At 70.1% G+C, this 50,091-nt stretch carries 45 protein-coding genes and 1 riboswitch; of the genes, 27 read left to right on the top strand and 18 right to left on the bottom strand.

Going from position 1 to position 50,091, the window contains the following annotated elements; all coding sequences use genetic code 11:
• The first annotated feature begins 185 nt into the window (after positions 1–185).
• The 4 genes from MOQ72_RS34815 to dapA all read left to right on the top strand — a co-directional run bounded on the left by MOQ72_RS34815 (position 186) and on the right by dapA (position 2,925).
• Positions 186–458, top strand: a complete 273-nt coding sequence (locus MOQ72_RS34815) for a hypothetical protein (protein ID WP_242190079.1) — start codon at positions 186–188, stop codon at positions 456–458.
• A 40-nt stretch (positions 459–498) separates the two neighbouring features.
• Entirely contained in the window at positions 499–1,233 is a 735-nt protein-coding gene (locus MOQ72_RS34810; RefSeq protein ID WP_242190078.1) for an ESX secretion-associated protein EspG, read from the top strand.
• 85 nt (positions 1,234–1,318) lie between these two features.
• Positions 1,319–1,981, top strand: a complete 663-nt coding sequence (locus tag MOQ72_RS34805) for a DUF3159 domain-containing protein (protein ID WP_242190077.1) — start codon at positions 1,319–1,321, stop codon at positions 1,979–1,981.
• Between the two features lie 101 nt (positions 1,982–2,082).
• Positions 2,083–2,925, top strand: a complete 843-nt coding sequence (gene dapA / locus MOQ72_RS34800) for a 4-hydroxy-tetrahydrodipicolinate synthase (RefSeq protein WP_242190076.1) — start codon at positions 2,083–2,085, stop codon at positions 2,923–2,925.
• Between the two features lie 51 nt (positions 2,926–2,976).
• Here dapA and MOQ72_RS34795 read toward each other — a convergent pair whose 3' ends face one another.
• Positions 2,977–3,930 (bottom strand): N-acetylglucosamine kinase, encoded by a 954-nt coding sequence (locus MOQ72_RS34795; RefSeq protein WP_242190075.1) that lies wholly within the window; start codon positions 3,928–3,930, stop codon positions 2,977–2,979.
• Positions 3,931–4,403: 473 nt separating this feature from the next.
• On the opposite strand from MOQ72_RS34795, the gene MOQ72_RS34790 reads away from it, so the two are divergent.
• Positions 4,404–5,246, top strand: a complete 843-nt coding sequence (locus tag MOQ72_RS34790) for an amidohydrolase family protein (RefSeq protein ID WP_242190074.1) — start codon at positions 4,404–4,406, stop codon at positions 5,244–5,246.
• 355 nt (positions 5,247–5,601) lie between these two features.
• Here the strand turns inward: MOQ72_RS34790 and MOQ72_RS34785 are convergent, their stop codons facing one another.
• From MOQ72_RS34785 to MOQ72_RS34770, 4 genes are all read right to left on the bottom strand, one after another.
• Complete coding sequence (locus tag MOQ72_RS34785; protein ID WP_242190073.1) at positions 5,602–6,651, bottom strand: SIS domain-containing protein; 1,050 nt, start codon at positions 6,649–6,651, stop codon at positions 5,602–5,604.
• A gap of 127 nt (positions 6,652–6,778) precedes the next feature.
• Positions 6,779–7,600 carry a carbohydrate ABC transporter permease gene (locus tag MOQ72_RS34780; RefSeq protein ID WP_242190072.1) on the bottom strand — a complete coding sequence of 274 codons (822 nt, stop codon included), beginning with the start codon at positions 7,598–7,600 and terminating at the stop codon, positions 6,779–6,781.
• The gene (locus tag MOQ72_RS34775; RefSeq protein ID WP_308198036.1) at positions 7,597–8,562 is read right to left on the bottom strand and encodes a carbohydrate ABC transporter permease; all 966 of its coding nucleotides are present in this window, start codon (positions 8,560–8,562) and stop codon (positions 7,597–7,599) included. Before MOQ72_RS34775 ends, MOQ72_RS34780 begins: the two co-directional genes overlap by 4 nt.
• A gap of 2 nt (positions 8,563–8,564) precedes the next feature.
• Positions 8,565–9,833, bottom strand: coding sequence for an extracellular solute-binding protein (locus tag MOQ72_RS34770; RefSeq protein WP_242190071.1), 1,269 nt, complete (start codon positions 9,831–9,833; stop codon positions 8,565–8,567).
• Between the two features lie 332 nt (positions 9,834–10,165).
• Between MOQ72_RS34770 and MOQ72_RS34765 the strand changes: the two genes are divergently transcribed.
• The 3 genes from MOQ72_RS34765 (at position 10,166) to MOQ72_RS34755 (ending at position 13,306) form a co-directional block, all read left to right on the top strand.
• Positions 10,166–10,921, top strand: a complete 756-nt coding sequence (locus MOQ72_RS34765; protein ID WP_242190070.1) for a GntR family transcriptional regulator — start codon at positions 10,166–10,168, stop codon at positions 10,919–10,921.
• A 169-nt stretch (positions 10,922–11,090) separates the two neighbouring features.
• Positions 11,091–12,023: a hypothetical protein gene (locus tag MOQ72_RS34760; protein ID WP_242190069.1), complete on the top strand. Its 933-nt coding sequence runs from the start codon at positions 11,091–11,093 to the stop codon at positions 12,021–12,023.
• A gap of 158 nt (positions 12,024–12,181) precedes the next feature.
• Entirely contained in the window at positions 12,182–13,306 is a 1,125-nt protein-coding gene (locus MOQ72_RS34755; RefSeq protein ID WP_242190068.1) for a S1 family peptidase, read from the top strand.
• A 265-nt stretch (positions 13,307–13,571) separates the two neighbouring features.
• Here the strand turns inward: MOQ72_RS34755 and thiE are convergent, their stop codons facing one another.
• Positions 13,572–14,243, bottom strand: a complete 672-nt coding sequence (gene thiE / locus MOQ72_RS34750; RefSeq protein ID WP_242190067.1) for a thiamine phosphate synthase — start codon at positions 14,241–14,243, stop codon at positions 13,572–13,574.
• Between the two features lie 154 nt (positions 14,244–14,397).
• Positions 14,398–14,503: riboswitch (TPP riboswitch) on the top strand.
• On the opposite strand from thiE, the gene thiO reads away from it, so the two are divergent.
• The 3 genes from thiO to MOQ72_RS34735 all read left to right on the top strand — a co-directional run bounded on the left by thiO (position 14,494) and on the right by MOQ72_RS34735 (position 16,706).
• The gene (gene thiO, locus MOQ72_RS34745; RefSeq protein WP_308198035.1) at positions 14,494–15,612 is read left to right on the top strand and encodes a glycine oxidase ThiO; all 1,119 of its coding nucleotides are present in this window, start codon (positions 14,494–14,496) and stop codon (positions 15,610–15,612) included. Its footprint overlaps the riboswitch before it by 10 nt.
• The gene (gene thiS, locus MOQ72_RS34740; protein ID WP_242190066.1) at positions 15,609–15,809 is read left to right on the top strand and encodes a sulfur carrier protein ThiS; all 201 of its coding nucleotides are present in this window, start codon (positions 15,609–15,611) and stop codon (positions 15,807–15,809) included. Before thiO ends, thiS begins: the two co-directional genes overlap by 4 nt.
• 132 nt (positions 15,810–15,941) lie before the next feature.
• The gene (locus MOQ72_RS34735; protein WP_242190065.1) at positions 15,942–16,706 is read left to right on the top strand and encodes a thiazole synthase; all 765 of its coding nucleotides are present in this window, start codon (positions 15,942–15,944) and stop codon (positions 16,704–16,706) included.
• An 88-nt stretch (positions 16,707–16,794) separates the two neighbouring features.
• Here the strand turns inward: MOQ72_RS34735 and MOQ72_RS34730 are convergent, their stop codons facing one another.
• The 3 genes from MOQ72_RS34730 to thiC form a co-directional block, all read right to left on the bottom strand.
• Positions 16,795–18,780, bottom strand: a complete 1,986-nt coding sequence (locus tag MOQ72_RS34730) for an FUSC family protein (protein WP_242190064.1) — start codon at positions 18,778–18,780, stop codon at positions 16,795–16,797.
• Positions 18,781–19,000: 220 nt separating this feature from the next.
• A complete protein-coding gene (gene thiD / locus MOQ72_RS34725) occupies positions 19,001–19,867 on the bottom strand; it encodes a bifunctional hydroxymethylpyrimidine kinase/phosphomethylpyrimidine kinase (RefSeq protein WP_242190063.1) in 867 nt (288 codons plus the stop codon).
• Between the two features lie 179 nt (positions 19,868–20,046).
• The gene (gene thiC, locus MOQ72_RS34720; RefSeq protein ID WP_308198034.1) at positions 20,047–21,690 is read right to left on the bottom strand and encodes a phosphomethylpyrimidine synthase ThiC; all 1,644 of its coding nucleotides are present in this window, start codon (positions 21,688–21,690) and stop codon (positions 20,047–20,049) included.
• 201 nt (positions 21,691–21,891) lie between these two features.
• Between thiC and MOQ72_RS34715 the strand changes: the two genes are divergently transcribed.
• Complete coding sequence (locus MOQ72_RS34715; RefSeq protein WP_242190062.1) at positions 21,892–22,548, top strand: Uma2 family endonuclease; 657 nt, start codon at positions 21,892–21,894, stop codon at positions 22,546–22,548.
• A 4-nt stretch (positions 22,549–22,552) separates the two neighbouring features.
• Here the strand turns inward: MOQ72_RS34715 and MOQ72_RS34710 are convergent, their stop codons facing one another.
• Entirely contained in the window at positions 22,553–23,131 is a 579-nt protein-coding gene (locus tag MOQ72_RS34710) for a peptide deformylase (protein ID WP_242190061.1), read from the bottom strand.
• 309 nt (positions 23,132–23,440) lie between these two features.
• Here MOQ72_RS34710 and MOQ72_RS34705 point away from each other — a divergent pair, with 309 nt between their 5' ends.
• Both MOQ72_RS34705 and MOQ72_RS34700 read left to right on the top strand, forming a co-directional pair.
• The gene (locus tag MOQ72_RS34705; RefSeq protein ID WP_372495609.1) at positions 23,441–23,752 is read left to right on the top strand and encodes a DUF3263 domain-containing protein; all 312 of its coding nucleotides are present in this window, start codon (positions 23,441–23,443) and stop codon (positions 23,750–23,752) included.
• Positions 23,752–24,372: a LytR C-terminal domain-containing protein gene (locus tag MOQ72_RS34700; protein ID WP_242190060.1), complete on the top strand. Its 621-nt coding sequence runs from the start codon at positions 23,752–23,754 to the stop codon at positions 24,370–24,372. The genes MOQ72_RS34705 and MOQ72_RS34700 overlap by 1 nt, the downstream gene beginning before the upstream one ends.
• Before the next feature lie 68 nt (positions 24,373–24,440).
• Here the strand turns inward: MOQ72_RS34700 and MOQ72_RS34695 are convergent, their stop codons facing one another.
• From MOQ72_RS34695 to moeA, 5 genes are all read right to left on the bottom strand, one after another.
• Entirely contained in the window at positions 24,441–26,636 is a 2,196-nt protein-coding gene (locus tag MOQ72_RS34695; protein WP_242190059.1) for an AAA family ATPase, read from the bottom strand.
• Positions 26,637–26,999: 363 nt separating this feature from the next.
• On the bottom strand, positions 27,000–27,941 hold the full coding sequence (gene pssA / locus MOQ72_RS34690; RefSeq protein ID WP_242190058.1) for a CDP-diacylglycerol--serine O-phosphatidyltransferase: 942 nt from the start codon (positions 27,939–27,941) through the stop codon (positions 27,000–27,002).
• Positions 27,938–28,654, bottom strand: a complete 717-nt coding sequence (locus MOQ72_RS34685; RefSeq protein ID WP_242190057.1) for a phosphatidylserine decarboxylase — start codon at positions 28,652–28,654, stop codon at positions 27,938–27,940. Before MOQ72_RS34685 ends, pssA begins: the two co-directional genes overlap by 4 nt.
• Before the next feature lie 621 nt (positions 28,655–29,275).
• On the bottom strand, positions 29,276–31,243 hold the full coding sequence (locus MOQ72_RS34680) for a M48 family metallopeptidase (protein WP_242190056.1): 1,968 nt from the start codon (positions 31,241–31,243) through the stop codon (positions 29,276–29,278).
• Between the two features lie 180 nt (positions 31,244–31,423).
• On the bottom strand, positions 31,424–32,668 hold the full coding sequence (gene moeA / locus MOQ72_RS34675; RefSeq protein ID WP_242190055.1) for a molybdopterin molybdotransferase MoeA: 1,245 nt from the start codon (positions 32,666–32,668) through the stop codon (positions 31,424–31,426).
• Positions 32,669–32,828: 160 nt separating this feature from the next.
• Between moeA and MOQ72_RS34670 the strand changes: the two genes are divergently transcribed.
• The 6 genes from MOQ72_RS34670 to MOQ72_RS34645 all read left to right on the top strand — a co-directional run bounded on the left by MOQ72_RS34670 (position 32,829) and on the right by MOQ72_RS34645 (position 40,287).
• Entirely contained in the window at positions 32,829–33,512 is a 684-nt protein-coding gene (locus tag MOQ72_RS34670) for a TIGR00266 family protein (protein WP_242190054.1), read from the top strand.
• A 226-nt stretch (positions 33,513–33,738) separates the two neighbouring features.
• On the top strand, positions 33,739–33,942 hold the full coding sequence (locus MOQ72_RS34665; RefSeq protein ID WP_093268692.1) for a cold-shock protein: 204 nt from the start codon (positions 33,739–33,741) through the stop codon (positions 33,940–33,942).
• Between the two features lie 285 nt (positions 33,943–34,227).
• Positions 34,228–35,475 carry a serine/threonine protein kinase gene (locus tag MOQ72_RS34660; RefSeq protein WP_242190053.1) on the top strand — a complete coding sequence of 416 codons (1,248 nt, stop codon included), beginning with the start codon at positions 34,228–34,230 and terminating at the stop codon, positions 35,473–35,475.
• Between the two features lie 238 nt (positions 35,476–35,713).
• Entirely contained in the window at positions 35,714–37,345 is a 1,632-nt protein-coding gene (gene groL, locus MOQ72_RS34655) for a chaperonin GroEL (protein WP_242190081.1), read from the top strand.
• Positions 37,346–37,466: 121 nt separating this feature from the next.
• Positions 37,467–38,135 (top strand): copper homeostasis protein CutC, encoded by a 669-nt coding sequence (locus tag MOQ72_RS34650; protein WP_242190052.1) that lies wholly within the window; start codon positions 37,467–37,469, stop codon positions 38,133–38,135.
• A 145-nt stretch (positions 38,136–38,280) separates the two neighbouring features.
• Entirely contained in the window at positions 38,281–40,287 is a 2,007-nt protein-coding gene (locus MOQ72_RS34645; RefSeq protein ID WP_242190051.1) for a glycoside hydrolase family 84 protein, read from the top strand.
• 15 nt (positions 40,288–40,302) lie between these two features.
• On the opposite strand, the gene MOQ72_RS44825 is transcribed toward MOQ72_RS34645, so the two are convergent.
• The 3 genes from MOQ72_RS44825 to MOQ72_RS34630 all read right to left on the bottom strand — a co-directional run bounded on the left by MOQ72_RS44825 (position 40,303) and on the right by MOQ72_RS34630 (position 41,891).
• On the bottom strand, positions 40,303–40,560 hold the full coding sequence (locus MOQ72_RS44825) for a PspC domain-containing protein (RefSeq protein WP_277955131.1): 258 nt from the start codon (positions 40,558–40,560) through the stop codon (positions 40,303–40,305).
• A gap of 125 nt (positions 40,561–40,685) precedes the next feature.
• A complete protein-coding gene (locus tag MOQ72_RS34635) occupies positions 40,686–41,243 on the bottom strand; it encodes a suppressor of fused domain protein (protein ID WP_242190050.1) in 558 nt (185 codons plus the stop codon).
• A 135-nt stretch (positions 41,244–41,378) separates the two neighbouring features.
• Entirely contained in the window at positions 41,379–41,891 is a 513-nt protein-coding gene (locus MOQ72_RS34630; RefSeq protein WP_242190049.1) for an SRPBCC family protein, read from the bottom strand.
• Positions 41,892–41,954: 63 nt separating this feature from the next.
• Between MOQ72_RS34630 and MOQ72_RS34625 the strand changes: the two genes are divergently transcribed.
• The 7 genes from MOQ72_RS34625 (at position 41,955) to MOQ72_RS34595 (ending at position 49,972) form a co-directional block, all read left to right on the top strand.
• The gene (locus MOQ72_RS34625) at positions 41,955–42,533 is read left to right on the top strand and encodes a TetR/AcrR family transcriptional regulator (RefSeq protein ID WP_242190048.1); all 579 of its coding nucleotides are present in this window, start codon (positions 41,955–41,957) and stop codon (positions 42,531–42,533) included.
• A 45-nt stretch (positions 42,534–42,578) separates the two neighbouring features.
• Complete coding sequence (locus MOQ72_RS34620) at positions 42,579–43,466, top strand: AAA family ATPase (protein ID WP_242190047.1); 888 nt, start codon at positions 42,579–42,581, stop codon at positions 43,464–43,466.
• A 67-nt stretch (positions 43,467–43,533) separates the two neighbouring features.
• Positions 43,534–44,673, top strand: coding sequence for a vWA domain-containing protein (locus MOQ72_RS34615; protein ID WP_242190046.1), 1,140 nt, complete (start codon positions 43,534–43,536; stop codon positions 44,671–44,673).
• Between the two features lie 91 nt (positions 44,674–44,764).
• Positions 44,765–45,883 carry an XdhC family protein gene (locus MOQ72_RS34610; RefSeq protein WP_242190045.1) on the top strand — a complete coding sequence of 373 codons (1,119 nt, stop codon included), beginning with the start codon at positions 44,765–44,767 and terminating at the stop codon, positions 45,881–45,883.
• Between the two features lie 290 nt (positions 45,884–46,173).
• A complete protein-coding gene (locus tag MOQ72_RS34605; protein WP_242190044.1) occupies positions 46,174–46,734 on the top strand; it encodes a (2Fe-2S)-binding protein in 561 nt (186 codons plus the stop codon).
• Positions 46,731–49,121, top strand: coding sequence for a xanthine dehydrogenase family protein molybdopterin-binding subunit (locus tag MOQ72_RS34600; RefSeq protein ID WP_242190043.1), 2,391 nt, complete (start codon positions 46,731–46,733; stop codon positions 49,119–49,121). The genes MOQ72_RS34605 and MOQ72_RS34600 overlap by 4 nt, the downstream gene beginning before the upstream one ends.
• Positions 49,118–49,972 (top strand): FAD binding domain-containing protein, encoded by an 855-nt coding sequence (locus MOQ72_RS34595; RefSeq protein WP_242190042.1) that lies wholly within the window; start codon positions 49,118–49,120, stop codon positions 49,970–49,972. Before MOQ72_RS34600 ends, MOQ72_RS34595 begins: the two co-directional genes overlap by 4 nt.
• Positions 49,973–50,091: the final 119 nt, after the last annotated feature.

Here is a 50,091-nt window from a genome sequence, read left to right as displayed (position 1 = left end):
GGCCGCGCGCCGGGCGCCCGCCCGGCCCGCCACCGCCGCCCCGACCGGATGGCCCGCCGAGTGCTCCGCCGCCTGCGGCTGGTCCGCCGGGGCCACCGCCTCGCCAGGAACCTCCGCCGCGTCCCGCGCCGAAACCGGCCAGGGCGCCGAGGCTCACGCAACGCGCCGACGGCGGGTTCGGACCGATGGGTTCCGCGGGTACCTGGGCCGCGGGCTCGTCCGGCCGCTCCGGCTACGGCCGGAACACCTCGTGGTCGGCCGATGACTTCAAGGAGGAACGGCGGGAGGACGACGACCTGCGCGTCGGCGCCGAGTACAAGCCGGGGCAGAGCGGCAGCAGTGCCGTGCCGCAGTTCCTGGTCGAAGCCGATGAACTCTTCGAAGAGGACGACGGCGCGGGTCGGCTGGTCGCCCCACCGGTGCTGGGCGAAGCGCCGTCAAGCTACCGGGACTTCTAGAACTGTTTCCCGGCGCACCTGAATTCGAAATGAGCGTGTGATGGTCGAGACGATCACCCTGTCGGTCCCCGCGGTCGACGTGCTCGGTGAGCAGCTGAACCTCACCGTGCGGCAGTACCCGTTCGAACTCCCGCGGGTCGGGGAGCTGGCGGAGGACCGCAACCGCCTCGTCCACCAGGTGTGGCACGAGTTGGAGTCCACCGGCCTGGCTCGCAACGGCCGCCCGGAGCCGGAGGTCGAGGACGCGCTGTACCTGCTGTGCAGCTCCGAGGTGTCGATCGCCGCGGCCGGGCTGGTCGATGTGCGCGCCGGGCACCGGCTGGCCGCGCGGGTCGTGGCGACCGGGGAGGTCGGGGTGGTCGGGGTGCTCGACGGCCGGGGGCTGCGGATGAGCTTCCTCGCGCCGGACGCCCTGCCCAGGGCGTGCGCCGACCTGCTGCCGGACGCCCCGCCCGGCATCGGCGACGCGGTGCGCGCGGTGGCCGATCGCAGCAACGGCCACCCGACGGACGCCGACATCGACGGGCTGGCCGAACTGCGGGCGATCACTTCGCGGCAGAAGTTCCGGCTCGGGCACTTCGTGGTCAGCGGCGCCCGTCGGGGCGGGCCGCGCGGCCGGGTGCCGAACCTGATCTGGTTCGACAACGACCACGGTCGGTACGCCATGCAGGGCGAGCGCAGCGACGGCCAGGACGTGGTCACCTGCCGCCCGTCGGACAAACCCCGCATCGCGGGCCAACTGGCCGCACTGCTCGACCGCACCCGGCAACGCTGAACAGCACGGCGAACATGACCGGATGGCAGAGGTGCGTGCCACGGGTGGGTGCCATCCGGGTGCCGGTTGGGGCAGGCTTGACCCTGTGACGCAGGACCGGCAGACGGAGATCGTCGCCAACCCCGACGACCGCGATTCGTTCATGCGCCTGCTCGGCGGCCGCAGCAGTGCGGTCGACGCGAGCCTGCCGCCGATCGCGTTCGGCCTGGGCTGGTACCTCGGCGGTGAGTCGATCGCCATCGGCGGTGGGGTGGCAGTGGTGGTTGGCGCGCTCATCGCGGGATGGCGCCTGTACCGGGGCGCCCGGCCGTTGGCCGTGCTGATCAGCCTGCTGGCGGTCATGCTGGGCGCCCTGATCGCGCTGTACACCGGCGACGCGGCGGATTTCTTCCTGCCCAGGTTGGCGACCAACGCGCTCAGCGCGCTGGCCTGGATGACCAGCATCGTGATCCGCTGGCCGCTGCTGGGCGTGGTCGTCGGCACGGCGCTCGGCCAAGGACGGCGGTGGCGTCGCGACCCGGCGCTGCTGGGCGCGTACGGCCGGGCGAGCTGGGTCTGGGTCGGGCAGTACGTGGTGCGGCTGGTCGTGTTCATCCCGCTGTGGCTGCTGGGCGCCACCGGCGCGCTGACGATCGCGCAGCTCGTGCTGACCTGGCCGCTGGTGGCGGTGTGCGTGGCAGCGAGCTGGTGGGTGCTGCGCCGATCCCTGCCGCCGGAGCACCCCGGCCTGCGCCACCCGCGCGGATGAGAAGCCCAGCCCGGTACCCAGGTGGGATCGGTGCCTCGCACGGCGGTGCGGAGACGAAATTCTGACGTGACACCGGTCGGCCGTGCGAGCACAATGCGCTCATGTCTCTCGGCACCGTGATCACCGCGATAGTCACCCCGTTCGACGACGATCTCCGCGTCGACGAAGCCGCGTTCGTGTCGTTGTTCCACCACCTCATCGACCACGGCTCGGACGGCGTCGTGGTCTGCGGGACGACCGGCGAGGCACCCACGCTCACCGATGCGGAACACCTGCGGCTCGTCGAGCTCGCCTGCTCGCAACGCCCGGCGGGCACCACGGTGATCGCTTCGACAGGGTCGAACGACACCGCGCACGCCTGCGAGATGACAGAGCGCGCGACCGAGCTGGGCGCCGACGCGGTGCTCTCGGTGACTCCGTACTACAACCGCCCCAACCGGCGCGGGCTAGTCCGGCACTTCAGCGAGATCGCCCGGGCCACCGACAAGCCGGTGGTGCTCTACAACGTGCCGTCCCGCATCGGGCTGGAGCTGCCCGGCGACCTGCTCGCCGAACTCGCCCAGGTCGAGCACATCGACTACGTCAAGCAAGCGGACAACGCCGCGCTCGCCCAGATCGACGGCCTCGGGCTCTACGCGGGCAACGACGACGGCTTAGCGCAGGCCCTCGACCTCGGTGGCCTCGGCGGCATCCTGGTGGCCAGCCATCTGGTCGGCCCCGAGATGCGGCGGATGGTCGACGAGCCGGAGCGCCGGGCAGAGATCGACGCCTCGCTCAAGCCGCTGTACGCGGCGCTGTCGGTGACCACCAACCCGATCCCGGTCAAGGCGGCGCTGAACCTGATCGGCCAGCGGGTCGGCGGGGTTCGCCTGCCGTTGGTCGAGGCGGACGAGTCGGAACTCGCCGTGATCCGCAAGGGTCTGCGCGACGTCGGCCTGCTCTGACCGCCAGATCCGAGGCAGGAGCGGCTATTTCGCGCTAAATCGCCCCGGTCGTTAACCGAGCAGGCGCTTGTGCAGGGTGACCGGGTCCGTGGTGAGGTCCAACGCTGCCAGCCAGGCCGCTCCGGCCGCGCCGGGCCCGGCCGTGCGCGTCTCGCCGCATCCCCGAGCAGCCAGCTCGGCGCGCAGCGCCTCGCCGACCGGGTTCCCGGCGGCGACGAGTCCACCGGCGAGCACGATCGGACTGGTGTCGCCACCGGTGCGGGTGGCGGCGGCGGTTTCGGCGAGCAAGTGCGCCGCGCGCCGGACGATGTCCCTGGCCGTTTCGTCCGAGGCCGATGTGACCAGCGGCGCGAGCTCCGCGAGCCGGATCGGCGGCGCCGCGTTCACGGCGCTGATCAGCTTCCTGCGCTGCGCGTCCGGCACATCGGGCAGGAGTCGATCGCGCACCGCGGCGGTGAGGCCGTGCAAGGGCTCGCCGCGATCCAGCTCGCGCAGCGCGGCCCGGACCGCTTCGCGGCCCAACCAGAACGCCGAGCCCTCGTCGCCGAGCAACCAGCCGTGGCCGCCGACGATCGTGGTCATCCGGTGCTGCTCGATGCGCGCTGCGATGGCCCCGGTCCCCGCGATCAGCACCGTCCCGTCGGGCTCCGGGGTTCCGGCCGCGAAGGCCACCTCGCAGTCGCTGATCGCGTGCTTCGGGCAGTGCAGGCCCAACCGCGACCACGCGCGGTCGAACAGCTCGGCGAACTGCGGGTCGGCCATCTTGCTGACCCCGGCCATGCCGACCACGCAGTTGCGCACCGCCGCCGGGTCGACATCGCGCAGCGCGGTGCGCGCGGCTTCGGCGATCTGCTGCACGGCTTGGTCGGCCGGGTGCGAGTTCGGGTTGCCGCCAGCCGCTTCGCCGCTGCCGAGAACCGTGCCGGACAGGTCGCTGATCAACGCCCGACTGCTGGTGCCGCCGATGTCCAAGCCGAGGACGAGCGGCGCTTCGTCGCGGTGCATGCGCCCTTTCTACCCGTCGCGGGTGTTTGGCGGTGGTGCCGATGGGCAAGTCCGAGCTGGTCGTGGGGGGGGCACCCCGCGGGGGGCCCGGGGGGGGGGGGGGGGCCCCCCCGCCCCCCCCCCCCCCCCGGGGGGGGGGGGGGGGGGGGGGGGGCGGGGGGCCCCCCCCCCCCGCCGGCCCCCCCCCCGCCCCCCCCCCCCCCCCCCCCCCCCCCCCCCCCCCCCCCCCCCCACCCCGGTACCTCCCCCCGACGCGGTGCTGATCGCGCGGGCCGAATCCGCGCGGGGGCGTTCTTGCCAACCTATGGCTTCTGATGCTTAGAGCGGCTATATATCGAGGCGTCGCTTGATCAGTCGGGGAGAAGAACCATGGCAGACCTTGCCGAGTTACGCCGCGCCGCGCCCTGTCCGCGCGAAATGTCCGATGTAGACGATGGAAGAACGGGGCACGCCGGGGCGAGCGAGGTAGTCAGATGACCGTCGACACCCATCACCACCTGTGGGATCTCGACGTCCGCGACCAACCGTGGATCGTCGGCCCCGAGATGGCGGCATTGCGCCGCGATTTCCGACCCGCTGATCTGCAGCACGCGCTGGCGGGCTCCGCGGTGGACGCCACGGTGCTGGTGCAGACCGTCTCGGATCCGGACGAGACCCCGGAGATGCTGGTGCTGGCCGACACCGTGGACTGCATCGCGGCGGTGGTCGGCTGGATCGACCTGACCGCCCGCGACGCCCGAAAGCGGATCGGTTTCCTGCAGGCCCACCCCTCCGGCGGCTGGCTGAAGGGCATCCGGCACCAGGTCGAGGACGAACCGGATCCGGACTGGCTGATCCGCCCGGACGTGCTGAACGGGCTGGCCGCGGTCGAAGACGCTGGTCTGGTCTACGAGCTGCTGGTCCGCCCGCACCAGCTGCCCGCCGCGATAAAGGCGGTCAGCCAATTCCCGCAGCTGACCTTCGTGCTCGACCACTGCGCGAAACCGCCGGTGGCCACCGGCGAGTTGGAGCCGTGGGCGAGCCGGATCCGGGCGTTGGCGGCGCACCCGAACGTGGTCTGCAAACTGTCCGGGCTGGTCACCGAGGACGACTGGACCCGGCAACCTGATCCGGTGAGGTTGCGACCTTACGCGGACGTGGTAATGGAGGCGTTCGGGCCGGGTCGGCTGATGTTCGGCTCGGACTGGCCGGTGTGCCTGCTCGCCGCCGAGTACGGGCAGGTCATCGACCTGGCCAGGCAGCTGACCGCGGGACTCGATGATCGCCAGCGTTCGGCGGTGTTCGACACCACGGCACGACAGGTATACGACATTTAGGGACCTTCGCCTCTGCCATCCGCTTCGCCCCGACGTTTGCAGGCTGCTCCGTTCGGCGTAACCTGGCGTTGCCCGCCTCACCCCGCCCCCTCGGTGAGGCGGGCTTTTGCGTTCCGACCTGCCAAAAGCCTGTCTTCGGACTCGGTTTGCGTGGTGGAACCTCAGACGCCGTCTCGGTCCGGGATCCCCGACATCGTGTATGTCCGATGCACCACGTCGTGGCTGTCCTCCCGGAGAACACCAGTGGGCACAGCCTGAGAACCTGCGGCGGTGCGCTAAGCGGCTTCGCCGCTTCAAAAGCAAGAACAAAGACAGGCACCAGAAGGAGATTCGCGGACCGGGTGTTCCGGCCGGGTCAGCGGGTGCGGGTGACCTTCCGCAGACCTCTCGGGTTGTCCGGGTCGAAGCCACGGTCCAGTGCCAGGCCGAGCGCCAACTGCTGCACCGGCAGGACCTCCAGCACCGGCGCCAGCTCCTCGGCGCAGGCGGGGACCGGGATGCGGTGCGAGGCCCGCACGTCCGAGGCCGCCGAGCCGATGGCGCAGATGTCCGCGCCGCGCTCGTGAACCGCGTCGAGCACTTCGCGCATCGCGTAGCCGCCGCGCCCATCGCTGCACATCGCGAGCACTGCGGTGTCCGCGTCGAGCGCCGCGACCGGGCCGTGCAGCAGGTCGGCGCCGCTGTAGGAGCGGGCCGAGAGGTAGCTGGTCTCGGCGAGCTTGAGCGCCGCTTCGCTGGCGGTCGCCAGCGAGTAGCCGCGCCCGGTGGTGACGATCCGTTCCGCGAATCGGTAACTGCGCACTGCTTCGTCCACCGCCTCGCGGCTGGTGTCCAGGGTGGTCGCCGCCAGATCCGGGATCGACTCGGCCTGCGCTCCGGTGCCGCCTCGCACCATGTCGATGAGCAGGTACAGGGCGAGCAGCGTCGCGCTGTAGGTCTTGGTCGCGGCCACGGCCTGTTCCTGACCCGCGCGGATGTCCACCGACAGCTCGGCGGCGGAGTTCAGCGGGGAGTCGGCGGTGTTGGTGACCGCGACGGTGAGCGCGCCGCGCTCGCGGCCGGACTCGGTGACCTCCAGCAGGTCCGGCGATCCGCCGCTCTGGCTGACCGACACCAGCAGCACGTCGGTCAGGTCCGGTCGCGCGCCGTAGAGCGTGGTCGTCGACGGCGAGGTCAGCCCGGCGGGCAGTTCGAGCAGCACCTCGATGAGGTACTTCGCGTAGAGCGCGGCGTGATCGCTGGAGCCACGTGCGGCCAGCAGCGCGAAGCGCGGTCGGCGTTCGGCGATGCGCGCGGCGACCTCGGCTATCGCGTCGCGACCGGCCAGCAGGTCGGCGAACACGGCGGGTTGCTGGGCGATCTCGTCGGTCATGTTGCGGCCGGGGGTGGCGGTGGCCTCGGTCATCGGGTCCGTCCCTTCCATCGAGGTCTAGACCAATCCTATCCGAAAGTCGCGGCACGGCGGCCGAACCCCGGACACCGCCCGGGTGTCCATCCCCGGAACTCCGGGTGCCAGGTCCAGGACCAGGCTGTCAGCCCTTCACCGCTCCCGCAGTGATGCCCGACACCATTCTCCGCTGCACGACCAGGAAGAACACCAGGACCGGCAAGGTGAACAGGGTCGCCGCGGCCATCGTGGCACCCCAGTCGGTGCCGAACGCGTTCTGGAAGCTCTGCAGGAAGACCGGCAGCGTCCGGAGATCTTCGGAACGCATGAACACCAGCGCGTACAGGAACTCGTTCCACGCGGTGATGAACGCGAACACCGAGGTGGCCACCAGACCCGGCCCCAGCAGCGGCAGGGTGACCCGGCGGAACGCCTCGGCCCGGCCGCAGCCGTCCACCATCGCGGCCTCCTCCAGGTCGATCGGGATCCCGTCGATGAACCCGCGCAGCGACCAGATGGTGAACGGCAGCGTCGTGATCCAGTAGACCAGGATCAGCGAGGGCAGCCGGTCCAGCAGTCCGAGATCCCGCATGAACAGGAACATCGGCACCATCAGCGCCTCGAACGGCACCATCTGCGCGACCAGCACGAGCATCAGGAACCCCTTGCGCCCGCGGAACCGGAACCGGCTCATCGCCAACGCCGCCAAGGTGCCGGCGACCAGCGAACACGCCACCGCGGTGAGGGTGACCAGCAGGCTGTTGCCCAGGTAGCGCAGGAAGTCCGACTCCAGCAGCGCGGTCGCGTAGTTCTGCGCGGTGATCGAGCTCGGTACCAGGTCGTAGGACGTGGACAGCACCTCGCCGCGCGGCTTGAGCGAACTGGCGAACATCCAGTAGGTCGGGAACGCGAACACCAGCGCGATGGCCAGGGCCAGCGTCGAAAGCGCGATCCGGCGGGTCCTCACAGCTCCACCTCCTGGGAACGCAGCAGCAACCGCAGGTACTGCGCGCAGACGACGACGAGTACGAGCACCATCAGCACGCTGACCGCGGCGGCCAACCCGAAGTGCTTGCCTGCGATGCCTTCGAGGTACTGCAGCACCGGCAGTGTGGTGCTCCCGCCGTTCGGGCCGCCCTCGCGGATCGCCCACACCTGCGAGAACACCTTGAAGTCCCACAGGATCGACAGGAACGTCACGATCATCAGAACCGGTTTCAGGTGCGGCCAGGTGATCGTGGCGAACGTCTGCCAGCCGCTGGCGCCGTCGATCCCGGCGGATTCGTAGAGGTCCTTGGGCACCCCGAGCAGCGCGGCGTAGAGCGTCATCGCCACGAACGGCACGGCCTGCCAGACGATCAGGATGCCCACCACGGTCAGCGTGCTGGCGCCGGTGGCGAACCAGGAAGATCCGGCGAAGGACTCGAAACCCAGCAGCACCAGCGTCTTGTTCAAGATCCCGTACTGCTGGTCGAAGATCCACTGGAACACCGTGGTCGCGGCCAGCTGCGGCATCGCCCAGGCAAGCAGCAGGCTGATCTGCAGCACCGCCCGCGGCAGCACGGGCACGTGCCGCATCAGCAACGCCAGCAGCAGCGCGCCGAACACGGTGGCCGCCACGATGCTCGCGGTGAACACCACGGTCCGGACCACCACGGTCCAGAAGTCGGGGTCGCCGAGGATCTCGGTGTAGTTGTCGAAGCCGATCCAGGTGATCTCGCCGCGGGTGAGCTCACCGAGGTCGAGCTTGCGGAAGCTGGTCACGATCACGTTCACCGCGGGCCAGCCGAGCAGGACGATCAGCGCGAGCACCGCGGGCGCGAGCAGCAGGTACGGCATCGAGTTCCGGGCTCGCGCGCGGCGCGGAGCGCCGGGCACGACGGGCGAACCCGTTGCGCCCGGCGCCGGTCGGGTCTGCGTGGCGGTCATGATCAGCTGTTCGCCGCCAGCGCCTCGGTGATCTTGGCGTTCGCCTCCATGGTGGCGTCAACGACGGTCTTCTGCCTGGTCAGGACGGCCGTCATCATGTCCTTCAGCGGGTTCTGCCCGGCCTCGACGGCAGCCCACTGCGGCACCGGCGGCGGCACCTTGCCGGACTTCGACGCGGCGGCCATCGCCGCGCTCACCGGGTTGCGCTCCAGCGCGCTGGTGTCCTGCGAGGCGCCGGGCACGACGCCGCTCTCGGCGAGCTTGGTCTGGTACTTCTGACTGGTGAGCAGCCTCAGCCAGTCCTTGGCGGCGTCGGCGTCGGAGCTGCCCGCCGGGATCGCGAGGTTGGAACCGCCGAGGAACACAGGTGCGGTCTTGCCCGCGTACCTCGACGGGATCGGGAAGGCCGACGAGATCTCGGCGATCCGGGGGTTGGTCTCCGCCGCGGTCTGCACCTCCCAGGGCAGCGCGATCATCATCGCGACCTTGCCCTTGGCGTACACCTCGGCCTGCTGGGGCTCGGCCTCGTCGGTGTCGGCCGGGGCGGACGTGGCCGACGTTTCGACCAGCCGCTGGTAGAACTCGACGCCTTCGCGGGTCTGGGCGGTGTCCAGCGCGCCCTTGAAGTTCGCGCCGTCGCGGACCGCGATGTCACCGCCGGAGTCCCAGATGAACGACAGCAGCGCGTACCAGGACTGGCCGGGCAGGTACATCGACTGGAACTCGGGGTCGGCGCCGTGCGTCTGCTCCAGCTTGGTGATGGCATCGATCAGTTGGTCGCGGGTGGTCGGCGGCTGGGTGATGCCCGCCTGCTGGAACAGTTCCGTGTTGTAGACGACGACGCGGTTGGCCGCGTAGAACGGCACGCCGTACTGCTGGCCCTCCCACGCCCCGGATTCGGCCAGCGCCGGTACCCACTGCGCCTTGCCCAGGCCGTCGGCGTCGGCGGTGAGGTCCAGCAGCGTGCCCTCGGCGGAGAACTGCGGGTTCTGGCTGTTGCCGAGTTCGATCACATCCGGCGGGTCGTTGCTGGTCAGCGCGGTGGTCAGGCGGTCCTGGATGCCGTTCCACTGCTGGATCTGGTAGTCCACCTTCATGCCCGGGTGGCTCTGCTCGAATTCCTTGTTGAGCTCGTCGACCAGCACGTCCGGCGCGGAGCCGTCCATCAGCCAGACCGTCAAAGTGTTGTCGCCGCCGCCGGACGCTCCGCCGCAGCCAGCGACGGTTAACGACAGTGCGGCTACCGCCGCGAGCGCTCTCCAGGTTTTCAACGTTCGCCCCTTCCTCCGCGAGGGTCGCGGAGTCGCGGGTGCTCGCCGTCAGCGCCGCAGCGAGACCCGCCAGCTGGTTGGTGTAGACCAATGCGATGAAGATTGTGGCGCGCGACACTCAATGTCAAGACTTTTCGGCGTTACTGTTCACGCACGCATAAGGCGGCCTTGATCTTCGGGCGTTGCGCACCGCGGCGGAAACCTGCGCGGCAACGGGGACCAGCCCGCCGACTTTCGGGCATGCTGAAGTACTGGACGACTCGGGAGGGCGGCGACTAGACGCCTCGGGGAGCGGAACCAACGGCGGCAAGGTTGCGGTGGTAGGAGGAACGATGCTCGAAACGTCCGTGTCCGGCGGGGCGGACTCGCCTGGACGTGCACAACGCGAACCGAAGTACTGGGGCCTCAAGCAGCACCTGCTGGACATGCTCCGGTCCCTACCGCCCGGTGCGCCCATCCCCACCGAACGCTCGCTGGCCGCCGAGTTCGACGTCTCGCGCACCACGGTGCGCCAGGCGCTGGCGGAACTGACCGTGGAAGGCCGGTTGCTGCGGGTGCAGGGCAAGGGCACCTTCGCGGCCAAGCCGAAGGTCGCCCAGCGGTTGCAGCTGAGCAGCTACACCGAGGACATGCGCGCCCAGGGACGCCAGCCCACCTCGCGGCTGCTGGAGGTCGTCGAGGAACCAGCAGCCGAGGAACTGGCGGCGTTGCTGGCGACCAAACCGAGCGCGACCGTGCTGCGGTTGCGCCGATTGCGGTTGGCCGACGGCGAACCGATGGCCATCGAGACCACCCACCTCCCGCTGTCCCGGTTCCGCGGGCTGACCAACCGGCTGGAATCCGGCGGCTCGCTGTACCAGGTGCTGCGCGAGCAATTCGAGGTCGAACTGGGGCACGCCGAGGAGACCATCGAGACCGCCCTGGCCAGCCCGGAGGAGGCGGAACTGCTCGGCTCCGACGTCGGGCTGCCGATGCTGCTGCTGTCCCGGCACTCCTTCGACACCGAGGGACGCCCGGTGGAATGGGTGCGCTCGATCTACCGCGGCGACCGCTACAAGTTCGTCGCACGGCTCAACCCGCCGACCTGAGCGCCGCTGGCTCCACCGCACGAAGGGCACCCCGAATCGGGGTGCCCTTCGCTGTTCCGGCGTTACCCGGAGTGGGAGTTCTCACGGTTGGACAACGATTTGGAGAAATCCGCTGTGATCATCCGTTGGAACGTCCCGGGAGAGAATGCCTTCAACGTGCGTGGGAGCCATGGTCAGGAAGGAATCGGAGTCCAGGCAACAGGATTCGGACGAAACGGAGAAGAAGCCCAAGAAGCTGGACCTGTCGCCGCCGCAGGTCGCGGGTGCGGCGCTGGCATCGGTGACGGCGGCCTTCCTCGGTTCGCGGCTCGGGGTGGCGGGCACCGTGGTCGGTGCCGGGCTGACCAGCGTGGTCATCACCGTCGGCGGTGCGCTCTACCAGCGCTCGCTCGAGAACGCCAAGCAGAAAGCGGCCGAGGTCGCGGCAAAGGCTTCGGAGAAGCGGTCCAAGCGAACCGAGGTCGCGCGATACGTGTCCACAAAGGACGGAAAGATCGCCGCGACTCGGCGGATCCACCTGACGCCGGGCATGCACTGGCCGGGTGGCGAACGGGTCGTGGACGAACCGACGCGGCAGCTCGACGACCAACCGGCGAAGGTCGACGCCGAGGCCGCCACCCGCATGTTGAGCTGGGACGGTTCCGCGCCCACCGAAGCCGTTGCCGCGCGGCCGGACTCCGCTGATCGGCGCAAGCGCCAGATCCGGTGGGCGATGGTGGCGGCCAGCTGCGCGGTGGCGTTCGTGCTGAGCATGCTGATCATCACCGGATTCGAAGGCGTGACTGGACGGCCGCTGTCCGGTGGCGAACGCGGCACGACGCTCGGGCGGGTGCTGCACCAGGATTCGCAGCCGACGCCGACCGCTCCGACCGACACCGACGCCCCGCCGGAGACCGGCAGCGAGCAGCCGCAGCCGACGACGGAGGTGGAGCCCACCCAGCAGCCGACCGAACAGCCGACGCAGCAGCCCACCCCCACCACGGAGCCGAGCCAATCGCCGACGTCGCAGCAGCAGACCTCCGCGCCGGAGTCGGGCGCGTTCCAGCCGCGCGACCCGGCAGGTGAAACCGGCGTGTTGCCCGAGTACCCGTCTGGGCGGTAAGAGGCCCTGTTCAACCCCTGTTTCGCTAGCTCGATCGAGTTGCGTAACGGGCGTTTTGGGCGAGATGCGGCGAAAGGTGGATGTGGGACTGGTGATCTCCTTTGATACTGGATCAGCGACGGGGGCCCTGAGATCCAGCTCACAAGAGGGAGACACAGATGAAGCGCAGACTCGCGGCCCGAATGGCCGGGACTGTGATGCTGGCAGCGGGAACGGTTGCCGCGCTGACCATGCCAGCCACCGCGACCGAAACCGCGCCAACCCCGGCCAGGGCGACTCTGCTCGACGCGATGCAGCGCGATCTCGGGCTGACCCGTGACCAGGCCATCCAACGGATCGCCCAGGAAACCGCCGCCAACCGCGCGGACCAGCAGCTGCGCGGCTCGCTGGCCGGTTCCTTCGGCGGGTCCTACTTCGACGCCGAGACCGGCAAGCTGGTCGTCGGCGTGACCGACCCGGCCCGGTTCGACGAGGTCCGCGCTGCCGGTGCGCAACCCAGGCAGGTCGACTTCTCCATCGAGGAGCTCAACGGCGTCGTCGAAGGTCTCAACACGCACAGCACGGTGGCGCCCAGGGGCATCTCGGGCTGGTACGCCGACGGCAGCGAGAACTCGGTCGTCGTCACCACCAGGCCGGGCACCGAGGCCGACGCGGCGGAGTTCGTGCAGGCGACCGGGGTTCTCACGGAGGCAGTCCGCGTCGTCGAGTCCCTCGAAGACCCGCGGACCTACGCCGACGTCATCGGCGGCAACGCCTACTACATCGGTGGCAGCAGCCGCTGCTCGGTCGGGTTCTCGGTGCAGGGCGGCTTCGTGACCGCCGGGCACTGCGGCAGCCAGGGCGACAGCACCACGGAGCCAACCGGCCAGTTCGAGGGCTCGTCGTTCCCCGGCGACGACTACGGCTGGGTCTCGGTCGGATCCGGTGACACCCCGCAGCCGTTGGTGAACCAGTACAACGGCAGCACGGTCGGTGTCGCTGGCTCCACCGAGGCCGCCGAGGGCGCGTCCATCTGCCGCTCCGGCTCGACCACCGGCTGGCACTGCGGTTCGATCGAGGCCAAGAACCAGACGGTGCAGTACCCGCAGGGCACCGTGTCCGGCCTGACCCGCACCGACGTCTGCGCCGAACCCGGCGACTCGGGTGGCTCGTGGCTGTCCGGTGACCAGGCCCAGGGCGTGACCTCGGGCGGTTCGGGCAACTGCTCCTCCGGCGGCACGACCTACTTCCAGCCGGTGAACGAAATCCTCCAGGCCTACGGCCTGACCCTGCTGACTCAGTAACCACCTGTCCCCGAAAATCACCGTCCCGAACTCGTTTTGCGTGGCGGTGCGGGTAGCGGAACCTCAGAGGTTTCTCGGCTGCGGGATCCCCGACATCATGTATGCCCACGTCGGGGCTGTCCTCGCGAGAAAACCTCTGAGAACCCGCGGCGGTGCAAGTGGCGTAGGTGGGCTAAGCGGCTACGCCGCTTGAAAGATCAAAAAGACGCACATCATCGCGTGAGGGCGGAAGCGGGCGTCAACCCGCTTTCGCCCTCACGGCCGTTCAGGGCAGGCGGTCGCGGAGTTCCCGAGCCGCCGCGCGGGGATCCTCGGCTTCGGTGATCGCGCGGACCACGACGATCCGCTGCGCTCCGGCTTTGAGGGCGTCGTCGAGGTTGTCCGGACCGATGCCGCCGATCGCGAACCACGGCCGACCGTGTCCCCGGTGCTCCGCGGCGTGCTCCACCAGGTCGAGCCCGGCCGCCGGTCGACCCGGCTTGGTCGGCGTGGTCCACACCGGGCCGGTGCAGAAGTAGTCCACACCCGGTTCGATGGCCGCGGCGTCGGCCTGCACCACGTCGTGCGTGGACCGGCCGATCGCGATGTGCTCGCCGAGGATGCGCCGGGCGATCTCCACCGGCAGGTCGTCCTGTCCGAGGTGCAGGACGTCGGCCTCGGCTGCCAAGGCGATGTCGGCTCGGTCGTTCACCGCGAGCAGTGCGCCGTGCCGCACGCAGACCTCGGCCAGCACCTCCAGCGCCGCGAGTTCCTGGCGGGCTTCCAGCGGAGCGCCGCTGGAGTTCTTGTCCCGCAACTGGATGATGTCGACTCCGCCGCTTAGTGCCGCTTCCGCGAATTCCGCGAGGTCACCGCGCTCGGTGCGTGCGTCGGTGCACAGGTACAGCCGCGCCTCGGCGAGGCGAGCGCGGATGCCGAAACCGTCCAATCCAGGCATGTTCCACAGGGTAGCCCCTGGTGCCGCTGCCGCCGGAGCGCGCGGCTGCGGCGGAATCGCTCGATCTCGCCCAGCAGCGGTCGTCCCCCAGGCCGATCGCGCGAATTCGGTCAGGACGGGCACTGACGTCGAGATCCGCGCCCGGTACGGTGGACTCGGTGAGCACGGGAGTCCGGACACCGGGCTGAGAGGGGGCGTTGGCCCCGACCGTCGAACCTGATCCGGGTCATGCCGGCGCAGGGAGCGTGGAGTGTCTGAAGAACGAACCGAGCACGTCGTCGTCGTGGGCGGCGGGGTCATCGGTATGTCCGTCGCCTGGCGCGCGGCCGCCGCTGGGCATCGCGTGCAACTCGTCGACGCCGAACCGGCGTCCGGGGCGTCTTACGTGGCCGGTGGCATGCTGGCGCCGATCGCCGAGGCGTGGCCCGGCGAAGAGGAACTGCTGGAACTGGGCTCGGCGTCGCTGCGGCAGTGGCCGACGTTCGCCGACGAACTCAGCCGGGCGTCCGGGCGGCCCTCCGGCCTGCGCCGCGAGGGCACCCTGGTGGTGGGCGTGGACAGTGCCGACCGGGCCGAACTGGACAACGTGGCCGACTACCTCGCCCGGCTCGGCCGCACCGTCAACCGGCTGTCCGGCCGGGAGCTGCGCAGACTCGAACCGTCGCTGGGTCCGGCGGTGCGCGGCGGGCTCGAAGTGCCGGGTGATCTCGCGGTCGACAACCGCGTGGCGCTGCTCGCGCTGCGCGCGGCGGCCACCGCGGCGGGCGTCGAATTCGTCACGGCGAACGCGAAAAGCGTGCGCCCCGGTGTGGTGGAGCTCGAAGAATCCACTATGGACTGCGACGTGGTGGTGATCGCGGCCGGTGCGCACTCTGGTGCGCTGCACCCCGCGCTGCGGGACCGGATCCGGCCGGTGAAGGGCGAAATCCTCCGGCTGCGCGCGCGGACCACGGCGCTGCCGCCGCCGAGCCGCACGGTGCGCGGGCCGGTGCGCGGTCGTCCGGTCTACCTCGTGCCGCGTGACGACGGCGGTCTGGTGCTCGGCGCCACCCAGTACGAGGTCGGCTTCGACACCGAGGTCACGGTGGGCGGAGTGCGCGATCTGATCGCCGACGCCGAACAACTGATGCCGGGCCTTTCCGAGTACCAGCTGGTCGAGGCTGCGGCCGGACTGCGCCCGAGCACCGACGACAACCTGCCGGTGCTCGGCTGGCTGGAACCCGGCGTGCTGGCGGCCACCGGTCACCACCGCGGTGGCTTCCTGCTCGCCCCGGTGACCGTCGAGGCGGTGCTCGCGCTGTTGCGCGGCGAGGAGCCCGCCGCCGAGATCAAGGCCGCCGATCCGAGTCGATGGGGAGGACAGCAGTGAACGTCTTGATCAACGGGGAACCCCGGCAGATCGCCGCGGACGCCACGCTCGCGTCGGCGCTGCGGGAGTTCGGGGTGCCCGAGCGGGGTGTGGCGGTGGCACTGGACGGCGCGGTGGTGCCGCGCGCCCTGTGGCCGACCACCGGATTGCGCCCCGATGCCACGATCGAGGTCCTCACCGCGGTGCAAGGAGGGTGACGTGGCTCCGCCCCACCAGGAGGAGGGGCTTCCAGCTCGAAAGGTTGTGGTCCAGCCCGAACCAACCCCTTGCGGGGCAACGGAAACGCACCCGTGCCGCCCGGAGTTGGCGGGCCCGTCGTTAGGAGACTCATGGACGACCCGTTGGTGATCGCCGGTCGGAAGTTCGGTTCGCGACTGATCACCGGGACCGGAGGGGCGATGAACCTCGCGGTCTTGGAGCGCGCGTTGATCGCTTCCGGAACCGAGCTGACGACAGTGGCGATGCGCCGCGCCGACGCTGGCGGCGGCACCGGAGTGCTCGACCTGCTGCGCAAGCTGGACATCGAGGCGCTGCCCAACACGGCGGGCTGCCGGACGGCGGCCGAAGCCGTGCTGACCGCGCAGCTGGCCCGCGAAGCGCTGGAGACGAACTGGGTCAAGCTGGAGGTCGTCGCCGACGAGGACACCCTGCTGCCCGACCCGGTGGAACTGCTCGATGCGGCGGAGCAGCTGGTCGACCGGGGCTTCGTGGTGCTCGCCTACACCAACGACGACCCGGTGCTGGCGCTGAAGCTGGAAGAGGTCGGCTGCGCTGCGGTGATGCCGCTGGGTTCGCCGATCGGCACCGGTCTGGGCATCCGGAACCCGCACAACATCGAGATGATCGTCTCCCGAGCCTCGGTTCCGATCGTGCTCGACGCGGGTATCGGCACTGCTTCGGACGCGGCGCTGGCCATGGAACTCGGCTGTTCGGCGGTGCTGCTGGCCACGGCGGTCACCCGAGCCCAAGACCCGGAGCGAATGGCGGCGGCGATGAAGGCGGCGGTCGAAGCCGGACGCCTAGCGGCCCTGGCGGGCCGGATCCCGCAACGCTTCTGGGCCCAAGCCTCCAGCCCAGGCCGCCCGATGGAGTGAACAGTTTTTCGAGGTGAGGGGCACCTGTGACCCAGTTACTTGGTCACAGGTGCCCCCCACCTTTCCCCCAGAGGTGGTGTTGCCGGGTTCAGCGGATGTGCAGGCGTTCGGGGCGGACGAAGGCGATCGTGTAGGTCTTCCACGGGCTGTCGTAGCCGAAGGTCCGGTCGATCGCCAGGCGGGCGTGCAGGGCGTTCTCCACCAGCGAGCTCGCCAGCAGTTCGGTGGCCGGGGCGCTGCCCTCCGGCACGTCCGGGATCTTCGCCGTCGGCTTGCCGCCCAGCAGGTCGTCCACCGCGCGCAGGGCCGGGACCGCCACCGCCTGCTCGGCCTCCGGCCGGAACGCGAGGGTCGCCACGTCCTGCCGCAGCGCGTCGAGGGCGATGGCCGCCGCGCGGGTGGCGCGATCGTCGTCGGTCTCCTCGCCGGTTCCGTCCAGCAGCGCGGGCATGCCGAGCAGATCTTGGGTGCGCCGCAACGCGAGCACGTTCGCCGCCTGCAACGCCGCGGGCAGATCGACACCCTGACCGGCGGCCCGCACGCTGCGCAGCAGTTCGGACACCGACCACACGGTGGACCGCACCGCGCCGCGCACGTCCGGCAGGATGCTGCTGGGCAGCACCAGGTAGCTGACGTAACCGACGATGAGCGCGATGGCCGCGCCGACCGCCATGTTCGCCGCGAAGCTGATCGCCACGTTCACCAGCGGCCGTTCCAGCCGCAATGCCTGGTCGACGACGGTCACCACGATCAGGCAACCCAGCAATGTCTGGTAGTCGGCGCGCAGCCGCGCCATGTTCAGCAGCATGCCGCCGATCACCAGTGGTACCAGCAGGAACGCGCCCGGCAGCAGGGTGATCAGCAACGCCAACGCGGTCACGCCCAGCACTGCGGCACCGGTGCGTTCCAGGGCGCCGGTCATGCTGTCGCGGGCTGCCGGTTGCAGCACCACGTACAGCGCGAGCAGCAGGCTGGACGCCGACGGATCGCGCAGCAGCAAGACGATCACCATGCCGATGGAGACCGCGAGCGTGCAGCGAAGCGCGTGCCGGAACAGCGACGACCGGAACGACAGATGCGCCCGCACCGCCCCGAGGAAACGTTCGCGGCGAGCGCCAGGAGCCGACGGTGGCAGCGGTGTTTCGACACGGCGCACCACCGACGCCCGAATCCGGTCGAGCGCCTGGTTGATGCCGCGCACCGCGTCCGGCAGGTCCTGCCGTCCGCCGCGCGCCAGCACCGCCTGGGCCGGGTCGCGGCGGGCGACCGCGGGCAGCCCGGTGCACGCACGGGCGCGTACCGCCCGCGCGAGTTCGGCGGCGACCTGATCGGCCTGCGCGACGATCTCCCGGAGTCGTTCGGCTTCGATCCGGTCGCTCTGCTGGGCCTGGGTGAGCAGCGTTTCGCGAGCAGCGCGGAACCGAGCCGCCCCGGCGAGCACCTGGCCCAGCCAAGTGCTGGAGCCGTCGGCACGCCACGCAGCGGCAGCGGATTCGACCACGCCGGGACCGGGTTCGAGCAACGTCCGGGCCACTGCCACGCGGGTCGCCCTGGTCGGGTCGCTGAGGCCGATGATCACCCGCAGGACCAGCGCGAACAGCGCCCCGCTGACGGCCGAGGCCAGCAGCACCAGCACCGGCTGGTCGGCACCGATCCCGGTGGTGGTGGACACCAGCGTCGCGGCGGCGAAGGTCTGCCCACCGATGCGGTAGTGCTCGCCGAGCGCGGGCAGCATGCTGGTGCCGAAGACCACCACCGCGACCGCCAGCGCGGCCAGCACCGGGACGTTCACCAGCAGCGGGCCGATGGTCATCATGAGCACCAGCGCGGGGCTGAACCAGACGAACCGGTGCAGGTCGGAGCGCAGTGATTGGCCACCGGTGGCGACCAGCGCCAGCACCGCGGTCAACCCGGCGATCAGCGCTGGGATCTGCAACTCGAAGAGCCAGCCGACCGCGGTGCCAGCCAGCACGGCGATGATCACCAGCACGACGTATTGGCGTTGTCGGGGGTCTGGTGCTCCTGATTCCGTGGCCAGCCGTTCCCGCACTCGTGTCCACACCGATTTAGCCACGCTGTTGCAAACCCCTGTCGTCCTAGTGCGCGCAGCGCGCAGCAAACCGCCTGCCGCTGATGGTCCGCGGTCTGGGAATTACGCGCTTCTTGACGAGTATGTCGATGACGAACGCCATTCGGGTTACAGATCCGGGACCAAAATCACTCTATTAGGGGGTCAGTTGGGGGCGGTCTGCTGTACGGCGCATCTTCGTCGGCGTACGGGACGACGAACCTCGTCAGAAGGACCGCGGGCTGACCCGCCAAAACGTCGACACCGGCCCGACCCCGGCACCCAGCGGATACGCGTGCGCGACGCTGCGCGTCACGAACCGCTTCCCGCTGCGCACCGCGTCGGGCACCGATGCCCCCTTCGCCAGGGCCGCGGTGATCGCCGAGGCGAACACGTCGCCCGCGCCGTGCGTGTGCACCGTGGCGTACCTGGGACCGGGCAGCGGAATCGCCTCGGTGCCGTCGAAGAGCAGGTCGATGCACTCCGGGTCGTCGGCCAGGTGACCGCTCTTGATCAGCACCCACTGCGGTCCGAAGTCGAAGATCGCCTTCGCGGCATCCAGCAGGTCCGCGCGGGTGCGCGCCTCGATCCCGGTCAGCAGCCGAACCTCGTCGAGGTTCGGCGTGGCCAGCGTGGCGCGCGGAAAAGCCTTGTGCCGCAATACATCCAGCGCATCCGGCCGGAGCAGTGGTTCGCCGCTGCGGGAGGCGGCCACCGGATCCAGCACGAACGGGGTGCGGCCGTCGCGACCGATGCCGTGGGTGTCGCAGGCGTCCAGCACGGCCTCGATGGTGGCCGCCGAGGCGAGCACCCCGGTCTTGGCCGCGCCCACCCCGATGTCCGAGGCGACCGCATTGATCTGCGCGGCGACGGTCTCCGGCGGGATCTCCACCAGCCCGGTGACTCCGACGGTGTTCTGCACGGTGACCGCCGTGACCGCGGTCATCCCGTGCACCCCGCAGGCGAAGAAGGTGCGCAGGTCCGCGTGCATCCCGGCGCTGCCGCCGGAATCCGACCCGGCGATGGTCAGCGCGGTCGGAGGGGCGGTGTCGTTCGCGGGCCGCATTTCGTGCCCGGCCGAGATCTCGTGCATCCAGTTCATGTTACGGCCTGGTTCCTGGCGATCTTCCGGGGTTCGCGACAAGGTTTCCACTGGTCAGGAGTCCATCAATGCGTTGGCTGCGGCGCCCGAGCCCGCACGGGAAGCGGCTATTTCGCGCTAAATCGCCGCTTCCGACAGGCGCCGAACGGCCCCGGAAACAGGGGAGCGGTTCAGTCGGCGATGGGGAGGTAGACCTTGCTGCCGGTGCCCGCGAATTCCGCGGACTTCTCCCGCATGCCCGCCTCGATCGCCTCGACGCTGGTCAGTCCGCGCTCCTCGGCGAACTTCCGGACGTCCTGGGTGATCTTCATCGAGCAGAACTTCGGCCCGCACATCGAGCAGAAGTGCGCGGTCTTGGCCGGTTCGGCGGGCAGCGTCTCGTCGTGGAAGGCCCGCGCGGTGTCCGGGTCCAGCGACAGGTTGAACTGGTCGGTCCAGCGGAACTCGAACCGGGCCTTGGACAGCGCGTCGTCCCAATCCTGCGCGCGCGGGTGGCCCTTGGCCAGGTCGGCGGCGTGCGCGGCGATCTTGTAGGTGATCACGCCGGTCTTGACGTCGTCCCGGTTCGGCAGCCCGAGGTGCTCCTTCGGCGTCACGTAGCAGAGCATCGCGGTGCCCGCCTGGGCGATCATCGCCGCGCCGATCCCGGAGGTGATGTGGTCGTAGGCGGGTGCGATGTCGGTGGTCAGCGGCCCGAGCGTGTAGAACGGAGCCTCGCCGCAGAGCTCTTCCTCCAACCGGACGTTCTCCGCGATCTTGTGCATCGGCACGTGCCCCGGCCCTTCGATCATCACCTGCACGTCGTGCTCGCGGGCGATGTGGGTGAGCTCGCCGAGGGTCTCCAGTTCGGCGAACTGCGCGCGGTCGTTGGCATCCGCGATGGAGCCGGGCCGCAGGCCGTCGCCGAGGGAGAACGTGACGTCGTAGCCGCGCAGGATCTCGCACAGCTCGCTGAAGTGCGTGTACAGGAAGCTCTCCTGGTGGTGCGCCAGGCACCAGGCGGCCATGATCGACCCGCCGCGCGAGACGATCCCGGTGACCCGGTTGGCGGTCAGCGGCACGTAGCGCAGCAGCACACCGGCGTGCACGGTCATGTAGTCCACGCCCTGCTCGCACTGCTCGATGACGGTGTCGCGGTAGATCTCCCAGGTCAGCGCCGCCGGGTCGCCATTGACCTGCTCAAGCGCCTGGTAGATCGGGACGGTGCCGATCGGCACCGGCGAGTTGCGCAGGATCCGTTCCCGGGTCTCGTGGATCCGCTTGCCGGTGGAGAGGTCCATGACGGTGTCGGCGCCCCACCGGGTGGCCCACACCATCTTCTCCACTTCTTCCTCGACCGAGGAGGTCACCGCGGAGTTGCCGATGTTGGCGTTGACCTTCACCAGGAACTTCTTGCCGATGATCATCGGCTCGCTCTCCGGGTGGCAGCGGTTGGCCGGGATCACCGCCCGGCCGCTGGCCACCTCGTCCCGGACCAGTTCGGCCGACACGCCTTCGCGGATGGCGATGTACTCCATTTCCCGCGTGATGACACCGGCTTTCGCCCAGCCGAGCTGGGTCCGGTGCTCCCTGCCGTCGGTCCATCCCGCCCGCATCCGATGAAGTCCACTGTGGACATCGACGGTGGCGTCCTGGTCGGTGTACGGCCCGGAGGTGTCGTACACGTCGAGGTGCTCGCCGTTGCTCAGTTCGATGCGGCGGAATGGCACTCGCAGGCCGGATTCGGTGTTTCGATGGACCTTCCGGGATCCGCTGATCGGTCCGGTGGTGATCTCGGTTCCGTTGCCGGATGAGTTCGAGCGCACGTCGGCCACTGCCACCCACTCCCTACGCTGGCATTACCCAGTCAGGTTCATGCGGTCGGCGGCCCCGGAGTTCTCCAGCCGCCCTCTCAGCCCGCTGTTGGTGCGAGCTCCCGCGGTTTTGTTTTGACGCCGCCAGACGCTAGCGGCAGCCGAGCGGCGTTGCCAACCCCGTTCACCCCGATGACGGCAGCCCGGTTTGCCGTTAGGCTCGTGACCAGGCAGATCGCGAAGTTGTCAGGGGTGGTGAGTACGGTGCGTGATGACATCGATACAGGAGGTGACCGCGCTATGACTGCTGCCCTTGCGTTCGAACGCTCGACGTGGGACGAACTGGTTCAGATCTGGCAACACCTAGATCTGCCCAACAAGGCTTGGCGCGCGGAGATCATCGAGGAGAGCATCGTCATGACGCCGCCGCCAGGACACGGCCACAACTGGATCGCCAATCGCGTTCATCGCGTTCTTGCTCGTGAGGTTCCCGACGAGTGGGGGATCTTCCAGACGTCTGGCGTTGCGATCCCGTTGCGGAGCAGCCTTTTCATCCCAGATGTGGTGGTAATTCCGCTGGATGCGATGCCGACGGACGACGACCCGACACCCATTCCTGCCGGGTGCGCACTTCTTGCTGTCGAGATCACCTCAAAAAGCAATGCGGAGCGGGACCGGAAAACAAAGCTGTGGAGCTATGCGCACGCGGGCGTGCCGCTGTACCTGCTGATCGATCGTTTCGCCGGGGACGGGCCTTCGGTGTTGCTGTATTCCGAGCCTCTGGACGGGCACTACCGCCGCTTGCACCGCGTTCCCTTTGGCGATCCGATCGAGTTGCCCGAGCCGTTCGGCCTCACCTTGGACACCAAGGAGTTCTGAGGCGTCAGTCCTCTTCCGCGAACGGATCGCCCATCTCGGCTGGGTTCCAGGACAGGTGGGGCACGCCCCATCCGTTGCGCCGGACCATCTTCTTCGCCGCGCGGGCGTAGCGACCGGTCAGCCGCTCCACGTACAGGTGGCCGTCCAGGTGGTCGGTTTCGTGTTGCAGGCAGCGGGCGAAGAAGCCGGTCCCCTCGACCTCGACCGGTTTTCCGTCCACATCGGACCCGGTGACCTTCGCCCAGCTCGCTCGGCCGGTCGGGTAGGACTCGCCGGGCACCGACAGACAGCCCTCCAGGTCGTCGTCCGGGTCCGGCATGGTCTCCGGGATCTCCGCGGTCGTCAGTTCCGGGTTGACCACCAAGCCGCGGTGCTGGACACCCTCGTCGTCTGGGCAGTCGTAGACGAACAACCGCAGGTCAACACCGATCTGGTTGGCCGCGAGCCCGACCCCGTTGGCAGCCGCCATCGTCTCGAACATGTCGTCGACGAGGGTGCGCAGTTCATCGTCGAAGCGTTCCACTGGACGGGTGGGGTTGTGCAGCACCGGGTCGCCGATGATCCGAATCGGGTGAACAGCCATGCGGGGACTTTAGCGGTTTTCCGCCCCGGCGCAGCGAGGCGCTCTTGCCCTGCTCCCCGCTGATGTGATCCGCTCACACCGGCAATCTCGGCATGGTGTAATTAAGGAGGAATCACAGCCATGTGATTCCGGCGAAGGCGGGAAGTCCCGAATCGCGAGGCGAGGAGCCAGATGGACGCCGCTCAAATGCTGACCGCGCAGGAGATCGCTCGTCAGTGCGAGCAACTGGCGCGCTTGCAACAACGGCAAAAATCGTCGGACGCTCGGCGCCTGCGACTCGCCGAGCCGATCACCCAGCCGATCGAGCGGATCGTCGATCCGCCACCGGTGCCGCCCCAGCCGACGCCGCCCGAGCCGTCGCAGCTCCTCGAACTCACCGATCGCGAGCGCAGCATCCTGGCCTTCGAGTCGCAGTGGTGGAAGCGCTCCGGCGTGAAGGAGCAGGCGATCCGCGAGCTGTTCGACATGTCGCCGTCCCGCTACTACCAACTGCTGAACGCGCTGATGGACAGTCCGGTCGCGGTGCGGGCAGACCCTATGCTGATCAAACGGCTGCGCAAGGCACGGGCGGGTCGGCAGCGCACGCGGGCCGCCCAACGACTGGGAATCGAGTTGCACTGATGACTTCAGGGGAACCGTCCACCGGACCCGCCAAGGCCAAGATCATCGGCTTCGGTCTGATCGGGCTCGGTGCGATCGCGGGCGTCGTCGGCATCGCCACGCTGTTTTCCAGCGGGGACCCGTCGAACTCCGCCCAACCGCTGCCCCCGGAGTCGAGCACCAACGCACCGGTCACCTCGTTCGCCCCGAGCCCGCCCAGTTCCCCCGTGCTGCCGCCGCCCCCCAGCGCGACGCCACCGGTTATCCCGGAAAGCCCGCCGGTCGTCCCGCCGCAGACCGCGCCGAACCAGGACTTGCCGGTCGGCTCCGGTGACGCGGCGGCCAAGATCCTGGTGCGGGTGTACAACAACAGCACGATCAGCGGGCTGGCGCACCGCGCTGCGGAGGACTTCCGGCTGGCCGGGTACGAGGTGCCCGAGGTCGGCAACTACTCGGCGGGCCGCATCCCCACCACGACGATCTACTTCCGGCCGGGCTTGGACGAGGAACGCCAGGCCAAGGACCTGGCCGCCCGCGTCGGAGCCCGCGCCGAACCCCGCTTCGACGGCATCCAGGACGCCACGCCGGGCCTGATCGCCATCATCACCAACGACTACAAGGGCACCACCGCCACCAAGTGACCCGTTCGAGGGTGGGTGAGGGGCACCCTTTACCAACTTACTTGGTTAAGGGTGCCCCTCACTCCGTTTCAGATCTGGCGGGTTTTGGCGTAGGACTCCAGGGATGCGAGTTGGGTCGGATCGAGGGAGGGGCGGACCGCCTTGTGGGCTGCGGTCAGGTGGGTGGCGGAAACTTGGGCTGCGGTTAGGGATTCGCGCATTGCGGTGAGGGCCGCTTCGCGGATCAGGGCGGCGCAGTCGGCTGCCGAGTAGCCGTCGAGGTCTCCGGCCAGCGCCGCCAGGTCCACATCGGACGCCAGTGGTGTGTTCTTCGCCGCCGATCGCAGGATCGCCTCCCGCGCGCTGGCATCCGGTGGCGGGACGTACACCAGCCGCTCCAGTCGGCCTGGCCGCAGCAACGCCGGGTCGACCAGCTCCGGGCGGTTCGTGGCGCCGAGCACGACCACGTCGCGCATCGGCTCCACGCCGTCGAGTTCGGTCAGCAGCGCCGCCACCACCCGGTCGGCCACCCCGGAGTCCGACGACTGCCCGCGACGCGGCGCGAGCGCGTCCACCTCGTCGAGGAACACCAGCGCCGGAGCGGCGTTGGCGGCCCGCAGGAACAGCTCGCGCACCGCGCGTTCGGACTCGCCGACCCACTTGTCCATCAGCTCCGCGCCCTTGACCGCCAGCACGTTCAGCCGTCCGGTGCCCGCCAGCGCCCGCACCAGGAACGTCTTGCCGCAGCCCGGCGGTCCGTACAGCAGCACGCCGCGCGGCGGCTCGACGCCGAGCCGGGTGAACGAGTCCGGGTACTGCAGCGGCCAGAGCACCGTTTCGGTGAGCGACTGCTTCACCTCGGCCATGTCCCCGACATCGTCCAGCGCCAGCCCGCCGGTCTGCAGGTTGTCCGATGTGGACATCGAGATCGGCCGTACCGAGGACAGCGCGTCCAACAGGTCCTGTTGCCGGATGCGGGGATCGGCGGTGTCGTCCTGGTGGCGCAAGGCGGCGCCCACGGCCGCTTCCCGGCACAGCGCCACCAGGTCGGCCACCACGAATCCGGGCGCGCGCTCGGCGACCTCGGCCAGCTTGACGTCGGCGGCCATCGGTGCGTTGCGCAGCAGGACCCGCAGCAGGTCGGTGCGGGTGGCGTCGTCGGGCAGTCCGAGGGTGAGCTCGCGGTCCACCAGCCCCGGTTCGCGCAGCCTCGGGTCGATCGCGTGCGGTTGCGAGCTGGTGACGACCACGGCGAGCCGGTCGGTGCCGATCGCGCCGCGGATCGCGTCGAGCGCCACGGTGGCCAGTGGTGGCGGCTCGGTGCCCGGCAGCAGGCTCTCGACGTCGGTCAGCAGCAGCACGCGGTTGCCGTCAGCGCTGGTGGCGCGGTTGATCGCGTCCTGGAGGCGTTGGGCGGCGGCGCGGGATTCGAGCGCGGCGACGCTGGGTGCCGCGAGTTCGACGAGTTCGGCGCCGATCGCGCTGGTCACGGCGCGGACGAGGGTCGCCTTGCCGACCCCGGACGGGCCGCTTAGCAGCACGCCGAGGTGCGGTTCGGCGCCGAGGCGGCGCAGCAGTTCGGGCTGGTCGAAGGCCAGTCGGAGCCACTCGGTGAGCCGCTTCGCGGCATCGCGGGAGCCGACCAGGTCGGCGACTGGAATCGCGGCCTCGACCGGTGGGGCTGGTGCTGGCACGGCCGGTGCGGCAGGCACCGGTTCCGCGCTGGCGCCGTCCCGCCATTCGACCACTGTGGACGGTTGCACGGCCACCGCGCCGGGCGGTTCGGTGGCCGCGATGGTGATCAGTTCGTTGGTCCAGGTCATACCGATGGCGGTGGAGAGCTTCCGGCGCACCTCACCGGCGTTCGCGGTGGTCGCCGGGGCGACGTCCTGGGGTAGCAGTGACACGGTGTCGCCGGTGCCGAAAACCTTGCCGGTCAAGGCCAATCGCACGGTCTCGGCGGTGACGGTGGCGCGGGCGAGCCGCGACCCGGCGATGCTCACCCGCTTCGCCACCGCGACCTGCACGGGTGCGACACCCACCTCAGCGCCTTCGGTGAGACCGAGGTTCATCAAGGCCACGTCGTCGAGCAGCAGCACTCCGGTCGGGCTGCCGGGCTCGGCCGCGGCGGCAAGCGCGACGGTGACCCGAGCACCGGTCAGCTGCACGGCGTTCCACGGCCGAAGGCCCAGGGCGTCGAGGACCTCGGGGTGCATGCGCACGACGCCGCGCCGGGTGTCCTTGGCGGAGGGGGAGAGGCGAGCGGTCAGCGTGATGGACGGCACGGCCGCGAGCTTAGCCCCGCCACACCGCAGTGGGGGGGGGGGGGGGGGGGGGGCGCCCCCCGGGGGGGGGGGGCCCCCCCCCCCCGGGGGGGGGGGGGGGGGCGGCGGGCCGGGGGGGGGGGGGGGGGGGGGGGGGGGCCGCCGCGGCCGGCCCCCCCCCCCCCCCCCCCCCCCGGGGTGCGCCCCCCCCCCCCCCCCCCCCCCGCCCCCCCCCCCCCCCCCCACCCCAGTCAGGTGACGAGTGAAGGGCACCCTTTACCCAGTAAGTTGGTAAAGGGTGCCCTTCACTCCGTTCTCGTCGCCCCGTGGTGCAACAGGATGCGGTTCGCTCCAGTCCGGTTGCGCACTCACGACCGCCGACCGCTAGCGCGGGGCGCCGTCGTTGCGGCTGCGCCGCAACTCCAGGCGGCGCCAGCTGCGCCGCGGGCCGTCCGGGTGGCTGTAGCGCCGCGGCAGCCGCACGCGCCTCGCGGCGCCCGCTACGCGGCGGCGCAGCGGCGGCCGCAAGCCGAGGCGCCGCTGGCCGCGCCGTCGGATCGCGCGCCGCTCCCGCAGCGGCACTCCCCACGCCTCCGGATGCTTGGCCAGCCAGTTGTGCCGGTAGACCGCGTACGGCACGTGCAGCAGGTAGATCACCATCGCGATCGCCAGCGAGATCAGCGGGAACATGATGATCCCGGCCGCCAGCAGCGCGACCAGCACCAGCAGCGGCGCCGCAGCGCGCGGCGGCACCTTGACGGTCTTCAGCGACAGCGTGGGCACCCGGCTGACGGCCAGCGCCGCGATCAGCACCATCCAGAGCATCACCAGGTTCTGGTCCGCCCACCAGCCGGCGTAGTCGAAATGCGCGGTCAGGATGATCGGCAGCAGGGCGAGCAGCCCGGCGGCCGGGGCGGGCACCCCGACGAAGAACTCCTTGGCGTACGGCGGTTGTTCGGTGTCGTCGAGCAGCGTGTTGAACCGCGCGAGGCGCAGCACCATGCACACCGCGAAGATCAGCGCGACCACCCAACCGGCCCGGTTGTCCTGCAACTGCCACGCGTACAGCGTCAACGCCGGAGCCACGCCGAAGGACATCGCGTCGGACAGCGAGTCGAGTTCGGCGCCCATCTTGGAGGTGGCGTCGAGGAGCCGGGCGATCCTGCCGTCGAGACCGTCCAGCACCGCCGCGACCGCGACGGACGCGATCGCGCCGGTGAGGTGGCCGTTGAGCGCGAACTGCACCGCGGACAGCCCGGCGCACATCGCCAGCACGGTGATCGCGTTGGGCAGCAACCGGACGCCGGGGGTGGTTCGCATGCTCATGAGACGACCCGCGGTAGCTCGGCGAGCCCGGTTTCCCCGCCGATGGTGCGCTGACCGGGCTCCACCAGGATCCGGCTGCCGGTCGGCAGGTAGAGGTCCACCCGGGAGCCGAACCGGATCAATCCGTAGGTGCTCCCGGCCCGCACCACGTCACCCTCGGCGACCGAGCAGACGATGCGCCGGGCGACCAGTCCGGCGATCTGCACCACGGCGACCTGGGTGCCGTCGTCCGCGCGGATGACCATCGAGTTGCGTTCGTTGTCGTCGCTGGCCTTGTCCAGGTCGGCGGAGAGGAACTTGCCCGGCCGGTAGGCGATGGTCTCGATCTTGCCGCTCAGCGGGACCCGCTGGACGTGCACGTCGAAGATCGTCAGGAAGACGCTGATGCGGGACATCGGCTCGGCGCCGAGGCCGAGTTCGACCGGGGGCACCGCGGGCTCGATCCGCGAGATGGTGCCGTCGGCGGGGGCGATGGCGAGCCCTTCGCGGCTGGGCGTGGTCCGCTCGGGTTCGCGGAAGAACCACGCGCACCAGGCGGTGACGATGCCACCGAGCAGACCCGCGGTGCGCCAGCGGCGACGCAGCAGGAGGGTCGCGATGGCGGCGCCGAGCACGAACGGGCGGCCTGCGGGGTGCATCGGCGGGATCGTGTCGCGGGCCAGCGCGGCGAGGTGCGCCAGCGGGTTCTTGTTCGGTTCTTTCGCGGTGCTCATCGAGGTGCTACGCCCCTGCGTCGGCGGTCATGGTGCGACGTTCGCGGTCGTCCTCCCCGGACGCACGGGGGAGCGCCGACCGGTGCCGTCGTCGGGTACAGCATCGCGGACGCCTCGGGCCAACTGACGCCAGGGGGCGTAGTTGATCAAGGAGAACCTTGCTGACCTGCGTCTATTTCGATCTGGGGATGCTACCGCCAACCCGCGGTCCACATAACCCGCTCGGGTGAATGGGCACCGGCTCGCTCAAGTCCGCCCACGCGGCCGCCGAGAACCGTGATGCGGAAGCTCGGCGCCAGCGGGCACTTTGTTCGACCGCGCGCTGGTGTCGAGTCGAACGCATCGGTCACGAACAAAAACAGGGGCCGTTCGGCGCCTCCCCGTAGACGCCGAACGGCTCCCTGATGCGGGTCCGTGCACCCCCCGACGGCACACGGTCCTCGGCATGTCCGCCCCACCGGCAAGCAGGAGTGGGAAATGCGGACGTCTTGGAGATGTATTTGATCGACGGTTCGTTACGCGGTTTCCAGTGTAATTGAGTTCACAAAAAGTCCGTAGCCGCTATTGGAGGACCTTGGCGGCGCGTTACATGACCAAGCGTCATCAAGTTCCTGCCCTGTTTCACTCTTTCGTGTAAACGGGGTCCTCCAGCTCCATCCGCGCCCCCATCAGCTCGCCGATGCCCCGATACGGGTCGCCGTGCTCCACACCGTCGGCGGTGCTGCGCAGCACCAATGCGCTGATACCGTCCGCCCCGCCGCGCAGGCATTCGCCGTCGAGTTCGGACACCGCGTATTCGTCGAGGTACAGCTCAAGCGACAACGACCAGCCCGCGCGGTCCTGGTCCAACCGGGCACTGGCCACGTCCCTGGTGTCCACCCACTGCGCTTCCGGTCGCTCGCGCAACTCGCTGATCGGTGTCGCGGCCAATTCGCAGAGCCATTCCTTCTCGGCCTGGCGCAGCCGGGCGAGGGTGCCCGTCAGCAGTCGTTTCGCGGTGCTGGTCGCGCTGGGCAGCAGCACCAGCCCCCGATCCGTGACCAGCAGGTCGTAGCTGTCGCCGGAGCACTGCACCGGGCTGACGATCCCGGCGAGTTCGGGCTCGGGTTCGGCGGCCGGGCGGCGCGCGTGGCTCAGCGGCACCCCGAGGTCCACCAGCGCCCGGTGCAGTCCGGGGATCAGCCGGGGATCGATCACCGCCGGGCGGATCAGCCGGTCCGGGTCCAGCGGTGACCCGTTGGCCAGCCGCACCGTCGACGGGCCGCCCCAGTTCAGTTCGTGGTGCGCCCGCCGAGCGCAGATCAGCGCGTCCACCACGGCGCAGCCGAGCAGGTCGGTGAGCGTGTCGATGGCGGCCTGCTCGATGAGTTCCGGCGACAGGCCGGGGTTGAGCACCGGGTTGATCAGGTCCGGGCCCTCGCCGCGGTGGATGGCGGGCAGGATGCCGCCGATGGTCGGCTCCACCGGTAACCCGCTCTGCGCCGCCGCGGAACTCAGCAGCGCGGCCTGGTCCGCGACATGCGCGGCACCCGCCAGCCGAGCCAGGTCCGGCCACGAAAGCCGACGTTTGAGGCCGTCGACCATCAGGCGATCTTCGAGTTCGGGAACGCTCTTGCGGGGGTTGCGCAACACCGCGAACGCGGGCCGTTCGTCGAGTTCCCGCTCGGCGACCTTGATCCGTTTCATCACGTCGATGCGCTGTCGGATGGGCGGGTGCTTGCGGTCGCCGTCCCGTTCATCGGCGATGGTCCGCTTGACGCGTTCGGCGAGCCGCGGTTTGCGCGTCGGATGCTCCATGAAGGAGCGGAAGCCCAGCACCACGTCCGGCGCGTGACTGATCGCGGTCGCCATGCTGAGGTATTCGTCGGAGTACTCCTGCCAACCGATCTCGATGGCGACCGCTTTGCGCAGTGCGGTGACGGCGGCGCGGTTGCCAGCCTCCCGGACCGAGATGGCGTCGGCGGCGAATTCCAGGGCGTGGCCGGTGGTGGCCGCGATCGCGGTGAACAGCCGGGCGTAACCGGCGAACAACCACTTCACCGGACCGCCGGTCAGGCTCGACACGGTGCGTTCGACGCTGGCCGACGCGCGGTAGGCCGCCACGGTCAGCCGGTTGCGTCCGGTCAGGTGGCCGAGTTCGCGCGCCACCACCGCCCGCAGCTCGCTGACGTTGAGCGCGGCGAGCAGCGGAAGTCCGACTTCCAGGTACCGGATGCGGGTGCGCAGGCCGAGCAGCGCGGTGTCCTCGCGGACGATCGCGTTCGGCTCGGAGGTGATGCGGATTTCGTCGGGTTCCGGGGCTTCGGCGGTGGAGGCGATCGAGCTCACCATGCGCCACACCTGCGGCTGCTCCTCGCGGTGCAGCTGGATGCCGCGCGGCCGCACCCGCGCGCGCAGCACGGCGCGCAGCCCGATCGCGAGCATCGCGCCGACCACCAATGCCGCCAGCGCGGCTTTCAGTCCGCTGTCGTGGTCGTATCGGAAGGTGAACGCCGCGATCGCGAGCAGTCCGAGGACCAGCGCGATCGGCGCGATGAAGAAGCCGATGTGCAACGCCAGCGCCAAGGCGGCGCGCCAGGGGCCACGCACGGTGCAGAACTCCGGAGGGGATGGTTGGGACGGTGGTGCAGTCTTGGCCAAACCAGTGGGATCCGTCAACAAAAAGGCGTTTCCGTTGCAGAACCGAAAAAACCAGCAGGCGTGCCGGTTTTGCGCGACCGCCGCACGCCTGGTGTGCTCAGGCCCCGCTGGCCGGTGGGTCGGCGGGCGTCAGTCCAGCAACATGACGTCCACTGTGGACCCAGCGGCGAGTTCGGTGACGTCCTCGGGAATCTCCAGCAGGCAGTTCGCTCGGGCCAGGCCAGCCAGCAGGTGCGAACCGGGGGCGCCCTGCAACGTCACGGTGGCGGTGGCCGGGTCGAACCGGCCCCGGCGGTACTGGCGCCTGCCCGCCGGTGCGGTCAGCGACTCGATCAACGCCGCCTGCCGCACCGGTCGCTGGATGCTCCGGTGCCCGGCCGCGGCGCGCAGCGCGGGCCGCACGAAGACCTCGAACGACACCATCGAGCTGACCGGGTTGCCCGGCAGCGTCACCACGGCGACGCGGTCGCGGTACCGGCCACAGCCCTGCGGCATGCCCGGCTGCATCGCGACCTTGGTGAACTCGACGCCGGTGCCGCTGAGCGCGTCCTTGACCACCTCGTACGCCCCGGCGCTGACCCCGCCGGAGGTGATCAGCAAGTCCGTTGAGTCCAGGTGCGGGGCTAGCGCGGCGTGGAACGCCTCGACGTCGTCCGGCACGAAGCGCAGCAACGTGGCGGTGCCACCGGCTTCGCGCACCGCGGCGGCCAGCATCAGACCGTTGGACTCGTAGATCTGCCCCGGTCGCAGGTCGGTTCCCGGTTCCACCAGCTCCGAACCGGTGGACAGCACCAGCACTCGAACCGGCTGGTGCACGGACAGGTTCGCGGCACCGACGGCAGCGGCAACGGCCAGCTGCGCGGGTCCCAACGTGGTCCCCGCGGTGAGCACGGTCTCGCCCACCGCGACGTCTTCGCCGGAGCGCCGTACGTGCGCCCCCGGCTGGACCGAGGCGAACAGCCGCACCTGCTCGGTGCCGCCGTCGGTGCGTTCCACCGGGATCACCGCGTCCGCGCCGGGCGGCAGTTGGGCGCCAGTCATGATCCGGTGCGCGCTACCGGGCTGCAGCGGTGACACGTCGACCCGGCCCGCCGGGATGTCCTCGTGGACCGGCAGCTTGACCGGGTGCTGCTCGCTGGCGTCGGCCAGATCGACCGAGCGCACGGCGTAGCCGTCCATCGCGGAGTTGTCGAATGGCGGCAGCGGGATGGGCGTGGCCAGGTCCGCGGCCAAGGCATGCCCCAGGCAGTCCGCCAGCGGCTTGGCCAGCACCGGGGTGCGGGGGAGCAACGCGGCGACCTTGGACTGGTGATCGGCGACCGCGGTCAGAGCAGGGGTTCCGGTTCCGTGCGACACGCCCAGATCATCGGTCATGGACACCCCCGCTGTCCCTACCGGCGTGCGAATCGTCGCACCGATCGCCCGTGGCAGACTCGTATGACGGTCGCGAGGAGCGGGTGGCGCGAGCCACTTCACGCACGCGCGGTGATCACCCGCGCAAGACGCTCCCCGCAATCTCTCCTAGGAGGTATCCGTGCAGGTCCGCACTCGTCACACGCCTTCGTTCGGGGTGGCCCGGCTGGTGCTCGCGCCCGGCGAACCGGTGCAGGTCGAGTCCGGTGCGATGCTGGCCACCAGCTACGGCGTGACCGTCGAGGCGCGGGCGCAGGGCGGTTTCCTGAAGTCGTTGGCGCGCGCCGCGCTCGGCGGCGAGTCGTTCTTCGTGTCGACCTACACCGCCCCGCAGCAGGGCGGCTGGGTGGACGTGGCGCCGAACCTGCCCGGCGACCTGAACGTGCTGGAACTCGACGGCCGGGTCGGCTGGTGCGTGACCAAGGGCTGCTGGCTCGCCTCGGCGAGCACGGCGCAGGTCGAGACGCAGTGGGGCGGGTTCCAGAACCTCTTCGGCGGTGAGGGCGGCTTCATGACCCACGTCGGCGGCCAGGGACCGGTGGTGGTCTCCTGCTACGGCGCGCTGGACGTGGTGACCCTGCAGCCCGGCGAGTACGTGACCATCGACACCGGTCACGTGGTGGCTTACGCCGATACGGTGCAGACCCGGTTGCGGCAGATGAACCAGGGCATCACCCAATCGCTGAAGAGCGGCGAAGGCTTGGTCTTCGATTTCGCCGGGCCGGGCCAGGTGCTGACGCAAACTCGCAATCCCCGAGGACTCGTCAGCTGGTTGCAGGCAAATGGCCTAGGCGCTCGATCCTGAGAATTTCGCCGAGGGCGCAATAGGGATTCGTGCACTCGGGGGAATTCCGCCGCTTATCGTTACTCCGATAACGGACAGTGGCCGCCGAAAGCACCCGTTCGGCCCAGTGTTTAACGGAAAAGTCGCATTGCCGAACCCGCGACGAGGCTTGATTTCTGGGGTAGCGTGTCCGTTGCTCCAGCGACGCCTGGTGCGTCGTGCATCACTTTTTCATGAGGAGGACGCCGTGGCGGTCGGCACGGTCAAATGGTTCAACTCGGAGAAGGGCTACGGATTCATCGCGACGGACGGTGGATCTGATGTGTTCGTCCATTACTCCGCGATCAACATGTCTGGTTTCCGGACCCTTTCCGAAGGAGATCGGGTCGAATTCGAAGTGAAAGCGGGGCGTGACGGCCGCACCCAAGCAGACGGTGTCCGCAAGGTTTGAGGGGCTGTTCCTGACTCTTTTGGCGTAGCTGGTCGCCAAGCGGAACCTCGGACGCCGACCCGGCGACCCCCGACAGCGTCGGAGGACCCGCGAGTGATCATCGCGCGTGCGCTGGCCATTCGGCCGCGTTGCTTCGAAAACGAACACCGAGAACGTCGACCCTCGGTCCGGTTCCCGCCCGCGGGGACCGGACCGAGTTGCGTTGGGCAAGTTCGGGCGTCGATGTCGTCACGGTGTGGTGCAACCCCAGGACGGGCGTGATCTCGAAACGTTAGGCTGCTTCGCGTGTCGGAAGACCTCACCGGGCAGCGCCTTGGCCACTACAAAATCGACGGAGTGCTCGGTCGCGGTGGCATGAGCGTGATGTACCGCGCCACCGACATCCGGCTAGGCCGGAAGGTGGCGCTCAAGGTCATGGGCGAGCACATCACCGGTGACGCGGAATTCCGCGAGCGGTTCGTCGACGAGGCGCGCAACACTTCCGCCATCGACCACGCCAACATCGTGCCGCTGTACGACTTCGGCGAAGTCGACGGCATGCTCTACATCGCGATGCGGCTGGTCGACGGCTCCGATCTGGCCAGCCTGATCAAGGACGGGCCGATCTCGCCCAAGCGCGCCCTGGAACTGCTCTCCCAGGTCGCCGAGGCGCTGGACATGCTGCACGAGCGCGGTCTGGTGCACCTCGACCTCAAACCGGCCAACGTGCTGGTGACCTCGCGCGAGTCCGCCAACGAGCACGTCTACCTGGCGGACTTCGGCCTCACCCGGCGCGGTGCGACCGGACACCGCACCAGCAGCGGCGACTTCCTCGGCTCGCCGACCTACGCGGCCCCCGAGCACCTGCGCGGCGAGCCGGTGGACGGCCGCACCGATCTGTACGCGTTGAGCTGCATGCTGTTCGCCTGCCTGACCGGACGGCCGCCGTTCCAGGGGCAGGTGCAGGAGGTCATCCAGGGCCACCTGGGCGCCGAGCCGCCGCCCGCCACGTCGCTGGTGGTGCTGCCCGGCGGCATCGACGAGGTGTTGCGCTCCGGCATGGCCAAGAAGGCCGACCAGCGCTACGGCACCTGCAAGGAACTCATCGCCGCCGCCCGCGTCGCGCTCGGCCCGGCCGCCGGGGACACCCCGCCGCCGCGTCGCCAGGCCATGCCGATGGCGGGTCCGATGTCCGGACCGCAGCCGGTGCAGTACGCCCCGCCCGCTCCGCCGGGACCGCCCGGCTACCGGCCACCGTTCCAACAGCAGCAGCAGCCGCGCCCGCTGCCGCCGCCGAGCAACGACCCGGTGCGGCTGCGCCCGCCCATCCCGGCCGGTTCGGCGTCGTTCGCCACCAAGTCGGGCGGCTCGGCGAAGTGGATCGTGCCGGTCCTCGCCGGTATCGCGCTGGTCATCATCGTGGTGATCTTCGTCGTGATGGCGAGCGCCATCGGCAACGGCTCCAGCGGTGGTGACACGGACTCGACCACGCCGGAGACGTCTTCCTACAACGACAGCGACCTGCCCACGTCGGTTCCGACCAACGACAACTGACCGGTCCGTCGGCCGGGGGCGTCGCTTGCACTCGCCCAGTGGGAGTGCTAAACACGGTACTGGCACTCAGCAAGGTTGAGTGCCAGGTCGGGACGGTGAGGCCGTCTCCGGCGGTACCACCAGACGGTACCGCCGCGCGGTCGTCCGTCGCGGGCACCGAGCCTGGCCACGCACGAGTCCTGCCGTGGAGCGCGCATCCGCCTCCGCGGCGTCCAGACAGGTGGAGGACCACACCGCAATGGCCAAGATGATCGCGTTCGACGAGGACGCCCGCCGCGGTCTTGAGCGCGGCATGAACACCCTCGCCGACGCCGTCAAGGTGACGCTCGGCCCCAAGGGCCGCAACGTCGTGCTCGAAAAGAAGTGGGGCGCGCCGACCATCACCAACGACGGCGTTTCCATCGCCAAGGAGATCGAGCTCGAAGACCCCTGGGAGAAGATCGGGGCCGAGCTGGTCAAGGAGGTCGCGAAGAAGACCGACGACGTCGCGGGTGACGGCACTACCACCGCCACCGTGCTGGCCCAGGCACTGGTTCGCGAGGGTCTGCGCAACGTCGCGGCTGGCGCCAACCCGATCGCCCTGAAGCGGGGCATCGAGAAGGCCACCGAGGCGATCGCCGAGCAGCTGCTCAAGAACGCCAAGGAGATCGAGACCAAGGACCAGATCGCCGCCACCGCCGCGATCTCGGCCGGTGACCGCCAGATCGGCGAGCTGATCGCCGAGGCGATGGACAAGGTCGGCAAGGAAGGCGTCATCACCGTCGAGGAGAGCAACACCTTCGGGCTGGAGCTGGAGCTCACCGAGGGCATGCGCTTCGACAAGGGCTACATCTCGCCCTACTTCGTCACCGACTCGGAGCGGATGGAGGCGGTCCTGGAGGACCCGTACCTCCTGCTGCTGAGCTCCAAGGTGTCCAACGTCAAGGACCTGCTCCCGCTGCTGGAGAAGGTCATGCAGGCCAACAAGCCGCTGCTGATCATCTCCGAGGACGTCGAGGGCGAGGCGCTGGCCACCCTGGTCGTCAACAAGATCCGCGGCACCTTCAAGTCGGTCGCCGTCAAGGCCCCCGGCTTCGGTGACCGCCGCAAGGCGATGCTGCAGGACATGGCCATCCTCACCGGTGGTCAGGTCATCAGCGAAGAGGTCGGCCTCAAGCTGGAGAACGCGGACCTGAACCTGCTGGGCCGCGCCCGCAAGGTCGTCGTCACCAAGGATGAGACCACCATCGTCGAGGGCGCTGGCGACGACGAGCAGATCGCCGGTCGGGTCAACGAGATCCGCGCCGAGATCGAGCGCTCGGACTCCGACTACGACCGCGAGAAGCTGCAGGAGCGGCTGGCCAAGCTGGCTGGCGGCGTGGCCGTCATCAAGGCCGGTGCGGCGACCGAGGTCGAGCTCAAGGAGCGCAAGCACCGCATCGAGGACGCGGTCCGCAACGCCAAGGCCGCTGTCGAGGAGGGCATCGTCGCCGGTGGTGGCGTGGCGCTGCTGCAGGCCGCGCAGGCTGCCTTCGACGGGCTGAACCTCACCGGTGACGAGGCCACCGGTGCCAACAGCGTGAAGATCGCTGTGGAGGCCCCGCTCAAGCAGATCGCCATCAACGCTGGCCTGGAGGGCGGCGTTGTCGCGGAGAAGGTGAAGGGACTCACCGCTGGCCACGGCCTCAACGCCGCGACCGGTGAGTACGAGGACCTGGTCCAGGCCGGTGTGCTCGACCCGGCCAAGGTCACCCGCTCGGCGCTGCAGAACGCCGCTTCCATCGCCGCGCTGTTCCTGACCACCGAAGCCGTGGTCGCGGACAAGCCGGAGAAGGAGAAGGCCCCTGCCGGTGCTGACATGGGCGGTGGCATGGGCGGCATGGACTTCTGATCCACGCTGCTGTCGCTTTCGAAGGGCCGTTCCCATCCGGGAGCGGCCCTTCGGCCGTTTTCGGGAGCTTCGTGGGGTCGGCTGCGCGCTAACGGCGGTGCGTCGGTCTTATGGTGCGGGTATGGGTGGGTTGCTGGAAGTGATCGTCGTGGACGCCGCCGACGCGGAGGCCGCGCAGGCGGGCGGCGCCGACCGGTTGGAGCTCGTGCGGGATCTGGCCGCTGACGGCCTCACCCCGGATGTTGGGGTGGTGCGCAGCGTGCTCGCCGCCACCGATCTGCCGGTGCGGGTCATGGTGCGCGATCACCCCGATTTCGCCGTCGATGTCGAGGCCGCACGGCGGCGGGTCGGTGGGCTGCGAGCGGCCGGGGCGCGGGAATTCGTACTCGGGTTCCTCGACGCGTACGGCCAGGTCGACGTCGGCGCGACGCGCGATGTGCTGGCCGACCTCGACGGCTGCCCGTGGACCTTCCACCGGGCGGTGGATCACGCCGCCCACTACCGGCTCGCCTGGGATCACGCCGTGTCGCTCGGTCCGGACACCGTGCTGACCGCCGGTGACCCCGGCGGAGTCGAGGACGGCCTTGCCAACCTGCGCGAACTCGCTGCGCAGCAAGACGTCGACGGCGTGCTGCTGCTGGCCGGTGGCGGCCTGCGGCCTGAGCACGTCACCGACCTGCGGGCTGCCGGGGTGCGCGGTTTCCACATCGGCACTGCGGCCCGAGCTGCGGGTGGCGCCGCGGTGCTCGCGGACCGCGTCCGCGCCTGGCGCGAGCTCCTCGACGCCTAACGGTCTTCCGAAATGCGGAACCTTGCTTTCTTGTGTCCCAATTTCCCCAAATTGGGCGCCCTCGGCGTGTCGTGAGCCCTTCCAGCGGCCGAGACCGGCGTGTGATCTCCTGGGGGCCGGTGGTAGTCCAGACGAGGTAGGAGCCATGCTCGGTCGAAATGCCCGGCGGCGGTTCGCGGTGGCCGCGACACTGGTGTGCGCAGTGCTGGCAGGTTGCACCAACACCGCGCCGCAGGCGCCGGAGCCGACCGCGCCGCCGCAGCGCTCGCTGCCCGCGACCGGGCTGCCACAGGTCACCCCGCAGCCGCAGGAGATGAAGCGGCTCGGCGACGACATCCCGGTGCAGGGCAAGGTCGAAGTGATCGTCGATCCGCTCGTCGACCAACCGACCCGCGACCTCGCCGTCCAGGTGCTGCGGCTGGCCGGGGCGAGCGACGTGGTGGTGCGCGATCCGGGACAGCCCGCCGAGGACGCCACGCTGCGCATCCGCATCGGCGACCGGGTGTCCCCGTCGGTGGTGAAGGGCCTGCAAGAGGTGGGCTACGGCGCACCCGCGCCGCTGCCCGCCGAGGGGTACGTGCTGGCCGGACGTGGCGGCGGCGACCCGACCCTGTTCATCGGCGCGTCGGACGCCGCTGGTGCTTACTACGGCGTGCAGACGCTGCGGCAGATCGCCTCGCCGGGCCGGATCGCCGGGGTGGGCATCGTGGACCACCCGTCGATGCCGCTGCGCGGCAGCATCGAGGGCTTCTACGGTCCACCTTGGACGCACGCCGAACGCATGGACCAGTTGGCCTTCTACGGCGACGTCAAGCTCAACACCTACATCTACGCGCCCAAGGACGACCCGTACCACCGGGAGAAGTGGCGCGAACCGTACCCGGCCGACAAGCTCGCCGAGGTGCAGCAGCTGATCCGGCAGGCCGGGACGCACCACGTGAAGTTCACCTTCGCGCTCTCGCCGGGCACCTCGATCTGCTACAGCGACGACGCGGATTTCCGTGCTCTGGTGGCGAAACTGCGGGCGATGTACGACTCGGGCGTGCGCGACTTCTCGGTGCCGCTGGACGACATCTCCTACACCCGCTGGAACTGCGCTGGCGACGAGGCGAAGTACGGTCCACCGTCCGAAGGCGCGGCCGGACGCGCGCAAGCGGAACTGCTGAACCGCGTGCAGCGCGAGTTCGTCGACACCCACCCCGGCGTGGCGCCGCTGCAGTTCGTGCCGACCGAGTACTCCGACGTGGCGGATTCGGCTTACAAGACGGCGATCCGGTCGACGCTCGACCCGCGGGTGCTGGTGATGTGGACCGGTGACGGCGTGATTCCGCGGCAGATCACCGTTTCGGATGCGCAGCAGGCCGAGAAGGTCTGGGGGCGCAAGCTGTTCCTGTGGGACAACTACCCGGTCAACGACTTCGACGGCTCCGTCGGGCGGGTCATGCTCGGGCCGTACGACAAGCGTCAACCCGGGCTGAGCGGGCAGCTCGCGGGAGTCGTGGTGAACCCGATGAACCAGGCGGCCGCGAGCAAGGTCGTGGAGCTCGGGGCCGCCGATTTCGCCTGGAACGACGCGGCTTTCGACCCGCAGCGGGCTTGGCGCGCGGCGGCCGAGTACCTGGCCGGGCGGCGCATGGCGGGCGGTTCGCCGGGGTTGGTCGCCGATCCCGCGACCGTTTCCGCGCTGTTGGTGTTCTTCGACCTGGAGCACATGGCGCCGCTGGCCAGCGGGCGTCCGTGGCTGCCGCCCGCACCGGAGTTGGCGCGGCGGATCCAGGACTTCCGCACCAAGTGGGACGGCGGCGACCGGGCGGGCGCGGTTCGCGAGTTGCGCGATTACGCGCAGGCGATCGTGGCCGCGCCGCAGCAGATCGGCTCGGGCGCGCCAGCGGACTTCGTCTCCGACGTGAAGCCGTGGCTGGCGGCCACCGAACTCTGGGGCAACGCCTTGGTGGCCACGATGGACGGCCTGCAGGCGCGGGCGGACGGCGACGAGGGGCGCACCTTCGAGCACTTCAGCGCGGCCCGGCAGTTCGTCGAGCGCGCCAGGCAGATCCGAACCTCGCCCGACGAAGTCCGCCCCCAGGGCCAAGTCCTGGTAGCCGACGGCGTGCTGGACACCTTCATCGACCAGGCCCCGAACATCCGCTGATACCTGGGGCCGGGGTCACTCCTGGGGAACGATGATCCAGCAGGCGAGGTAGATCACGATCCCAGCGCCGAAGCCGAGCAGGGTGGCGGCGAGCAGCACGACGCGGATGATCGTCGCGTCCACGCCGAGCGCCTTGGCTGCGCCGCTGCAGATCCCGGCGATCATGGCGTCGTCCCGGCTGCGTCGGAATTTGCGCGCCGGAGGCTCGGTGGCCCCGGCACCGATGGCGTTGTCGGTGTTGATGCTGCCGATGGCGGAGGGATTCTCGCTCATGCCCCAAAGCCTGCGCCCGCGCCGCGGTGCGAACCTCCGGGAACACCCCTGGTCCACCCCCGATTCGACCCCTGCCGACCCCTGGCCCCGTCGGGCGTTGGCAGCTGTTCGGGCGGTGCTGGGTGTCAGGTGGCGGAGGGGCGGTGGATGTCGAGGAGGTTGCTGCTGTCTCGTTCCCAGCAGTCGTACAAGGCGTTGCGGCCGTAGCGGGACACCAGTTGCGCCTCGCCGCGGGTGATCGGGATCAGCGTGATGAGTTGCAGGACCGGTTGTCCGCCGTCGTCCAGCAGGACGTCGAACGAGTCGCCGAGGTAGGGGTGCGGCGCGGCCAGAGCGCCGCAGATCTCGGTGTCGGGCAACAGGATTCGGTCGTTCATGATGAGCGCGCCGTAGCCGACTCGGCTGTTGCTCTCGGTCAGCAGCTCGGCGATCGCGCCGGTGAGGTGCCGCGCGTAGCGCTCCTGGGATGTCTGCAACGTGCACACGAGTTCTTGCGGCAGCGGGGCACCCGCCGTCTGGTCGCGCAGTCCGCTGGTCAGCACCGAGACGTGCGCGCCGTCGGGATGGTCGCAGTAGACGAGGTGGTAGCCGCGTTCCCGCCCATCCGCACTCCGGCTGTCGGCGCCGCGAACCTTGCCGATGTGCGTCTCGACGTGCGCGGGAAACCCGCTGAACCGGCTCATGCGCCACCTCCCGAAAGCCCCCGAGATCCTAAAGCCCGCCCCGGCAGCCCCCGACCGCGACTCGACCACTGGCCGGAGTTGCGAGAAATCGCCAGTTGCTCGCTCAAACGCGACCACCCTGCCCGGCGGCGCGCGCTACGCGGGTGGGGCGCTTCGCAGGCGGGGGCTTGCCGATGCCAGGGCGCGCAGCATGCGCACCCACCACGACCAGCGCGCCGCCGATCGCACTGTTGCGGTGGTGGCCCGCTCGGCTCGGTCGAGGCTGTCTTCCAGGACCGCATCGTGCAGCGGACGCCACACGAGCGGCCAGGTGATCCGGGCCGGGCCGCGGGCGTGCATGGACAGCAGGTGGTGCAGTGCGGTGCCGTCGGGTTCGGGGTGCACGGTGAACTCGTGGATCCCGTCGAAGCCGCGCGGCGCGGTGAAGCGGAACTGGATCCAGCGGCCGGGCGCATAGCCGACGATCCGGTACCGGATCGGGCCGTGACCACCGGAGGCGCCCACGGTGAGCGGACCGTCGAACCGCATCTCCGGCCACTCGTCGTGCGCCCACAAACGGTCGTGCGGACTCGCCAGCGAGTCGATCAACGCCCCGGCGGTGTTCTCGTCCACCGGTAGGTGTCTGACGTGCAGGTTGCGGATCGCCATCGCGACCTCCTCGATTTTTAGAGGATTATCTCTAAAACTGAATTAGAGCATATCCTCCAATACATGGGTAGACCTCCCCAGCACGACGCCGACCGACTCCTCGATGCCGCTGTGGCGCTCGTCGCGGAAACCGGGCCGCGAGGTGTGACGATGGCCGCAGTGGCGCGGGCCGCGGGCGCGCCGAGCGGCTCGGTCTACCACCGCTTCCCGGACCAGGCCGCGCTGTTGTCGGCGTTGTGGCTGCGCACCGCTTTCCGGTTCCAGGAAGGCTTTTTCGCCGCGCTCGACGGCCAACCGCAGGAAGCCGCGGTCGCGGCGGCGCGGTACGTGGTCAAGTGGTGCCGCGCGCACCCGGACGAGGCGAAAGTGCTGCTGGCCGGGGCTGGCGCCTTCGGCGCGGCGGAGTGGGCGGAGTCGGCCCGCGACCGCCTGGCGGCTGGGAACGCGCAGGTAGAGCAGGCCCTGGCGGACCTGGCGCAACGGCTCGGCCGGACCGATGCCCGCGGGCACTCCCGCGTTGTCCTCGCGGTCGTGGATCTGCCCTACGCGGTGGTTCGGCGGTACCTGGTGCGCGGTGATCCGATCCCCGCCTTGGAGGTTGGCACAGTGGCCGACGCGGTTCGGGATCTGCTCGCCGGATGATCGGCTCATCGCCTTCGGGCCGGTTGTTCGAATACGCTCGGCGGCATGGCGGTGGATGACGCGTTTGACATGAAGTCCCCGGCCGAGGTCGCGACGGCGTTGAACGAGACCGGGTACCTGCCCGACGATGGCATTGCGACGGCGGCTTTCCTGGCGATGCGGATGCGTCGCCCGCTGCTGTGCGAGGGCGAACCCGGCACCGGGAAGACGGCGCTGGCGCAAGCCCTGGCCACGGCGCTCGGGGTGGATCTGATCCGGTTGCAGTGCCACGAGGGGATCGACGCCGCGCAGGCGCTCTACGACTGGGACTTCCCGCGCCAGCTGCTGCACCTGCGCACGCTGGAAGCGGCCTCCAGCGGTGAGCTGGACGTCGACGCCGCCGAATCCTCCCTCTACACCCCGCGATTCCTGCTGGCGCGGCCGCTGTTGCGCGCGTTGCAGGAGGCGCCCTGCGTGCTGCTCGTCGACGAGATCGACCGCGCCGACGACGAGTTCGAGGCGTTCCTGCTGGAGGTGCTGTCGGAATACGCGGTCACCATTCCGGAGTTCGGAGTGGTGACGGCACCGGAGCCGCCGATCGTGGTCCTGACCTCGAACCGGACGCGCGAGGTGCACGACGCGCTGAAGCGCCGTTGCCTCTACCACTGGCTGGAACATCCGGACCTGGACCGGGAGGTGGCGATCCTGCGGCGCCGCCTGCCGGGACTGGAGATCCGGCTGGCCGAGCAGGTGGCTGCCGCGGTGCAGCGGATGCGGCAGATGGAGCTGCTGAAGCCGCCAGGCGTGGCGGAGGCGCTGGACTGGGCGCAGGCGTTGCAGGCGCTCGACCAGAACGAGCTGGACACCGAGGTCGCCGCGACCACGTTGGGCGCGGTGCTGAAGTACCGCGAGGACGCCGAACGGGTTCGTGCCGCGGGCATCGTGGCACCGTGAGAGCACTGCTCGTGAGTGCTCAACCGGGCTCCAACCCGGTTGAGCACTCACGACCGAAGGGGGCGAAATGCAGACCTTGACCGGCCTGGTCGGCTTCGCCCGCGCCCTGCGCCACTCCGGGATGGCCTGCGGCCCCACCCGCGTCCAGGCATTCCTCGCCGCCACCGAACACGTCGGCATCGACGACCGCGCCGCGGTCTACTGGGCTGGCCGCCTCACGCTGTGCTCCGACCCGGACGACGTCCCCCGCTACGACGCTGCCTTCGGCAGCTGGTTCGGCGGCGCTGCGCTGCCCGCCGAGCAGCCGGGCCGTCCGCTGCCGCGTCCGGCGCGGATCGCTGCGCTCACCGCTGCCGACGGCGAGGGCGACGGCGACGCGGACGAGCCGCTTGCCGCCGCCGCGAGCGACGCGGAGGTGCTCCGCCGTCGCGACCTCGCGGAGCTTGGTGTGCCGGAGCGCGAGCACCTGCGCCGCATGCTCGCGGTGCTGCGCCCGGAACCGCCCTCGCGGCCCGCGCTGCGGCACCGCCGCAACAAGCGCGGCGCGCTCAGCCCGCGCGCCACGCTGCGCGAGCTGTTGCGCTCCGGTGGCGAGCCGATCCGGTTGCCGCGCCAGAAGCGTTCGCGACGGCCGCGCCGGGTGGTGCTGTTGATCGACGTCTCGGGCTCGATGAGCCCGTACGCCGATGCGCTGTTGCGGTTCGCGCACGTCGTGGTGCGTCGATCACCTGCCAGCACCGAGGTTTTCACGCTGGGCACCCGGATGACGCGGGTGAGCAGGCAGCTCCGGCAGCGCGACCCGGAGGCCGCGTTGTTGGCGGCGTCCCGCGCCGTGCCGGACTTCTCCGGCGGTACCCGGCTCGGCGAGACGTTGCGGGTGTTCCTGGACCGCTGGGGGCAGCGGGGTGTCGCGCGGGGTTCGGTGGTCGTGTTGTTCTCCGACGGCTGGGAACGCGGTGACGCGGCGGCGCTCACCGAGCAGATGCGGCGGCTGCGACGATTGGCCCGCGCGGTGATCTGGGCGAACCCGCACGCCGGACATGACGGATATCAACCGGTGCAATCCGGAATTGTGGCGGCCATGCCGCACGTTGACCGGATGGTGGCCGGACACAGCTTGCGATCGCTGGAGGACGTGTGGTCCTGGGTCCGGCGACTGTCCCAGTGCGGGGACGAGCCAGCCCAGGTGCCTGCCAGTTCTGCCTAGAACTGGCGCCCGGAAACCGGGCTAGGAGCGTGTCAGTTTTGCCCGAAACTGGCACACAGCGCCGGGAGGCGTCGAGAAGCGGAGGTGCGCTGTGCGCGATGTGCTGGACGAGTTGACCAAGAGGTGGGAGGCGGGCGAGGCCGTCGGGCTGGGCACCGTGGTCGCGACGTTCAAGTCGGCGCCCCGACCGCCGGGGGCGTCGATGCTGGTGACCGGCGGCGGCGAAGCCATCGGGAGCGTTTCCGGCGGCTGCGTCGAGGGCGCGGTCTACGAGGAAGCCACCGGTGTGCTGGAGGGCGCCGAGCCGGTCATGCGGCGCTACGGCGTCAGCGACGACGATGCCTTCGCCGTGGGTCTGACCTGCGGCGGGATCCTCGATGTCTTCGTGGAACGGGTGGATCAGGAGACGTTCCCGGAGCTGGACGTGGTCGCCGCGTCGGTGCGAGCCGAGGAGCCGGTCGCCGTCGCCACCGTCCTGGAACACCCCGACGCCGCCAGGGTCGGCTCGCACCTGCTGGTGTGGCGCGACCGCACCAGCGGCGGTCTCGGGGCGGGACGGATCGACGACGCGGTGGCCGACGATGCGCGCGGCATGCTGGCCAGCGGTCGCAGCGGTGTCATCGAGTACGGCCCGGAGGGGCAGCGCCGGGGCGAAGGGCTGCGGGTGTTCGTGAACTCCTTCGAGCCGCCGCCGCGCATGCTGGTGTTCGGCGCGATCGACTTCGCCGCCGCGATGGCCCGGATGGGCGCGTTCCTCGGCTACCGGGTCACGGTTTGCGACGCGCGACCGGTTTTCGCCACGCACAGCCGGTTCCCGGGCGTCGACGACGTGGTGGTGGACTGGCCGCACCGCTACCTGGCCGCCGAGGCGGAGGCCGGACGGCTGGACGAGCGGACCGCGGTCATGGTGCTCACCCACGACCCGAAGTTCGACGTGCCGGTGCTGGAGGCGGCGCTGCGGCAGAACGTCGGTTACGTGGGCGCGATGGGCTCCCGGCGGACCCACGAGGACCGGCTGCGGCGGCTGCGGGAGCAGGGACTGACCGATGCCGAGCTCGAAAGGCTCTCCTCGCCGATCGGCCTCGACCTCGGTGCCCGCACCCCGGAGGAGACCGCGGTGTCCATCGCGGCGGAGCTGATCGCGTTGCGCTGGGGTGGCCGCGGGGTGCGACTCTCCGACGTCGAGGGGCCGATTCACCACCACTCGTGAGTTTTTGGTCTTGCAGCGGCGGTGCCGCACCGGCACCGCTGCAGGGCCTCCACTGGCGTTCTCCCATGTCGTCTCAGCAGGGTGGCCAGGGGCACGGGCTCAACGACAGGCGCTGAGGTTGCGCTACCGACAACCGCCACGGAGAGCGAATTCGGAGACAACGCTTTCAGCGCTTGCCCGCGTTCGGTTGGCGTAGCAGGCTCACTCCAGTGACTTCCGTCACCCAGGCGGAGCAGTCTGTTCCCGACCGTCCGCGCACCGCGGGCCAGTTCCTCCAAGGAGGCCGCCCAATGCCGCGCATCACCGTCAACGTCGACGGCACCCAATACACCGATGAGGTCGAGCCGCGCCTGCTGCTCGTCCAATACCTCCGCGAACGTCTCGGCAAAGTAGGCACCGTCGTCGGTTGCGACACCAGCAACTGCGGCGCGTGCACCGTCCACTTGGACGGCCACAGCGTCAAGTCCTGTTCGGTGCTCGCGGTGCAGGCCGACGGGCACGACGTGACCACCATCGAAGGGCTCGCCCAAGACGGCCAACTGCACCCGTTGCAGCAGGCATTCCACGACAACCACGCCTTGCAGTGCGGGTTCTGCACACCGGGGATGATCATGCAGGCGTTGGACCTGCTCGCCGAAGTGCCCGAACCCGATGACGAGCAGATCCGGGACGGCATGGAGGGAAACCTCTGCCGCTGCACCGGTTACCAGAACATCGTCCGCGCGGTCCGCGACGCGGCGCAGCGCATGCAGCCCGGTGTCGGGCCTGCTGTCGAGCACACCGAGGACACTCCGGTACCTCGGACACCCGCTGACGAGCAGGCGAAGGTGACGGGAGGTCGGCAGTCATGACATCGGTCGTGGAACCGGAACTCGGGCGCTCCCGCAAGCGCAAGGAAGACGCGCGGCTGATCACCGGGCGAACCCGCTGGACCGACAACCTGACACCGGCGGGCACGCTGCACCTGGCGATCCTGCGCAGTCCGGCCGCGCACGCCCGGATCGCGTCGATCGACACCGACGCCGCACGCCGGATGCCCGGCGTCGTGGCGGTGATCACCGGTCGGGACATCGCCGACGAGCAGGGCAGCCTGCCGTGCGCGTGGCCGATCACGGAGGACATGAAAGCGCCCGCGGCACCGCCGATGGCGGTGGACGAGGTGCGCTTCGCCGGGGAGGCGGTGGCGGTGGTCGCGGCGCGCAGCGCGGCCGAAGCGCGCGACGCGTTGGACGCCATCGACGTCGACTACGACGATTTGCCGGTCGTGCTCGACATGGCCGCGGCGTTGCAACCGGATTCGCCGCTGGTGCACGAAGATCTGGGCACCAACCGCAACGCGACCTGGACGTTCGACTCGGGCGAGGCCGGGACCGGCGGCGACGTCGAGCAGGCGTTGCGCACCGCCGAGGTGCGCATCGACCGGACCTTCCGGCAGCAGCGGCTGATCCCGGCGTTCATGGAGCCGCGCTCGGTGGTCGTCGATCCGACCGGTGAGCAGATCACCATGTGGTCGGCCACCCAGGTGCCGCACATCCTGCGGCTGATGCTGGCGATGTCGCTCGGCGTGCCGGAGCAGAAGATCCGGGTCGTCGCGCCGGACGTGGGCGGCGGGTTCGGCGGCAAGCTGCAGGTGACGCCGGAGGAGTTCATCGCCTTCGTGCTGGCCCGCAAGCTGGGTCGGCCGGTGAAGTGGACGGAATCCCGCTCCGAAACGATGGTTTCCGCGCACCACGGCCGGGACCAGGTCCAGCAGCTGTCGATGTCGGCGACCCGGGACGGCAAGATCACCGGGCTGAAGGTCGAACTGCTCGCCGACATGGGCGCCTACCTGCGGCTGGTCACGCCGGGCATTCCGATCCTGGGCGCGTTCATGTTCAACGCGATCTACAAGATCCCCGCCTACCACTTCAGCTGCACCAACGTGTTCACCAACAAGACGCCCACCGACGCCTACCGCGGCGCGGGACGGCCGGAGGCGACGTTCGCCATCGAGCGGATGATGGACGAGCTCGCGGCCGAACTCGACATGGATCCGATGGAACTGCGGCGCAAGAACTGGATCGCGCACGAGGAATTCCCGTACAACACGGTTTCCGGGCTCACCTACGACTCCGGCAACTACGAGGCCGCCACCGATCGGGCCGTGGACCTGTTCGGCTACCAGGCACTCCGCGAGGAGCAGGAAGAACGGCGCCGCTCCGGCGACCCGGTCCAGTTGGGCATCGGCATCTCGACGTTCACCGAGATGTGCGGACTGGCCCCGTCACGCGTGCTGGGCTCGCTGTCCTACGGTGCGGGCGGCTGGGAACACGCCGCGATCCGGGTGCTGCCGACCGGCAAGGTCGAGGTCGTCACCGGAGCGTCACCGCACGGGCAGGGGCACGAGACGGCGTGGAGCCAGATCGTGGCCGACCGGCTCGGCGTCCCGTTCGAGGACGTCGAGGTGCTGCACGGCGACACGCAGGTCTCGCCGAAGGGCATGGACACCTACGGGTCGCGGTCGCTGGCCGTCGGCGGCATGGCGGTGGTCAACGCGGCGGACAAGGTCGTGGAGAAGGCCAAGCGGATCGCCGCGCACATGCTGGAATGCGCCGAGGACGACGTGGAGTTCACCGCCGGGCGCTTCGGCGTGCGCGGCACCGACCGGGGCACCGCGTTGGCCGAGGTCGCGCTCGCCGCGTTCGCCGCGCACGACCTGCCGGACGGGGTGGAGCCGAACCTGGACGCCGAAGCGACCTTCGACCCGGAGAACTTCTCCTTCCCGCACGGCACGCACCTGTGCGCGACCGAAGTGGACACCGAGACCGGGCAGGTCAAGATCCGCAAGTACGTCTGCGTCGACGACATCGGCGCCGTGGTCAACCCGCTGATCGCGGAAGGCCAGGTGCACGGCGGGTTGGCGCAGGGCATCGCGCAGGCGTTGTTCGAGGAGGCCACGTACGACGAGTCCGGCACACTGACCACCGGGACGCTGGCCGACTACCTGGTGCCCTCGGCGGCCGACCTGCCGGAGTTCGTCACCGACCGCACCGAAACCCGCGCGACGTCGAATCCGCTGGGTGTCAAGGGAGTCGGCGAGGCGGGCACCATCGCCTCGACGCCGGCGGTGGTGAACGCGATCGTGGACGCCCTGCGCCCGATGGGCGTCGACGACGTGGAGATGCCGTGCTCGCCGCAGCGGGTGTGGCGGGCCGTGGCCCGCGCCCGCACGATGGACGCCCAGGGAGGTACCCGGTGATTCCCGCCCAGTTCGATTACGTCGCACCCTCCACTGTGGAGGAGGCGGTCGTCGCGCTCACCGAGGCCGGGGAGGACGCCAAGGTGCTGGCTGGCGGGCAGAGCCTGCTGCCGGTGCTGCGGATGCGGCTGGCCGATCCGCAGGTGATCGTCGACCTCGGCCGGATCGCCGCGTTGCGCGGGGTGCGCGAGGACGGCGACTCGCTGGTCATCGGCGCGATGACCACGCACCACGACGTCCAGCGCGATCCGCTGGTGCAGCAGCACGCGAAGCTGATCGCGCTGGCCACCCGGACGGTCGCCGATCCGCAGGTGCGGCATCGCGGCACCTTCGGCGGCTCGCTGGCGCACGCCGATCCGGCCGGTGACCTACCGGCCCCGGCGCTGGTGCTGGACGCCGAGATGGTGGTGGCCGGTCCGTCCGGGCGGCGCACCGTGCCCGCCGCCGAGTTCTTCGTGGACTACTTCACCACCGCGCTGCAGCCCGGCGAACTGCTTGTCGAGGTGCGGATGCCGAAGTGGACCGGGTGGCGCGCGCACTACGAGAAGTTCAACCGCGTCGCCCAAGCCTGGTCCATCGTCGGCGTGGCCGCCGCGGTGCAGGTCTCCGACGGCACGATCGCGCAGGCCCGCGTCGGGCTGACCAACATGGGGCCGACGCCGATCCGGGCGACCGGCGTCGAACAGGCCCTGGTCGGTCAGCCCGCCACGGCCGAGGCGATCCGCGCGGCGGCCCAGCACGCCACGGAGGGAACCAGCCCGGCGTCCGACGCCAGCGCGGACGTCGAATACCGCGAACACCTGGCCGAGGTGCTCACCGGCCGCGCGGTGCTCGCCGCAGCGGGCGGCTAGTTCCGGCAGGTCAGCGGTCGTGGGGGGGGGGGGGGGGGGGGGGCCCCCCGGGGCCCCCGCGGCGCGGGGGGGGGGGGGGGGGGGGGCCGGGCCCGCCGCGGGGGGGCGGGGGGGGGGGG

Origin of the sequence: Saccharopolyspora soli, assembly GCF_022678645.1 — a bacterium.
GTDB lineage: Bacteria > Actinomycetota > Actinomycetes > Mycobacteriales > Pseudonocardiaceae > Saccharopolyspora > Saccharopolyspora soli.
The sequence above is the reverse complement of the archived record's forward strand: the minus strand, read 5'-3'. Positions and strand labels throughout refer to the sequence as shown.

Bases quoted from the DNA above. Each gene is read 5' to 3' on its own strand.
- MOQ72_RS34815 (WP_242190079.1), top strand. From the start codon at position 186: ATGGGTTCCGCGGGTACCTGGGCCGCGGGCTCGTCCGGCCGCTCCGGC.
- MOQ72_RS34810 (WP_242190078.1), top strand. From the start codon at position 499: ATGGTCGAGACGATCACCCTGTCGGTCCCCGCGGTCGACGTGCTCGGT.
- dapA (WP_242190076.1), top strand. From the start codon at position 2,083: ATGTCTCTCGGCACCGTGATCACCGCGATAGTCACCCCGTTCGACGAC.
- MOQ72_RS34795 (WP_242190075.1), bottom strand. From the start codon at position 3,930: ATGCACCGCGACGAAGCGCCGCTCGTCCTCGGCTTGGACATCGGCGGC.
- MOQ72_RS34790 (WP_242190074.1), top strand. From the start codon at position 4,404: ATGACCGTCGACACCCATCACCACCTGTGGGATCTCGACGTCCGCGAC.
- MOQ72_RS34785 (WP_242190073.1), bottom strand. From the start codon at position 6,651: ATGACCGAGGCCACCGCCACCCCCGGCCGCAACATGACCGACGAGATC.
- MOQ72_RS34775 (WP_308198036.1), bottom strand. From the start codon at position 8,562: ATGACCGCCACGCAGACCCGACCGGCGCCGGGCGCAACGGGTTCGCCC.
- MOQ72_RS34765 (WP_242190070.1), top strand. From the start codon at position 10,166: ATGCTCGAAACGTCCGTGTCCGGCGGGGCGGACTCGCCTGGACGTGCA.
- MOQ72_RS34760 (WP_242190069.1), top strand. From the start codon at position 11,091: ATGGTCAGGAAGGAATCGGAGTCCAGGCAACAGGATTCGGACGAAACG.
- MOQ72_RS34755 (WP_242190068.1), top strand. From the start codon at position 12,182: ATGAAGCGCAGACTCGCGGCCCGAATGGCCGGGACTGTGATGCTGGCA.
- thiE (WP_242190067.1), bottom strand. From the start codon at position 14,243: ATGCCTGGATTGGACGGTTTCGGCATCCGCGCTCGCCTCGCCGAGGCG.
- MOQ72_RS34735 (WP_242190065.1), top strand. From the start codon at position 15,942: ATGGACGACCCGTTGGTGATCGCCGGTCGGAAGTTCGGTTCGCGACTG.
- thiD (WP_242190063.1), bottom strand. From the start codon at position 19,867: ATGCACGAGATCTCGGCCGGGCACGAAATGCGGCCCGCGAACGACACC.
- MOQ72_RS34710 (WP_242190061.1), bottom strand. From the start codon at position 23,131: ATGGCTGTTCACCCGATTCGGATCATCGGCGACCCGGTGCTGCACAAC.
- MOQ72_RS34700 (WP_242190060.1), top strand. From the start codon at position 23,752: ATGACTTCAGGGGAACCGTCCACCGGACCCGCCAAGGCCAAGATCATC.
- pssA (WP_242190058.1), bottom strand. From the start codon at position 27,941: ATGAGCATGCGAACCACCCCCGGCGTCCGGTTGCTGCCCAACGCGATC.
- MOQ72_RS34685 (WP_242190057.1), bottom strand. From the start codon at position 28,654: ATGAGCACCGCGAAAGAACCGAACAAGAACCCGCTGGCGCACCTCGCC.
- moeA (WP_242190055.1), bottom strand. From the start codon at position 32,668: ATGACCGATGATCTGGGCGTGTCGCACGGAACCGGAACCCCTGCTCTG.
- groL (WP_242190081.1), top strand. From the start codon at position 35,714: ATGGCCAAGATGATCGCGTTCGACGAGGACGCCCGCCGCGGTCTTGAG.
- MOQ72_RS34650 (WP_242190052.1), top strand. From the start codon at position 37,467: ATGGGTGGGTTGCTGGAAGTGATCGTCGTGGACGCCGCCGACGCGGAG.
- MOQ72_RS34645 (WP_242190051.1), top strand. From the start codon at position 38,281: ATGCTCGGTCGAAATGCCCGGCGGCGGTTCGCGGTGGCCGCGACACTG.
- MOQ72_RS44825 (WP_277955131.1), bottom strand. From the start codon at position 40,560: ATGAGCGAGAATCCCTCCGCCATCGGCAGCATCAACACCGACAACGCC.
- MOQ72_RS34635 (WP_242190050.1), bottom strand. From the start codon at position 41,243: ATGAGCCGGTTCAGCGGGTTTCCCGCGCACGTCGAGACGCACATCGGC.
- MOQ72_RS34630 (WP_242190049.1), bottom strand. From the start codon at position 41,891: ATGGCGATCCGCAACCTGCACGTCAGACACCTACCGGTGGACGAGAAC.
- MOQ72_RS34625 (WP_242190048.1), top strand. From the start codon at position 41,955: ATGGGTAGACCTCCCCAGCACGACGCCGACCGACTCCTCGATGCCGCT.
- MOQ72_RS34620 (WP_242190047.1), top strand. From the start codon at position 42,579: ATGGCGGTGGATGACGCGTTTGACATGAAGTCCCCGGCCGAGGTCGCG.
- MOQ72_RS34615 (WP_242190046.1), top strand. From the start codon at position 43,534: ATGCAGACCTTGACCGGCCTGGTCGGCTTCGCCCGCGCCCTGCGCCAC.
- MOQ72_RS34605 (WP_242190044.1), top strand. From the start codon at position 46,174: ATGCCGCGCATCACCGTCAACGTCGACGGCACCCAATACACCGATGAG.
- MOQ72_RS34600 (WP_242190043.1), top strand. From the start codon at position 46,731: ATGACATCGGTCGTGGAACCGGAACTCGGGCGCTCCCGCAAGCGCAAG.